We start from the raw sequence: 55,647 nt of genomic DNA on the forward strand, positions 1-55,647 counted from the left end.
GGGGGGGGCGGGTCGTGCCGCCGCGCCCGGGGGGTCGGGCGGGGGGGTGAGGCCGTCGCGGATGCGGCTCTTCACGGTGGGCAGCGGGGCGGCAAGGCTCTCCGCGACCTCCCGGTAGGTGCGGCCGTCGTAGTAGGCGAGGACGACGGCCTCGCGCTGGGTGTCGGTCAGCCCGCCGAGGCAGTGGCGCACGCGCTCGGCCTCGAGGCGGGACTCGGCCTGCTCGGCGACGACGTCGAAGTCGCGGGGCCGGTCGGCGTCGAGGACGGCCTGGTCGCGGTTGCGCTGCGCCTGGACGGAGCGGACGCGGTCGACGGCCCGGCGGTGCGCCATGGTGGTCGCCCACGCGCGCGCCGATCCCCGCCGGGCGTCCCAGCGGGCGGCGGTGCGCCAGATCTCCACCATGACCTCCTGGGTGACCTCCGCCGCGTGGTCGGGGTCGCGGAGGACGGCGAGGGCCGTGCCGTGCACGGCGGGGGACAGCGTGTCGTACAGGGTGGTGAACGCGTCGAGGTCGCCGTCGGCGACCCGCGCGAGGGCGTCGTCGGCGGCGAGCTGCGCCGCGGAGCGGGCACCGGGGGAGGACACGTGCGCCAGTGTGCCGCACGTGCCCTCCTCCGGCGTCACGGGTGCCGGTTCAGCGCACCAGCGCGGCGGCCAGGGAGTCGATGGCCCCGGCGAGCGTGGACACGTGCATGCCCAGCCCGGCGGCCACGTCGTCGGCGGGGAGCTCGCCGTCGCTGATCTGCTCGAAGAACGCCCCGGCCTGCGGGCGGTAGCCGTCGAGGTCCATGAGGGCCTGCTGGCGGGCGTCCTCGTCGCCGGCGGCGTCCGCGACGGCGTAGTCGACGAAGAAGCCGATGTGCTCGCGCCACAGCTCGAGGAACGCGGTGCCGTCGTCCGGGCCGGCCAGGGAGGCGACGGCCTCGGAGAGCTGCACGGAGTTGGCGTCGAGGGTCGCCGCCGAGGCGGTGAACGCCGGCGACTCGACGCCGCCCTCGGCGGTGTAGGCGGTGAACACCGCGTACGCGGCGAGGTAGACGTGCTCCTGGAGCAGCGCGGTCAGGGTGGACCGCAGGGTGGAGGCGTCGTCCATGGCGTCACCGGGCAGGCCGGCGCCGGCGGCCAGGCCGGTCGCGATGGTGCCGGCGTCCATGCCGACGTGGTCGGCGGCGGCCTTGAGGGTGTCGGACGCCATGGGGTCGCCGGCGGCGAGCGCGTCGATGGCGGCGGACATGGTGCTCACGTGCATGGCGAGCGCCTGGGCGACGTCGGCGGCGGGCAGGTTCCCCGCGCTGATCTGCTCGAAGAACGCGCCGGCGTCGGTGGTGTAGCCCGCGAGCTCGGCCTGCGCGGCGTCCGCACCGGCCTGGTCACCGGACTTCGTCGCGACGGCGTAGTCGACGAAGTAGCCGACGTGGGCGTCCCACAGCTGCTGGAACGCGGCGGCCTGCTCGTCGCCGGCGAGCGACCCGACGGCGGCGGCCAGGTCGGCGGTGTTGCCGTCGAGCGCGGCCTTCGCGGCCGTGAACTCGGGGGAGTCGGCGCCGGCGGTGTACGCGGTGGCGACGCCGATGCCGGTCAGGTAGACGTGCTCCTGCAGGAGGGCGGTGAGCCCGGCGCGCAGGGTGGCCGCGTCGGAGTCGACCTCGCCGGCGGTCCCGGTGGCGGCGGCGAGGCCGGTCGCCAGGGTCAGGCCGGTCTCGGGCATGTGCGCGGCGGCGGTGCGGGCGTCGGCGAACGGGTCGCCGGTGCTGACGGGCGCGACGGCGTCCATCGCGTCGTGGTCCATGCCCGTGCTGGACGTGGCTGACGGGCTGCTGCCCGCGGCGGTGTCGTCCTCGGCGCTGCCGCACGCGGTGAGCGTCAGGCTCAGGGTGAGCCCGGCGGCCATCGCGGCCACGGCGTAGGTGCTGCGGGTGCGTCGCATGATCGCTCCTGGGTGTCCTCGGTGGGTGTCACCGGGGGTTCGGAGCGGGCGGCGGCCCGGATGGGTCCGGGCTACTCCGGGAGCTGGGACGCGGACCGCAGGACGGCGTCGTACCGGCCGCCGTCGTGCTCCGGCGCGGGGCCGCCGACGAAGCACCGGCACGGCCCGTCACGGTGCACCAGCCCGGCGTGCGGGCGGGCGACGCAGGGCAGCGGGCCGACGGCGGCCTGGAGCTCGTCCTCGGGGCTCCACGCGTGCCAGGTGCTGCGCGTGATCTCGGTCGTCATCGGTACCTCCGTGCGGTGGGCCGCCCGGGGGCGGACCGTGACGGCACCGGGGGGCCGGTGTCGCTGTGCGCCACGGGTGTGCGCGTTCACACGCCCGTGGTCTCGTGTCCATCGGACGGTCGCACGTCTTCCTGTGGCGAACCAAGCCGATCGGTGGTATCGCCGGGGTGAATTCACCCACAGTGGCCCGGATCACGCCGCGCCGGGGACCTCCGTCCGCGTCGACGCGGGCCCGGACCCGCAGGTCAGGAGGCCGCCCGAGCCGCCCGGCGTGCCGCCTGCTCGGCGGGGTCGGGGACGGGCGCGGCCTCGAGCAGCCGCCGGGTGTAGGCGTCCTCGGGGGACCGCAGGACGCGGCTGCGCTCGCCGATCTCGACCAGCCGCCCGCGGTGCATCACGGCGACCCGGTCGGCGAGCTCGTCGACGACGGCGAGGTCGTGGCTGATGAACAGGCACGCGAACCGCAGGCGCTGCTGGATGGACCGGAACAGCTCGAGGACGGTCGCCTGGACGGACACGTCGAGCGCGGAGGTCGGCTCGTCGGCGATGAGCAGCTCCGGGTCGAGGGACACCGCCCGGGCGATGGACACGCGCTGGCGCTGTCCGCCGGACAGCTCGTGCGGGTACCGGGACGCCCACGCGCCCGGGAGCTCCACGCCGTCCAGCAGCTCGGCGACCCGGGCGTCGAGCGCCTGGCCCCGCAGGCCGGCGTGCACGCGCAGCGGCTCCGCGACGGACTCGCCGATCGTGTACCGGGGGTTGAGCGACGCCGCGGGGTTCTGGAACACGACGCCGATGCGGGTGCGGGCGGCCCGCACGGCCCGCGGGGTGTCCCGCCCGAGCCGGGTGCCGACGACCTCGACGGTGCCGGACGTGAGCGGCGCGAGCCCGAGCGCGCAGCGGCCGAGGGTCGACTTGCCCGACCCGGACTCGCCCACGAGCGCGAGCATCTCGCCGGGCTGGACGCGCAGGGTGACGTCGTCGACGGCCCGCACGACCCGGCCGCGCCGGTTCCGGAACTCCACGACCAGGTGCTCGACGTTGAGCGCGGGGCGCTCGCGGTCGTCGGCGGTCGAGTCGCGCGGCGGCGCCCCGATGCGCGGGACGGCGGCGAGCAGGGTGCGGGTGTACTCGGCGCGCGGGGCGGCGAACAGCGTCGCGACGTCGGCGGTCTCCACGACCTCGCCGTGCCGCATGACGACGACCCGGTCGGCGAGGTCGGCGACGACGCCCATGTCGTGGGTGATGAGCACGATCGAGGCCGAGGTCCGGGCGCGCAGGCGGCGCAGGACGTCCAGGACCTCCTGCTGGACGGTCACGTCGAGCGCGGTGGTCGGCTCGTCCGCGACGAGGACCTGCGGGTCGCACGCCAGCGCCATCGCGATCATGACGCGCTGCGCCTGGCCGCCGGACAGCTGGTGCGGGTAGAAGCCGAGGCGCTCCTCGGGGTCGGGCAGCTCGACCATCCGCAGCAGCTCGACGGCCCGCGCGGTGCGCTCCGCCCGGGACAGCCCGGGGACGTGCCGGCGGAGCATCTCGCGGATCTGGTACCCGATGGTGAACACCGGGTCCAGCGCGTTCGACGGGTCCTGGAAGATCATCGCGACGCGGCGCCCGCGCACCTCGGTCAGCGCCCGGTCGTCCAGGCCGATCAGCTCCTGCCCGTCGAGCCGCGCGCTGCCGGTGACGGTGGCGTTGCCCGGCAGCAGGCCGAGCAGGGCCAGGGACGACACCGACTTGCCCGACCCCGACTCCCCGACGATGGCCAGCACCTCGCCGGGCAGCAGCGCGTACGAGACGCCGCGCACGGCGGCGACGTCCGGCGAGCGCCCGCCGTCGACGCGGAACGTGACGGTGAGGTCGGTGACGTCGAGCACGGGCGTCGCGGTCGCCGCGGTGGCCCGGTCGGCGACGAGGTCGGTGGAGGTCGGCTCGGTCGTCACGGTGCTCCTGTCCCGGCCGGGGGCTGCCCGGCGCGTTCGGCCTCGTCCTCGGCAGCGGCGAGGGCGTCGCGGTGCGCCTCCCACTCGGCGAGCATCTTGCGGTGGTACCCGGCGAGCCACTCGAAGTAGTTGCGGGCGTTCAGCAGCCGCCGCCGCGGCCCGGGGTCGTCGTCGCTCACCGCGACGAGCCCGGAGTCGATGACGCGCTGCAGCCGGGGCAGGTACGTGCGCTCGCTGGCGAGCCAGGAGCCCCAGATGTCGTCCTCGACGCGGAAGTAGTGGTTCCGGTCGCCGGGGATGCTGTGCCGCATGATGAAGCCGATCTCGACCAGCCGCCGGGTCGCGGTGGACACGGCGCCGGCGGACGCGACGAGCAGCGAGGCGATCTGCGCGGAGGACAGGTAGGGCCGGTCGACGATCATCAGCAGGCCGACGACGCGGCCCTCCATGCGGGCGCTGTTCGCGTTGTCCCACGTGGAGGCGAACTGCTCGATCCACTCCCGGGCGTCCGCGTCGAGGGCCGGCTCGGCGGGCGCGGGGGACGGCGTGGCGGGGGGAGGCGTGCCGGCGTCGGTCATGCGCTCACCGTAGGGACCGCGGCGCCGGCCTCGCGGCGGTTCGTCATGCCGGTGCGCCGGGCCCGGAACACCTCGACGGGCCAGGACGTCATCGCGGCGCGCACGCTGGTGACGGTGCCGTCGGCGTCCCGCTCGTAGGTCATCGGCTCGCCGACGGTGCCGAAGCCCGGCCCGCGGTGGATCTGCAGCGCGTCCCGCCCGAGCACGGTGAGCTCCTCGTACGCGGCGACGGGGTCCGGGGCGGCGGGGCGCAGCAGGACGAGGCGGCCGCCGAGCTCGGCGACGTCGCTGATGCCCCACAGGTTCGCGAACCGGCCGGTGTACTCGGCCAGCGGCCGCGCGTCGGCGGGCGGCTCGGGGGCGTCGGCGGGCGCCTTCAGGGCGAGGTCGATCAGCTTGATGAGCCCGACGGCGATGGGGTCGGCGGGGCCGTCGATCGCGTTGGTGAGGACGCTGACCACGAGCTGGTCCTCGGGGTCGATGTAGGTGCGGGTGATGTGGCCCGGGTAGCCGCCGCTGTGCCCGACGACGTCGCGCTCGCCGAACGTGTGCAGGTCCATCCCGACGCCGTACTTCCCGAGCTCGGTGCCGTACGCGGTGACGACGGACTCCAGGCGCTGGATCACGCGCTTGGAGGCGTCGGTGAGCAGCCGCTCGTCGCCGAGGAAGTGCGCGGCGCCGTACTCCGTCATGTCGCGGGCGGTGGAGAAGAACCCGGTCGCGGCCGCCATGGCGCGGGTGTCGACGTGGTCGATGCGCTCGCGGCGGTCGTCGGCGTCGAGCAGGCCGGTGTGCCCCGCGGCGTACTCGTGCGCGCGGCCGGGGGCGTACTCGGCGCCGGTGCGGGTCAGCCCGAGCGGCTCGACGACGGCCGCGTGCAGGTGCTCGCCGTAGGGGCGGCCCGTCACCTGCTCGATCACGAGCCCCAGCAGCGAGTAGCCGACGTTCGAGTACTTGAAGTGCTCGTTCGGGCCGTAGACCTCGCCGTTCGCCAGCACGTCCGCGAGCAGGGCCTCCCGGTCCGGGAACGGGCCGTCGAGCTGCCAGAAGTCCGCCGCGGCGCCGTCCCGGATGACGCCGGCCTGGTGGCCGAGCAGCTCCCGCACGGTGCGGGACGCGAGCGGGGAGCCGCCCTCGCGCAGCTCCGGGACGAAGTCGCCGACGGGGTCGTCGAGCCGCAGCCGCCCCTGCTCGACCAGCTGGAGGACGGCGGTGGCGGTGAACGTCTTGGAGTGCGAGGCGATCCGGAACAGGTGCTCGGTGGTCAGCGGCTCCCCGGTCGTCACGTCCGCCACGCCCCACGCCGCGTCGAGCAGCACCTCGTCGCCGACCCGGATCGCGACCTGCACGCCGGTGGCCCGGCGGTAGGCCGCCTGCTGCTCCACCCAGGACCACAGGTAGGGGGCGGCGGCGCGGACGACGGCGGCGGTGCGGTCGGACATGAGGTGGTGCCTTCCTGGGTGGGGTGCCGGGTCTCGGCGGGGGAGCGGTGGAGCGGGTTCAGCGGGACTTCGGGTCGAGGGTGTCGCGCAGGACGTCGCCGAGCGTGATCATCGCCAGCACGGTGACGGTCAGGAAGATGCTCGGGAAGACCAGCATGTGCGGGGAGGTCTGGAAGTAGGTCTGCGCGCTGGACAGCTGCAGGCCCCAGGAGATCGACGGCGCCCGCAGCCCCAGGCCGAGGAACGTCAACGTCGACTCCGAGACGATGACGCCGCCGACCATCGTGGTGGCCACGGCGAGCACCGGCCCGATGGCGTTGGGCAGGACGTAGCGCGCGATGATCCGCCGGTCCCGCAGGCCCATCGCGCGCGCCGCCTCGACGTACGGGGCGTCCCGCACGGCGCGCACCGAGCCCCGCACGAGCCGGGCCATCGTGGGCCAGGAGAACAGCGCGAGCACGAGGGCCACGGTCACGGGGGACCGCGTGCCGATCGACGTCAGCACGACCACGGCGCCCAGCAGGAACGGGAAGCCGAGGAACACGTCGGTCAGCCGCGCGATCAGCCGGTCGGCGAACCCGCCGTAGAACCCGGCGGCGGTGCCGAGCACCAGGGCGACGACGAGCGCCAGCACGGTGCACACCACGCCGACGGTGAGCGAGGCCCGGGTGCCGTAGACGACGTTCGCGTACACGTCGCAGCCCTGCACGTCGGTGCCGAACACGTGGTCGCCGCCGGGGCGCCGGGCGCTCTGCGTGAGGTCGCACGCCCGCGGGTCGGGCTGCCCGAACCAGCCGGCGAACCAGGACGGGGCGATCGCGACGAGGGCCAGCACCGCCAGCACCACGGCGCACAGCCAGAACAGGGGACGGCGGCGCAGGCTCCGCCACACGCCGCGCGGCGCGGAGGGGGCGGTCTCGGCGACCGCCGTCGCGGTCAGCGTGTCACTCATGGCGGATCCTCGGGTCGAGCACGGAGGACAGCAGGTCGACCACCAGGTTGGTGAGCAGGAAGATGATGATCAGCGCGGTGGAGACGCCGACGACCGTCGGGCCCTCGTGGGTGCGGATCGCCTGGAACAGCAGGTTCCCGACGCCGGGCAGGTTGAACACGCCCTCGACGACGACGGTCCCGCCGAGCAGGTAGCCGAGGTCGATCGCGAGGAACGTCAGCACGGGGATCGCGGAGTTCCGCACCACGTGCACGCCGACGACCTCCCGGCGGCGCAGGCCCTTGGCCCGCAGGGTCCGCACGAAGTCCGACTGCAGGGTGTCCACGACGCTGCCGCGCATGAGCCGGGTGACCGACGCGAGGCCGAACAGCGCGATGACCAGCGCGGGCAGCAGGTACGACGTCGGCCAGCCCTCGGTGGTGCCCGCGACGGGGAACCAGCCGAGCCGCACCCCGAACAGCAGCTGCGCGGACACGGCGACGACGAACACCGGGACGCTCGTCGCGAGGATCGTCCCGGCGAGCACGAACCGGTCGCCGGTGCGGCCGTGGCGCAGGCCCGCGAACAGGCCCAGCAGGACGCCGAGGACGACCTCGATGGCCCAGGCCGTCAGCGCCAGCGTGATCGTCACCGGCCAGCGCAGCGACATCCGCTCGGACACGGACTGCCCGGTGAAGTTCGTGCCGAGGTCGCCCTGGAACAGCCCGCCGAGGTAGCGGGCGTACTGCTGGAGCACCGGCTCGTCGAGGTGGTAGCGCTCGCGGAGCTCGGTGACGACGTTCGCCGGCAGCGGCCGGTCGCCGCCCAGCGCCTGGATCGGGTCGCCCGGCAGCGCGAACACCATGAGGTAGATGATCAGCGTGACGCCGACGAAGACGATCGCGAGCTCGGCGACCCGGCGGACGAGGTAGCGGTTCACCCGTCGCCCCCCACCGTCGCGTCGCGGTCGGCCAGGCACCGCACCGCCGCCAGCGCCGCGCCGTACTGCACGCCGACCAGCTTCTCGATCGGCAGCACCTCCAGCCCGGTGACGCCCTCGGCCTCGGCGACCCACTCCTCGTAGACCGCGCGGCCCTGCTCGAGCACCCGGCGCACCCGGGCGGTGGCGATGCCCGCGTCGGCCTCCGCGGCGAGGGCCCGCAGCAGCATGCCGCCGAACCGCAGTCGGAAGCACCGGACGACGTCCTCGTTGCTGAACACCTCCGCGGCCGTCGCGGGCCGGGACGTCTCCGGCCGGTCCGCGCGGGCGATCTCGGCGCGGCCGGTGACGGCCATCATCGGGACGAACGCCTCGCTGGCCCGCAGGAACGGCGTGCGGACGGTGAGGTCGGGCCGGGCCTCGTCGAGCAGGCGGGACAGGGTGGTGCCCAGGTCCACCAGCGCCTCGCCCTTGGCCCGCACGACGTCGGCGTAGTCGGTCGACGTCGAGGTGTCGTCCTCGGCGAGCGGGTGCGACCAGTACGGCAGCTCCGCGATCAGGCTCACGGTGCCGTGCCGGGCGGCGTACGCGGCGGACGACTCCCCGCCGACCATCGACGCGGCGTCGAGCCCGAGCCCCGCGAGGTACTCGTACTCGTCGCGGGTGGACATCGACCAGAACACCGCGGGGGCGATCCGGCGCAGGGCGGGGGACTCCGGCTCGCCGGTGTCGAGCGGCAGCCCGAGCGACCGCGGGACCGCGTGCAGGGCCGGGACGAGGCCCGGGACGTCGTCGGAGAGGTAGTAGTAGACGCCGCCCATCTCCGCGTTGTGCAGCGACATCATCATCTCGGGCCGCACCTCGTCGATGACCCGCATGAGCGCCTGCGTCTCGGGGATCACCGCGTCGAAGTACGCGTCCTTGTGGGCGAACGGGAACGACCACTCCACCTGCTCCACCGGCGCCGGCCGGTAGAACCGGCGCGCGTACGCCGTGCGGTCCGCGGGGTCGGCGAACCAGCCCTCGTTCAGGCGGGTGCCGTCCGGGTCGATGCACGGGATGAGGTGCCACGTCGAGGCGGTGGACGCCAGCAGGCCGGGGTCGGCCACGAGCTCGCCGGCCAGGTGCTGCAGGGTCCGGAAGCCGATGGGCTCGTTCGGGTGCACCCCGGCGAACAGCAGCTGCTGCCGCGGCCCGGACCCGATGCTGACCATGGGGATCGGCTCGCCCAGCCGGGAGGTGCCGATCCGGCGGGACCGCGCCAGGGAGGGGTGCCGCGCGACCAGGTCGTCGAACCAGGCGAGCAGGGCGTCGACGGTCGGGAAGTCGTGGATCGCGGGGACGCGGCGGACCCGCTCGAGGACGTCCTCGAGCGAGCCCACCGCCGCCCCGGTGGCGCCGTGCGTCACGCGCCCTCCGCCAGGGTCACCATCGCGTAGGTCGGGTTGCCGACGGCGGAGGTCGGCAGGTCGGCGATCCGCTCGGACGTCACGAAGGAGTACGTCTCGAAGAACAGCGGCGGCGCCGGGAAGTCCTGCATGATCCGCTCCTGCACCGCGGCGTAGGCGTCGGCGGCCTCCGCCGCGTCAACCTGGGCGTCGGCGGTCGCGATCAGCCCGGCGACCTCCGGCTCGTAGTACGGGATGCAGTTGGTGCAGCCGCCGTCGGCCACGTAGAGCGCCCGCAGGGTGTTCTGCTGGCTCGGGTACAGCGCGCCCCACCGGGAGAAGAACGGGCCGTCGACCGCGCCGTCGAGCCGGGTCTCGTAGAACTCCGCCCAGTCGGTGCTGGGCGTGGCGACCGCCTCGACCCCCAGGTTCTGCCGGAGCTGGTTCGCGATCGCGGTGTACAGCTCGTCCAGGCCGATGCCGCCGGGGTAGTAGATGTCGATCGTGCCGTCGAAGCCGCCGGCCTCGTCGAGCAGCGCCTTGGCCGCGTCGGGGTCGTACTCGCACAGCTCGCCGCAGATGCCCTCGGGCGTCCCCGCCTCGACGGCCGGGGTCAGCGCGGTCGCGGGCGTGAACGTCCCGCCGTAGATCACGTCGTTGATCGTGTCCCGGTCGATGGCCATCGAGATGGCCTGGCGGACCCGCACGTCGGAGTAGCGCTCGTCCCACAGCGGCAGGCCGAGGTAGGAGATGCCGGGCGCCTCGAACGAGTACAGCCGGTCGCCGAAGTCGCCCTCGGCCTGCGGGAGGCGGGCCGCCGGGACGCCGACCACGTCCAGGTTGCCGGCCTGCACGTCGGTGTAGGCGGTGGTGGTGTCGGCGTACGGGACGAACGAGATCTCGTCGACCGTGGGCTCCGGGCCCTGGTAGTCGTCGTAGGCGGCGACGACGAGCGTCTCGTTCTCGACGTAGTCGTTGGTCAGCTCGAACGGGCCGTTGCCGACGGGGTGCCGGTTGTACGCCTCGACGTCGTCGAACGCGGACTCGGGCATCGGGTACATGCCCGTCTGACCCTGGCTGATCTGCATCGGGAACTGGCCGTCGGGGCCGACCAGCTGCACCGTGAAGGTGAGCTCGTCGACGACCGTCAGGCCGGACATCTCGGTGGTGGTCGGGTCCCCGGCGGCGGGGTTGAGGTCCGTGTAGCCGACGACGTTCGCGAGCTGGCCGGTGTTCTCCCACGCGTTCGGCCCGTACGCCACCGCGTTCCAGGAGTCGACGTAGGACTGCGCGGTGACGGGCGTGCCGTCGTGGAACGTCCAGCCGTCCTTGAGGGTGATCGTCCACGTGGTGGCGTCGTCCGACTCCACCGACTCGGCCGCGAGCATGCTGACCTCGCCCTGGTCGTCCACCCAGGTGAGCGAGGACCACACGGCCATGGCGAAGTCGAACGCGACGGTCTGCCGGCCGGGGACGAGCTGGGCCGGGTCGGTCACCGCGACGCTGATCGCGCCGCCGCCGGAACCGCCTGCCGCCGCCGACTCCGCGTCGTCGGAGCCGCCGCCGCTGCACGCGGCGAGGGTCAGGGAGAGCGCGAGGGCGCCGACGAGGAGCCGGGGTCGCGTCGAGTTCATGGGAGCCTCCACTCGGGGGTGCTGCTCGGGGTGGCTCAGTCGACCGTCGCGGGCTCGCCGGCGTCAATAGCCGGGGCTCTGAAAGTTCAGTAGGAAATGAAACTTTTACGTGCCCGACACGGCAGGGGGCTGCTGCCGGGCCCCCCGGCGGTGGTTCGATGGGCCGCGTGATCCACACCGAGGACTACGTGCTGACCGACGAGGCCCGGGTCCGTGACCTCGTGCGCGAGCACGGCTGGGCGACCCTGGTCTCCGTGACCGACGACGGCCCCGTCGCGTCCCACGTGCCGGTCCTGCTGGAGGAGACGCCCGCCGGCGACGCGCCCGCGCCGCCCGCCGCCGCGGCACCCCGTCGCCGCGACGCCCGGGGGCTGCCCGACCGGTTCCGCTTGCCCGCCGCGCCGTTCACCGTCCTCAGCCACCTGGGCCGCCCGGACGAGCTGCTGCACCAGGTCGACGGCCCCCGCGAGCACCTGCTCGTCGTCGAGGGCCCGTACGGGTACGTCTCGCCCGGCTGGTACGGCTACACCCCGGCCGTCCCCACGTGGAACTACGTCGCCGTGCACCTGTACGGCACCCTCGAGCTGCTCGACCCCGAGGAGTCGTACGCGGTGATGGGCGCCACCGTCGACCGGTACGAGGCGCCCATGCCGGACCCGGTGCGGATGCCGGACGTCGAGGGCTACGCCCGGCGGATCGCGCCCGGGGCCGTGGGGTTCCGGCTGCGGGTGACCCGGTTCCAGGGCAAGGCGAAGCTCAGCCAGGACAAGCCCCGCGAGGTCGCCGAGCGCGTCGTCGAGGCGCTCGGCACGGACCCGCACTACGCGAACCCGGCGCTCGCGGCCGAGATGCGCGCCGAGCTCGACCGCCGCACCGGGACCGGGGAGGACCGACCGTGACCGCACCCCTCGTCCTCACCCACGCGCGCCTGGTCGGCGCCGCCCGGACCGTCGACGTGCTGGTGCGCGACGGCCGGGTGCACGCCGTCGGCCCGGACGTCGCGCGCACCGCGGGCGCCGGTGTCGAGCAGGTCGACGTCGGCGGCCGCACGGTGCTGCCCGGGCTGTGGGACGCGCACACCCACATGACGCAGTGGGCGCTCGCGCGGCAGCGGCTCGACGTGTCCGCGGCGACGTCCGCGGCGCACGCCGTGCAGATCGTCCTCGACCGCCTGGCCGCCCGGCCGCTCACCCCGGGCACCGCGCTGGTGGGCTACGGGTTCCGGGACGGCCTGTGGCCGGACGCGCCGACGTCCGCGCTGCTCGACGCCGCGGTCGGCGAGACCCCCGTCGTGCTCGTGTCCGCCGACCTGCACTGCGCATGGTTCAGCACGGCCGGCCTCCGGCACGTGGGGGTCGCGCCGCACCCCACCGGGCTGCTGCGGGAGGCCGAGTGGCTGCCGCTGACCGCCGTCGTGGACCACGTGGCCGACGACGTCGCGGACGCCTGGGTCGCGGAGGCCGCGCGCGCCGCCGCGCAGCGCGGGGTCGTCGGCGTGGTCGACCTGGAGATCACCGAGAACCTCACGCCGTGGCGCCGCCGGATCGCCGCGGGCAACGACGTGCTCCGCGTCCGCGCGGGGGTGTGGGAGCCGTACCTCGACAAGGTCCTCGCGGAGGAGCTGCGCACCGGCGACGTGCTCGTCGGCACCCGCGGCCTGCTGCAGCAGGGGCCGCTCAAGGTCGTCACCGACGGCTCGCTGAACACCCGCACCGCGTTCTGCCACGACCCGTACCCCGGGCTCAGCGGCCCGGAGGCCTACGGCATCCTGTCCGTCCCCACCGCGCACCTGGTGCCCCTGATGACCCACGCGCACCGCAAGGGCCTGACGTGCGCGATCCACGCGATCGGGGACCACGCGAACACCCTGGCGCTCGACGCGTTCGAGGCCAGCGGGGCCGGTGGCTCGGTCGAGCACGCGCAGCTGCTCACCGACGCCGACGTCGCCCGGTTCGCCGCGCTCGGCATCACCGCGTCCGTCCAGCCGGAGCACGCCATGGACGACCGGGACGTCGCCGACCGGCACTGGGCCGGCCGCACCGGCCGCGCGTTCGCCCTCGCGTCGCTCGCCGCCGCCGGGGTGCCGCTCGCCATGGGCTCGGACGCGCCGGTCGCGCCGCTCGACCCGTGGCAGGCGATCTCCGCGGCCGTCGAGCGCACCCGCGACGGCCGCGACCCGTGGCACCCCGAGCAGCGGCTCGACCTGCTGACCGCGCTGCGCTCGTCGACCGACGGGCAGCCGCTGACGCTCCAGGTCGGCGCGCCCGCGGACGTCGCCGTGCTCGACGCGGACCCGCTGTCCTCCGGGACGCCGCTGCGGGACATGCCGGTCGCGGGCACGCTGCTCGCCGGGCGCTGGACGCACCGGGGGTTCTGACGCCCGCGAGCCCCGTCAGGCGGCCGGCACCGTCGTCACCGCGCGGACCACGTCCGCCGTCGGGACCACCCGGGCGAAGCCGCCGCCGTGCAGCGTGGTCACGGTCGCCCGGGTCAGGTCCTCCGCGGACAGGACGGTGCCGTCGGGCCCCGCGAGGTCGAACGTGTGCATCGCGTCGGCGGGGAACACCACGTCGTAGCCGAGGTTGCCGGCCATCCGCGCGGTGGTCTCGACGCACATGTTGGTCTGGATGCCGCAGAGCACCAGCTGCCCGATGCCGGCGCGCGTCAGCCAGTCGTGCAGGTCCGGCGTGCCGTAGAACGCGGAGTTGACGGACTTCCGGACCAGCAGGCTCGGCTCGACGTCCGCGACGACGGGCTTGAGCGCGAACCCGGGCGTGCCGTCGTACAGGGGCGGGGAGGTGCGCGACGCGTGCTGGACGACGACGACCGGGCGGCCGGTCCCCTCCCAGGCGCCGAGGAGCGCGGCGATGTTCCGCTCGGCGTCCGGGTTGTCGCGCCGGCCCCAGAAGGCGGCGTCCTCGAAGCCCTGCTGCACGTCGATGACGAGGAGGGCGGCGTCGGTGGCGATGTCCATGGGCGTCATCGTGGCGGGGCCGAGGAACGGCGACGAGGGCCGCGGCTGCCGTCCGCCGTCGACTCCCTGCCACGTCACCCGCGCGCGACCGCGGGGGTACGTCGTTCGGGTGCATCGCCGAACGGGGCCTGGGTGCTGGCACCCACCCCTCGCCGCGCGGTGGGCGGCGGGCAGCCGTACGGTCCCGCTCATATGTGCCCTGACCTGCATGTCCTCGCCCCGCACGGCGTCGGCAGCCGCACCGCGCTCGGTTTCCACCCGCGCGACGGCCGGCCCGTCGCCTGCTGGGTCGTGCACCCCACGTCGGCCGACGCGGTGGCGCGCTCCCGGCTCGACCGGCTCACCGCCGCGCTCGGGCTCGGCGCGCACACCGCCGCCGCGCTCACGGAGGTCGCGGACCACCGCGCCTCGCTGACCGCCGCGGGCGGCTGGGCGACCCTCTGGGTGGGCGACGACACCGAGCTCGTGGCGCAGCACGACGACGCGTGGCTCGCGGCGCTGCTCGACCGCGGGTGGGCGATGGTCGTCGTCGGGTACTCCACCGGGCTCGGCTCCGGGGACAACGCGACCGTGATGGCGTACCTGACCAGCGGCCGCGACGCGCACGTCGGCGTGGTCCGCGCCGCCTGAGGCGCTCGCCGGTCCGCGCAGGGCCCGCGCCCGGCCCGCCCGCGGCGGACGTCCGGACCGAGCAGGCCCCCGGGGTCGGTAAACTCGTGCCGCACCCCCACCGCCGCGAACCAGGGAGCTCACCCGTGGGACGAGTCGTCGTCGATGTGATGCCCAAGCCGGAGATCCTCGACCCGCAGGGCAAGGCCGTCGCCGGCGCGCTGCCGCGGCTCGGTTTCGGGCAGTTCACCTCCGTCCGCCAGGGCAAGCGGTTCGAGCTGGAGGTCGACGGCCCCGTCACCCCCGAGGTGCTCGCCGCCGCGGCCGAGGCGGCCACGCAGGTGCTGTCGAACCCGGTGATCGAGGACGTCGTGCGCGTCGCCGACTCCGAGGCCGACGCCGCCGCGACCGTGCTCTCCGAGGGCCTCGCCTGATGACGAGGATCGGGGTCGTCACCTTCCCCGGGACGCTCGACGACCGCGACGCCGCGCGCGCCGTGCGGCTCGCCGGTGCCGAGCCGGTCGCCCTGTGGCACGCGGACGCGGACCTGCACGGCGTCGACGCGGTGGTCCTGCCCGGCGGGTTCTCGTACGGCGACTACCTGCGGGCCGGGGCGATCAGCCGGTTCGCGCCCGTCATGGGCGAGGTCGTGGAGGCCGCCGGGAAGGGCATGCCCGTGCTGGGCATCTGCAACGGCTTCCAGGTGCTGACCGAGGCGCACCTGCTGCCCGGGTCGATGATCAAGAACGACCACCTGCACTTCGTGTGCCGCGAGCAGGTCCTGGCGGTCGAGTCCACGGACACCGCCTGGACCCGCGAGTACCAGCAGGGCGAGCGGATCACCATCCCGCTGAAGAACCAGGACGGCCAGTACGTCGCCGACGACCGCACCCTCGACGAGCTCGAGGGCGAGGGCCGCGTGGTGTTCCGCTACGAGGACACCAACCCGAACGGCTCGCGCCGCGGCATCGCCGGGATCAGCAACGCGAAGGGGAACGTCGTCGGCCTCATGCCGCACCCCGAGCACGCGGTCGAGGCCGGCTTCGGCCCCGACGGCGCGCGCGGCCCCCGCACCGGCACCGACGGGCTGCGCTTCTTCACCTCGGTGATGCGCGCGCTCGTCTCCTGAGCGCCACGCCGGACCGTCCGGCCGCACCCGCGGGGGTGACGGTCGCGGAGCTCCCGTGGGCCGACCCCGTGGCCCGGGCCCTGCGCGACGCGCAGCAGGTCGAGCTCAGCGCGCGGTACGGCGACGACGGCACCCCCGAGCCGCCCGCCGCGGCGGTCGTGGTGACCCTCGTCGTCGCGGTCGACGGCGTGCCCGCGGCGTGCGGGTCGCTCCGCGACGTCAGCGGCGAGCACGGCCCCGCCACCGGTGAGGTCAAGCGGGTCTACGTCGACCCGCCGGCGCGCGGGCTCGGGCTCGCCCGCGTCCTGATGCGCGAGCTCGAGGCCCGGGCGGTGGCGCTCGGGTGGGCGCGGCTCGTCCTGGAGGCCGGGCTGCAGCAGCCCGAGGCGATCGGGCTGTACCTGTCCCTCGGGTACGAGCCGGTCGAGCGGTACGGCGAGTGGGCCGACGTCCCCGACTCCCGGTGCTTCGCGAAGGCCCTGGCCGGTGCCGGTGCCGGTGCAAGTGCCGGTGCCGGTGCCGACGCGGCGGGGCGTGGGTCGCGCGCGGTGCCGCCGCCGGTCCCGGGGCCGGACGTCGAGGTCGTGCTCGACCCTCGCCCGGGCGCCCTCGCGGCGGTGGTCGCGCGCGTCGGCGGCCGTCCCGCCGGCACCGCGTCGCTGGGCCGGCCGCACGGGCTGACCGAGGGCGACCCGGGCACGACCGCGGAGCTGCTCGGCGTGGACGTCCGCGACGGGTCCCGGCGGTCGGAGGTCGTCGCCGCGATGGTCCGCGCGCTGGAGGCGGCGGCGATGGACGCCGGGACGCGCGCCGTGGTGCTGCGGACGAGCGTCGCCGAGCCGGGGGCGCTGACCCTGTACCGGGCGCTCGGGTACCGGCCGGTGCTGCCGTTCGGCGACTGGGAGGGCGACCCGCTGGGCCTGTACCTCGGCCGCACGCTCACGCCCCCGGCGGTCTGACCCGCCGACACCGGGGACCGGCATGTGGACGCGCCGTGGTGCCCCGCCCGCCCGGCCGGTTACCGTGCTCGCGTGTTCCTGAGCCGGGTCTGTTGTCGCTGAGCTGACGACCTCGCGCGCCCGCGGCCGGTACGGCCCTCGCCGCGCACCCCGCCCCACCCCTCGAGGACACCCCATGGCTCAGCCCGTCCTGGACCGCGCGCCCGCGGCCGCCGCACGTCACCTGCCCGTCGTCCTGCCGCTCGCCCGCCGGCACGCCCCGGCTCCCGCGCATCCGCCCGCGCCCGACCCGACCATCCACGTGCTCGCCCCCGACTACGGCGTGCGCACCGTGGAGTCGCGCCCCGGGTCCGAGTCGGCGATCGCCCTGGCCGCGGTGCACGCCGACGTCATCCGGCTCGAGTTCTCCGTCGCCGTGCCGTCCGTGGGCGCGCTGTCGCGGGTCGCCGCCCTGGTGGAGGAGGCCGTCGCCGCGTCGGGCCGCGACCGGGCGGAGGTGCGGGTGCTGCTGGACCTGGAGGTGGTGCTCGCGGGCGACGAGAGGACCGCCCGCCGCAAGCGGTCGCAGCTCGAGCACCTCGACGCCCTGGCCGGGCTCACGTGGTCGCCGGCGGACACCCGGGTCGTGACGACCGCCGACCGCCTCGTGGCCGAGGTGCGCGAGCTCGCGCGCCGGGCCGGCGTCGACGGGGTCGTGCTGCACCCGCTGGCCGGCGGACCGGCCGCCGCGGCGCAGCTCCGGGCCCTCGTCGCCGCCTGAGGCCCCGGAGCCGCGCGGGCTGGAGCGGCTGCTCGCTAGGTTGAGTGCGTGACTCGTCTGTGGCACTGGGTGCTCGCCGGCCTCGCGCTGCCCGCGGTGCTCGTCGGCGGGTGGCTGGTCCTCGCGCTGGTGCTGGGCATGTCGCCGGCGGACGTCCTGGCCGGCGCGGGCTACAGCCTGTACCTGGTCGCGTTCCTCACGCTGCCGTGCACGGCCGCGCTGACGGTGGTCGGCCTGGGCGTGCTCGCGGTCGCCCCGTCCCTGCCGCCGCGGGGCCGGCCGGCGCGTGCGGTCGCGATCGCGCTCACCACGCTCGCGACGGCGGTCGTCACCACCGCGGCCGCGACGCTGCTCGTCGTCGGACCGCCGTCGGGCGCCGGCACGTCGTGGCCGTCCGTGATCGCGAACGGCGCCGTCCTCGCGCTCGTCCCGACGGCGCTCGCCCTCGTCGCGCTGCTGCGCTGGCGGCCGCGCGCGGCCGCGGAGCCCGCGGCGCCGGCGGTCAGCCCTCCAGCGCCGCCAGCGCCTGCTCCAGGTCGTCGCTGAGGTCGGCGGGGTCCTCGAGCCCGACCGACAGCCGCACGGTGGACTCCGCGATGCCGACCGCCGCGCGCCCGGCCGGGCCGAGCTTGCGGTGGGTGGTCGTCGCCGGGTGCGTGACCAGGGACTTCGCGTCGCCCAGGTTGTTCGAGATGTCGACGACCCGCAGGGCGTCGAGGAACGCGTACGTCGACTTCTTCGCCACGTCCGGCCCGGCGCCCTCGGGCACCCGCAGGTCGAACGTCACGACGGTCCCGCCGCCGTCCTGCTGCGCGAGCGCGAGGTCGTGCTGCGGGTGCGACGGCAGGTACGGGTACCGGACCGACGCGACGGCGGGGTGCTGCTCCAGCCGGCCGGCGAGGGTCAGCGCGGACGCCGTCTGGTGCCGCACCCGCAGCGACAGCGTCTCCAGGCCCTTGAGCAGCACCCACGCGTTGAACGGGCTGAGCGAGGGCCCCGTGTTCCGGATCAGCGTCTGCACCGGGCCGTGCACGAACGCGTCGGTGCCCAGGATCGCCCCGCCGAGGACGCGCCCCTGCCCGTCGATGTGCTTGGTCGCCGAGTACACGACGACGTCGGCGCCGAACGCGAGCGGCCGGGACAGGACGGGCGTCGCGAACACGTTGTCGACCACGACGACCGCGCCGGCCGCGTGCGCCAGGCGGCTGACGGTGGCGATGTCCACGAGGTCCTGCATCGGGTTCGACGGGGTCTCGAAGAACACGACGTCCGCGGGGGTGGCGAGCGCGGCCTCCCACTGCTCGGGGACGTGCCCGTCGACGTAGTCGGTCCGGACGCCCCACTTCGCGAAGATCTCGTCGAAGATCACCACCGACGACCCGAACAGCGCCCGGGCGGCGACCACGCGCGACCCGGAGCGGACCAGCGCCGCGAGGGCCGTGAACACCGCGGACATGCCGGACGCCGTCGCGTAGCAGGCCTCGGCGCCCTCGAGCAGGCGCAGCCGCTCCTCGAAGCTCGACACCGTGGGGTTGCCGTACCGGGAGTACAGGAACCGGTCGCTCTCGCCGGCGAACGCGGCCTCCGCGTCGGCCGCGTGGGCGTAGACGTACCCCTGGGTGAGGAACAGCGCCTCGGACGTCTCCTGGAACCCGGTGCGGACGGTGCCGCCGCGGACCGCGAGCGTGTCCGGCCGCAGCCCCTCGCGCGGGAGCCGGTCGTCCTGCCAGTCGCCGGGGCCGGGGGTGGTCACGCCTCCCGCCACGGGAGCCCCTCGGCGCGCCAGCCCTGGTGGCCGCGGCGGCCGTCGGGGCCGACGTCGCCCTCGAACCCGCTCAGGACGTTGTACGCCGGGCCGAGGCCCGCGGCGGTCGCGGTGCTCGCGGCGGCGACGGAGCGCACGCCGGACCGGCACAGGAACACGACGGGCCGCGGGTCGTCGGGCGTGATCCCGGCGCGCGCGAGCTCGTCGAGGAACCGCGGGTTCGGGCGGCCGAACGCGTCGGTCCACTGCACGAAGGCGGTGCGCTCGGCGGTGTCCTCGCCGGCCAGGTCGCCCGTGTCGGGGACGCCGATGGTCTGCCACTCGCCCTCGGTGCGGACGTCGACCAGGACGGCGCGCTCGTCGGACGCGAGCAGGTCCCAGGCCTCCTGCGGGGTCAGGTCGCCGGCGTAGCCGTGCCCGTGCCGCGCGCTCACAGCGGCCGCACCCGGGCCGTGGCGGACGCGGGCAGCACGACGGCCTGCGCCACGATCACGCGCTGGCCGTCGAAGGTCGCCGCGGGGGCGCCGTGCAGCTCGTAGCCGTCGGCCAGCGCCTCGCTGACCCGTTCGCAGAACGAGCGGTCGTCCGGCCCCGTCAGCAGGCGGTAGCGCAGGCGGTCGTCGGTGTCGGTCATGCGTCTCCTCCATCGGACCTGGCGGAAGCACCCTCGGCCGGTCCGGCTCGCGAGGAGGCGGACCGCGGGTTGCTGCGGCGTCGACGAGCCAGATCTCTCGGCCGCTCTGGATGGTGCGGCGATGCTACGCCATCGGCCGGGGGCGTCACTCCCCTCGTCCACGGCCGGTCCACGGCCGGTCCCCTTCTGGTCCGCGGCGGGTTCACCCGTGCCGGTGGCTGGACGCCGGTTGACACCTCCGCCGCGCCCGCCCCATCCTCGTGGCAGGTCATGAGCGCCAGCGCGAAGCCCCGGCTCGCTGGCCGGCAACCCTCCCTCCGCGGCGGGGTGCCCCGGGTGACGACCTGGCCGTCCACCGTCCGGTGGCCGGCAAGCGCGGGGTGACCCGGTCGACGCACCGGGCCCCCATCGATCCACCCGGGGGTCCTCCCATGTCCGTCTCCACCGCCACCACGTGTGCCACCGCCGTCACCGCCGAGCAGGCGCTGCTGCCCGTCGTCGGCTGGGACACGCTCGTCCCGCTGGTCGACGGCCGGTCCGTGCCGTACGCCAACCTGGACTACGCGGCGTCCGCGCCGGCGCTCGAGTCCGTCGCCGCGCGGGTCGTCGAGGTGCTGCCGCTGTACGCGTCCGTGCACCGCGGCGCGGGTTACCTGTCGCAGGTGTCGACGGCCCTGTACGAGGCCTCCCGGTCGGCGGTCGCGCGGTTCGTCGGGGCCCGCGAGGACGACGTCGCGGTCATCACGCGGAACACCACCGACTCGCTCAACCTGCTGGCCGGGTGCGTGCCCGACGGCGGGCGGGTGCTGGTGCTCGACGTCGAGCACCACGCCAACCTGCTGCCCTGGGTGCGGTCCGTCCGCGGCTCCGGCCGGGTGGCGACGGTCCTGCCGTCCGCGCCGACCGTCGCGGAGACGCTCGTCGCCCTGCGCGATGAGCTGGCCCGGCAGCCGTACGCCCTGGTCACGGTGACGGGCGCGTCCAACGTGACCGGCGAGGCACTGCCGATCGCCTCGGTGGTGGCGCTCGCGCAGGAGGCGGGAGCGCGCGTGGCCGTCGACGGCGCGCAGCTCGTCCCGCACCGCGCGTTCTCGCTGGCCGAGTCGGGCGTCGACTACGTGGCGTTCTCCGGGCACAAGACGTACGCGCCGTTCGGGGCGGGTGCGCTCGTGGGGCGCCGGGACTGGCTGGACGCCGGGACCCCCTACCTCGCCGGCGGCGGCGCCGTCCGCGACGTCCGCACCGACCGGACGCTGTGGCAGCCGGCGCCCGCGCGGCACGAGGGCGGCTCGCCGAACGTGCTCGGCGCGGTGGCGCTCGCGGAGGCGTGCGACACCCTGGCGGCCCTGCCCGACGGCGCGCTCGCCGCGCACGAGACGGCGCTGCGGGACCGGCTGCTCGCGGGCCTCGCGACCGTGCCCGGCGCGCGGGTGCTGCGGCTGTGGTCCGACTCCGCCGACCCGGTGGGCGTCGTGTCGTTCACGCTCGGCGACCACGACTCCGGGCTCGTCGCCGCGTACCTGTCGGCGGAGCACGGGATCGGCGTGCGGGACGGCCGGTTCTGCGCGCACCCGCTGCTCGCGCGGGTCGGCGTGACCGGCGGGGCGCTGCGGGCGTCGGTCGGCGTCGGCACCACGACCGACGCGGTCGACCGGCTCGTCGCCGGGCTCCACGCGTTCGTCGCCGACGGGCCGCGCGCCGCGTACGAGGTCGTCGACGGGTGCTGGACGGTGGCCGGGGACACCCGGCCCCGGCCCGCGGTGCCCGGCATCGACGCCATCGCCGCCACCGCGGCCGCCGCGTGCGGCCCCGCGGTGGAGGACTGAGACCGCGGCCCGGGTCGGCCCGAGCGGGGGGCAGGCCGGCCCGGGTCGCGCACGCCCGCCACGGGGTCAGCGGACGGTGACGCCCAGGTGCTCCGCGAGCGCGTCCGCCAGGTCCAGCAGCTGCTGCCGGCTGATCGTGGCGCCCTTGAGGCCCGCGGTGCCGTCCAGCCCGGCCAGGTCCGCGCCGCGCAGGTCGACCTCCCGCAGCTGCGCCCGCGTGACGTCGAGCCGCCCGACCCGGCAGTCCTCGAACCGCACCCGCGCGGCCTTCACCCCCGCGAGGTCCAGGTCGCCGATCGTGCAGTGCACGAACCGGAGGTCCTGCACCCGCGCGTCCCGCAGGTTCAGGTAGTCGATCTTCCCGCCCTCGACGGTCACCCGGTCCCACGAGCTGCCGAACGCCTCGAACGCGCCGAGCCGGCAGTCCCGCAGCGTCACGTCCCGCCACGACCCCGACCGGGCCCGCAGGGTGCCCGCGCGGCAGTCGGTCAGCGTGGTGTCGACCAGGTGCGCGTGGTCGAGCTCGGCGCCGCCCAGGTCGCAGCCGCGCAGCAGGCACTCGATCACCCGGGCGCTCTCCGCGTCGGCGTCGGACAGGTCCAGCGCGTCGAGGAGCAGGCGGTCGTAGTCGCCCTCCGGCTCCAGGGTGCCGGTCCAGCGGTCCAGGGTGTCCTCGCGCGGGGTCGTCATGGGACCAGCGTGGCACCCGGGTGTGACGTCACCCCAGCGGCCGCACCTCCGAGCGCAGGTGCAGCTTCCCCTTCCGCGCGTCCCAGGCCGTGACCACCCACCCGTCCCCGTCCCGCGCGACGGACACCGCGGGCGTCGCGGGCAGCAGCACGGGGGAGGCGAACTCCACGTCCCACGTGTACGTCCTGCCGCGCCGGGCGCCGACGTCGGCGAGCGCCCGGGCCGCGGTGAACATGCCGTGCGCGATGGCCCGGGGGAACCCGAGGGCCCTGGCCGTCAGCGGGGACAGGTGGATCGGGTTGGCGTCCCCGGACACCGCGGCGTACCGGCGCCCGGCGTCGGCGCCCAGGGCCCAGCGGCCGGTGGGCGCGGGCGGGACGAAGTCGGGCCGGGGTGCGTCCTCGGGCGGGGCACCGGGCACCCGGACGCCGGGCGCCAGGTACGTCGAGACCCCGCGCCACGCGGCGGGGGCGGACCCCGGGTCGCCCGCGCGCCGCACCTCGGACACGAGGTCGACCTGCGCGCCGCGGCGGTGCGGCCGCAGGTCCTGCGCCCACGCGCGGATCTCGAGCACGTCGCCGAGCCGCAGCGCCTGGCGCTGCTCCACCCGGTTGGCCAGGTGCACGATGCCGAGCGGGGGCATCGGGAAGTCGGGCCGCACGATGAGCGCGATCGCGACGGGGAACGCCAGGACGTGCACGTATCCGGCGGGCAGCACGTCGCCGGCCGGCTCGCCGACCAGGTGCTGGTACGCGGTCAGCTGCTCGGCGTCGGGGTGCACGCCGTCGAGCCGGTGCGTCACGGCGGGCAGCGCCGCCGCGGCGCCGGAGCCCTCGCCGCGGCGCAGCACCCGGCGCACCTGACCGCCGACGGCGGCGCGGCCCGACGCGAGGCCGGCGCGGGCGTACAGCTCCCCGAGCCGGGGCGGCGCGCCGAGGACGACTTCGCGTCCCGCCCCGGTGGCGACGGCCGTCACCGGCCGACCATGCTCTGGCCGCACACCCGCAGCACCTGCCCCACGACCCCGCCGGCCTGCGGCGACGCGAGGAACGCCACGGCCTCGGCGACGTCGACCGGCAGGCCGCCCTGCTGCAGCGAGGACAGCCGCCGCGCGACCTGCCGGGTGAGCGCGGGCATGCGGGCGGTCATGTCGGTCTCGATGAACCCGGGTGCGACGGCGTTGGCCGTGCCCCCGAACGCCGCGAGCAGCGGCGCGGTGGCCTGGACCATGCCGATGACCCCGCCCTTCGAGGCGGCGTAGTTCGTCTGCCCGCGGTTCCCGGCGATCCCGGAGGTCGAGGCGAGCGACACGATCCGCGGCGCGTCGGTGAAGTCGCCCGACGTCAGCAGCGCCTCGTTGATCCGGAGCTGCGCGGCGATGTTCACCGCGATGACGGACTCCCAGCGGTCGGGCGTCATGTTCGCGAGCAGCTTGTCCCGGGTGATGCCCGCGTTGTGCACGACGACGTCGAGCCGGCCGTGCCGCGCCAGGGCGTGCTCCAGGATCCGGGCCCCGGCGTCCTCGGCCGTGACGTCGAGCTGCAGCGCGGTGCCGCGCACCCGGTTCGCGACCGACGCGAGCGCCTCGCCCGCGGCGGGGACGTCGACGGCCACGACGGTGGCGCCGTCGCGGGCGAGCGTCGTGGCGATGGCCTCGCCGATGCCCCGGGCGGCGCCCGTGACGACCGCGACCCGGCCGTCGAGCGGCCGCTCCCAGTCCGCGGGCAGGGACCCGGCCGCGGAGTCGACCGGCAGCAGCTGCCCGTCGACGTACGCGGAGCGGGGCGACAGCAGGAACCGCAGCGCGCCGAGCACGCCGGGCGCGGTGACGGGCACGTCGTCCGCGACCACCACGCCGTTCGCGGTGGCGCCGCCGCGCAGCTCCTTGGCGATCGAGCGCAGCGCGCCGTCGACGCCCTGGCGGGCCGCGGCGAGCGCAGGCGCGTGGTCCGCGGCGGCGGGTCGGGACACCGTGACCACCCGGCCGTGCCGGGCGAGCGTCTTGAGCGTCGGGGCCAGCGTCAGCAGCGGGTCGGCGAGGTCCCGGGGGTGCTCGATCTCGGTGAGCGCGAGCACGACGGCGGCGAACCGCGTGCCCTCGCCGGCGTGCCGCCGGACGTCGAGGTCCCAGCCCTTGCGGTCCGGCGACGTGCCGGAGAGCAGCTGCGCGAGCGTGTCGGCGTCCGGGCCGGTGCCCAGCACCAGGACCGGGCCGTCGACGAGCGGGGCGCCCGGTCGGTAGCGGTGCAGCTGCGCGGGACGGGGCAGCCCCAGCCGCTTCGCGATCGTCGCGGTCACCCCGCCGTTGACGAGGTCGAGGTACCGGTCGGTGCTCACACGGCCTCCAGGATCGCGGCGACGCCGAGGCCCCCGGCGGCGCAGACGGACACCAGCGCGCGGACCGGGCGGTCCTCGCCGGCGGCGAGCAGCTCCGCGCGGCGGCGGTGCAGCTGCTTGGCCACGGTGGCGACGATGCGCCCGCCGGTCGCGGCGAACGGGTGCCCGGCCGCCAGCGAGGAGCCGTGCACGTTGAGGCGCTCGCGGTCGACGGACCCGAGCGCGTCGTCCAGGCCCAGGCGGGACAGGCAGAACTCCTTGTCCTCCCACGCGGCGAGCGTGGTGAGGACGGTCGCGGCGAACGCCTCGTGGATCTCGACGTAGTCCAGGTCGGCGAGGGTCAGCCCCTGGCGGGCGAGCAGCCGCGGCACCGCGTAGACGGGCGCCATGAGCAGCCCGTCCTCGCCGTGCACGAAGTCGACCGCGGCGGTCTCGGCGTCGACCACGGCCGCGAGCGGGGTGAGGCCGCGCGCGGCCGCCCAGTCCTCCGACGCGAGCAGCACCGCGGAGGCGCCGTCGGTCAGCGGGGTGGAGTTGCCGGCCGTCATCGTCGCGGGCGTGTCCAGGCGGGTGCCGAACACCGGCTTGAGCGTGGCGAGCTTCTCCAGCGAGGTGTCCGGGCGCAGGTTCTGGTCCCGCACGAGGCCCCGGTACGGGGTCACCAGGTCGTCGAAGAACCCGTCGGCGTACGCCGCGGCGAGGCGCTGGTGGCTGGCGTACGCGACCTCGTCCTGCGCCTGCCGCCCGATGCCCCACTGCGCGGTGGTCAGCGCCTGGTGCTCGCCCATCGACAGGCCGGTGCGCGGCTCGTCGGTGCGGGGCGTCGCGGGCTTGAGGTCCTGCGGGCGCAGCGCGGCGGCGGCCTTCAGCCGCTGCGGGACGCTCTTCGCGCGGGCCAGCGTGAGCAGCGTGCGGCGCAGGCCCTCGCTGACGGCGATCGGCACGTCGGAGGCGGAGTCGACGCCGCCGGCCACGCCGGACTCGACCTGGCCGAGCCGGATCTTGTTCGCGACCGACACCACCGCCTCCAGGCCGGTGGCGCACGCCTGCTGCAGGTCGTACGCGGGGGTGCGGGGCGACAGCGGCGAGCCGAGCACGGCCTCGCGGGTGAGGTTGAAGTCGCGGCTGTGCTTGAGCACCGCGCCCGCGACGACCTCGCCCAGGACCTCGTCCTGCAGGCCGTACCGGGCGACCAGCCCGTCGAGCGCCGCGGTGAGCATGTCGAGGTTGCTCACCCGGGCGTACGGTCCGCCCGCCCGGGCGAACGGGATCCGGTTGCCGCCGACGACCACGGCACGTGTGCCGCCGGGCGTCGGGGTGGGGGTGGCTGCCATGGGGGGTCCTCCCGCATCGTCGTCGATGTCGCTGGGTGGTGCCGGTGGTGCTGACGGTGGTGGTGCTGGCTCGGTGCTGGCTCCGTGGGCCGGTCGATCCGGGACTTCGGTCCCTTGTGCCGGTGCCCGAAACTCACAGTACCTGATACCGTCAGTTTCGTGAGCCCCATCACACGGGATCCGTCGACGCGGACGGACGAGACCGAGGCCCCGGCCGGGACCGCGGCGGCGGCGCGCGCCGACGACGGCCGGTCCACCCGCTGGGAGGACCACCGCGAGGCCCGCCGCGCCGAGCTCGTGCGCGTCGCCCGCCGGGTCGTCCACCACGAGGGGCCCGACGTCTCGATGGACGACATCGCCGCGGCCGCCGGGACGTCGAAGTCGATCGTCTACCGGTACTTCACCGACAAGGACGGCCTGCAGCTCGCGGTCGCCGCCGCCGTCGTCACCGACATCCGCGACGCGCTCGACGCGGCAGCCACCGGCGCGAGCACCCCGCGCGACGCGCTGCGCGGCATGGTCGACACCTACCTGTCGATGATCGAGTCGTCCCCGCACGTGTACGCGTTCGTCACCCGCGGCGGGTCCGTCGGGCACTTCCTCGACTCCGTGACCGAGCTCGTCGCGGTGCCGTTCGTGCGCGCGCTGGGGGTCGAGGGCGACGGCACGCCCGAGGGCCCGGACGCCGACTGGGCGCGGCTGTGGGCGGCCGGCGCCGTCGGGTTCGTGCGCGGGGCGGGCGAGCGCTGGCTGGCGGCTCGCGACCAGCCGGACGCCGACCGCGAGGACGTCGCGACGCGCGTCGCCGCCTGGCTGTGGGCCGGGCCGGTCGGCGTGCTGTCGCGCGAGCGCACCGCCCGGCCCGTCGAGGCCACCGACGCCACCGACGCGGCCCGCCCACCCGGCTGACCGGCGACACCCGACCCGTCCGCGTCGACGACGACGCACCGACCCAGGGAGCACGCATGACCACGACCGCACCGACCCCGGCCACGACGACGGTGGCCGACACCCCGACGGTGACGCGGCCGACCGGGACGGTCCGCCCCAGCGGCGGCGGGCACCCGGCCCCGCGCCACCCGCGCCCGGGCACGGTGGACGCGCACGTGGACGTCCCCGGGCTCACGGACGTGCTGCTCGGCCGGTACGCCGACCTGCGGCGTGGCGCGCGCGGGGTGATCGCGGACCCGCGGTTCCAGCGCGAGGAGGGCCTCGGCGTCGCGGAGCACCGGGAGCGCGTGCTCGACCAGCTCCGCACCCTGGCGGCCGAGGGCGACGTGCTGCGCGCGTTCCCGACGCGGCTCGGCGGGGCCGACGACCACGGCGGCAGCCTCGCCCGGTTCGAGGAGCTCGTCGCCGCCGACCCGTCGCTGCAGATCAAGGCGGGCGTGCAGTGGGGCCTGTTCGCGTCGGCGATCCTGCACCTGGGCACCGAGAGCCACCACGACCGGTTCCTGCCCGGGGCGATGTCCGTGGCCGTCCCCGGGGCGTTCGCGATGACGGAGACCGGCCACGGGTCCGACGTCGCGAGCATCGGCACCACGGCGACCTACGACCCCGCGACGCAGGAGTTCGTGCTGCACACCCCCTTCCGGGCGGCGTGGAAGGACTACCTCGGCAACGCCGGGAAGCACGGCACCGCGGCGGTCGTGTTCGCGCAGCTGGTCAGCCAGGGCCCGGAGGACCGCCGGCCCGTCAACCACGGCGTGCACGCGTTCTACGTGCCGATCCGCGACCCGGAGACCGGGGAGTTCCTGCCGGGCGTCGGCGGCGAGGACGACGGCCTCAAGGGCGGGCTCAACGGCATCGACAACGGCCGGCTCTGGTTCGACCGCGTCCGCGTCCCGCGCGCCGACCTGCTCGACCGGTACGGCTCCGTCGCCGCGGACGGCACGTACGCGTCGCCGATCGCCAGCCCCGGCCGCCGGTTCTTCACCATGCTCGGCACGCTCGTCCAGGGCCGCGTCTCCCTGGACGGCGCCGCCGTGAACGCCGCGAAGCTCGGGCTGATCACCGCCGTCACGTACGGGAACCAGCGCCGCCAGTTCGCCGGGGCGTCTCCGACGGAGGAGGTCGTGCTGCTCGACTACGCCGAGCACCGCCGGCGGCTGCTGCCGCTGCTCGCCGAGACGTACGCCGCGACGTTCGCGCACGAGCACCTGCTCGCCGCGTTCGACGACGTGTTCTCCGGCCGCGACGACACCCCGGAGTCCCGCGAGGAGCTGGAGACGCTCGCCGCCGCGCTGAAGCCGACGTCCACCTGGCACGCCCTGCACACGCTGCAGACCTGCCGGGAGGCGTGCGGCGGCGCCGGGTTCCTCACGGCGAACCGCCTGACGTCGCTGCGCGCGGACCTCGACGTGTACGTCACCTTCGAGGGCGACAACACCGTCCTCTACCAGCTCGTCGGCAAGCGGCTGCTCACCCGCTACGGCCAGCAGGTCGGCGGCGACCCGGCCGTGCTGGCCCGGCTGGTCGCGGGCAAGGCCGCCGACGCGGCGCTCCACCGCATGCCCCTGGCCCGCGCCGTGCAGACGCTGGTCGACGCCGGCGACGCGCGCCGGTCCGCCGGGCAGCTCCGCGACCCGCGCACCCAGCGCGACCTGCTCGCGGACCGCGTCGCGACGATGGTCGCCGAGCTCGCGCAGGCGCTCCGGCCGGCCCGCCGCGCCGCCCCCGAGGTCGCGGCCGAGCTGTTCGACGCGCACCAGCACGAGCTCGTCGAGGCCGCCCGCGCGCACGCCGAGCTCCTGCAGTGGGAGGCCTTCACCCGGGCGCTCGACACCGTGCCCGACCCCGGGACGCGCCAGGTGCTCACGTGGCTGCGGGACCTGTTCGGGCTCACCGTGATCGAGCGGCACCTGGCCTGGTACCTGGTCAACGGCCGGCTGTCGGCGGGCCGGGCGCGGACGGTCACGTCGTACATCGAGCGGCTGCTGGTCCGGCTGCGGCCGCACGCGCAGGACCTGGTGGACGCCTTCGGGTACGGGCCGGAGCACGTGCGGGCCGAGATCGCGTCGGGCGCCGAGGCGGCCCGGCAGGACGAGGCCCGGGAGTTCCAGCGCGCCGCCCGGGCCTCGGGCACGGACCCCGTCCCGGAGCCGAAGCCGTCCCGCTGACGGCCCCCGGCTCCCTGCGGGCAGGCGGCGCGTCAGACCGCCGGGAGCTGGGGGACCGCCGCGAGCAGGCGGCGGGTGTACGGCTCGCGCGGGTCCGCGAGGACGTCCGCCGTGGCGCCCTCCTCGACCACGCGGCCGTGGTGCAGCACGACGGTGCGCTCGCACAGCCGCCCGACGATCGCGATGTCGTGGGACACCAGCACCAGGGTCAGCCCCTGCTCGGCGGCGAGGCGCTGCAGCAGGTCGACGACCTGCCCGCGGACGGAGACGTCGAGGGCGCTGACCGGCTCGTCGGCGACCAGCACCGACGGCGACGGCGCCAGGGCCCGGGCGATCGCGATGCGCTGGCGCTGCCCGCCCGAGAACTGGGCGGGGTACCGCGACGCGACCTCGGGGTCGAGGCCGACCGACGCCAGCACCGACGCCACGCGCGCCCGGTGGTCGCCGGGGACCTTCAGCGAGCGCAGCGGCTCCGCCACCACGGCGCCGACCCGCATGCGGGGGTCGAGCGACGAGCGCGGGTCCTGGAACACCGGCTGCACGTCCGCACGCAGCCGGCGCAGCAGCCCGCGGTCGCGGCGGTCGAGGGGCTCGCCGCGGTACCGGACGGCGCCGGACGTCGGGGAGTCGAGCCCGAGCAGCAGCCGCAGGAGCGTCGACTTGCCGGACCCGGACTCGCCGACGATCCCGATGCTGCGCCCCGCCTCGACGCGCACGCCCACGCCGTCGAGCGCGCGCGTCGCGCCGAAGGCGCGGGTGACGTCGGCGGCCTCGAGCAGGGGGGTGGTCATCGGGGGTCCTCCTCGGCAGCGGTGGCGTCGCCGGCGCCCGCGGGCCCCGGCAGCCCCGTGACGGCCCGCGCCGCGGCGACGAGCTGCCGGGTGTAGGCCGCGTCCCCGCCGGCGAGCGCCGACCCCACGGTCGTGTGCTCGACCACGCGGCCGTCGCGCATGACGACGAGGTCCCGGGCGACGCGGGCGACGACGGGCAGGTCGTGCGAGACGAACACCAGGGCCACGCCGGTGCGGTCCACCAGGTCGTCCAGCAGGTCGAGCACCTCGGCCTGCACGGTCACGTCGAGCGCGGTGGTCGGCTCGTCGGCCAGGAGCACGCGCGGCTCGCACGCCAGGGCCATGGCCAGGGCGACGCGCTGCCGCTGCCCGCCGGACAGCTGCCACGGGTAGGAGCGCAGGATCCGCTCGGTGTCGTCCAGGTGCACGAGCCGGGCGAGCCGGGCGGCCTCGTCCCGGGCGGCCGACCCGCGCAGCCCGCGGTGCAGCCGCAGGGGGCCGGTGATCTGGCGCCCGACGGTCATCAGCGGGTCGAGGGCGGTGAGCGGCTCCTGGAACACCATCGCGACCTGGGCGCCGCGCACGCGGGCGAGCCGCCGCGGCGGCAGCGTCAGCAGGTCCGTGCCGTCCAGCAGCACCCGGCCCGTGGCGCGCATCCCGTCGGGCAGCAGGCCCAGCACGGCCAGGGCGGTCATGGACTTGCCGGACCCCGACTCCCCGACGACCCCGAGCCGTCCGCCGGCGTCGAGCGACCAGGACACGCCGTCGAGCAGGGCGCGCCCGCCGGACGTCGTGACGGTGAGGTCCTCCACGGACAGCAGCGGGGTCATCGGTCGCCTCGCAGGCTCGGGTCGGTGCGCTCGCGGATGCCGTCGCCGAGCAGGTTCAGGCCGAGCACGGTGACGACGATGGCGAGACCCGGCAGGATCGCGCCCCAGGGCTGCACGAGCATCGTGGACTGCGCCTCGTGCAGCAGGCGGCCCCAGGACGCGTTGGGCGGCGGGGCGCCCAGCCCCAGGTACGACAGCGAGGCCTCGGCGAGGACGGCCCCGCCGCCGAGCAGCATGAGCTGGACCAGCAGCGTCGGCCACACGTTCGGGACGACGTGCCGCAGCACGGTGCCCCACCAGCCGGTGCCGGCGGCGTGGGCGGCGGTGACGTAGTCCTCGCGCAGCACGCGGGCGACGTTCACGCGGGTGACGCGGACGATGACGGCGGAGCCGGAGATGCCGATGGCCCAGACCGCCGACGACAGGGACGCGCCCCGGACGGTGACGATCAGCATGGCGAGCAGCAGGGTCGGGAAGGCGATCAGCAGGTCGACGGCGGACAGCAGCGTGACGTCGACCCAGCGGCGGGTGGCCCCGGCCAGCAGGCCGATCAGGACGCCGAGCACCCCGGCGACGACCATGGACGCCACCGCGACGACCAGCGCGTTCCCCGCCCCGGTCATCAGCTGGCTGAGCAGGTCCCGGCCGAGCCGGTCGGTCCCGCCCCAGTGCGCGGCGCTCGGGCCCGCGAGGCGCTCGCCGGTGCCGGTGTCGTCGAGCGCGTACGGCGTCCACACCAGGGACACGAGGCCGACCAGCGCGACGAGGCCGACCAGCACGGCCCCGGCGGCGAGCGACGGCGGCAGGCCGCGCCGGCGGCGGGCGGGGGCACCGGACCGGTCGGTGCCGGCCGGGTCGGTCCCGGTCGCGAGCGGCGCGGTGGTGGCGAGCTCGGTCACGCGGCCACCTCCCGCGTCGCGCGCAGGCGCGGGTCGATCGCCCGCTGCCCGAGGTCGACCAGCGCGTTGGTGACCAGCACGACGGCGGTCAGCGCCAGCACCAGCGCCTGCACGACGGGCAGGTCCCGCGAGGTCACGGAGTCGAGCAGCAGGGTGCCGAGCCCCGGCAGGGCGAACACGTTCTCGATGACGACGGCCCCCAGCAGGGAGGTCGCGAGCTCGATGCCGAGGATCGCGACGACCGGGACGGCGGCGTTGCGCAGGCCGTGCCGCGCGAGCGCGTGCCACCGCCCGTACCCGAGCGACCGCGCCGTGCGCAGGTAGTCCTGGTCGAGCACGTCGAGGGTCGCGGACCGCACGTACCGGACCATCACGGCGGACATGGCGATCGCCACGGTGACGACCGGCAGCACCAGCGACCGCACGGCCGCCGCCGGGTCGGCCCAGCCCTCCCGCGGGAACCCGCCCGCGGGGAGCCAGCCGAGCTGCAGGGCGAACACCAGCACCAGCAGGACGCCCACCCAGAAGACGGGGACGGCGACGCCGAGCTGGGACACGGCCGACACGCCCACCCCGACCGGCCCGCGCCGGTGCACCGCGGCGAGCACGCCGAGGGGCACCGACACGAGCACGGCCAGGACGAACGCGGACACGCTGAGCGGCACCGTGATCGGCAGCTTCTGCGCGATCAGGTCCGCCACGGGGAGCCGGGACACGAACGACGTGCCCAGGTCGCCCCGGAGGAGCTGCGACACCCACTGCAGGTACTGCGTCACCACCGGCTGGTCCGTCCCGAGCTCGCTGCGGAGCTGCTCGAGCTGGTCGGCGGTGGTGCCCACGCCCAGCGAGGTGCCCGCGCTGTCGCCCGGCAGCAGCCGGAGGACGACGAACACGAGCACGCTCGCCAGGACCAGGGAGATCAGCAGGGAGCCGATCCGGAGCAGCAGGAGTCGCACGGGGTCAGGACTCCCGGACGATGTCGGCGACGTAGAACGACTCGGTCACCTGGTCGACGGGGAAGCCGGTGATCTCGGCACGGGCGACGCGGATCTGCGGGTCGAGGTACAGCCACGCGGAGGCCGCCTCCTCGCCGATCGTCTCGTTCACCTGGGTGAGCAGGTCGACCTGCTCCTCCTCGGTCGCCGCCTGGTCGGCCTGCGCGACGAGCTCCTGCACCTGCGGGTTGTCGTAGCCCCAGTAGAAGTCGGGGTTCGCGTACCAGAGCACGTCGCGCGGGTTCACGTGGCCCATGAGGGTCGTGGTGAAGTCGTGGTCCGTGTAGACCTTCTGGTACCAGGTGGCGTCGTCGATCGGGTTCGGCGTGAGCGTCACCCCGACGGCCTCGAGGTTCTTGGTCAGCAGCGCGAGGATCGCCTCGGTGGTGTCGTCCGGGATGTAGTCCACGGAGATCTCCAGGTCGCTGACCCCGGCCTCGGCGAGCAGCGCCTCGGCGGCGTCCGGGTCGTAGGCGTGCACGTCGGCCTGGTCGACGAACCACGGGTCGGTCGGCGGGACCATCGAGCCGATGACCTGGCCGTAGCCGTCCCACACCGCCGAGAGGATGGCCTCGCGGTCGACGGCCTTGTACAGCGCCTGGCGGACCCGGACGTCGTCGAACGGCGCGACGCGGTCGTTGAACGCCCACAGCTGCTTGGTGGTCGACGTGCCCTCGGTGATCGTGAAGTCCGGGTTGTCCTCGAACTGCACGAGCTGGTCCGGGGAGTCCTCCGCGATGACGAGGTCCAGGTCACCGGTGAGCAGCGCGTTGTTCAGCGCGGTCGTGTCCTGGAAGAACCGGAAGGTCACGCCGGCGTTCTTCGCGGGCTCGCCCCAGTAGTCGTCGTTCTTCTCGATGGTGAGGTGGTCGCCCTGCACCCACTCGACGAACCGGTACGGGCCGGTGCCGTTGTCCGTCGTCAGCTCGGTGTCGCCGTCCTTCACCACGGTGACCGACGCCAGGTAGAACGTGAGGCCCTGCGACGGGCGCGACAGGTCGAGCTGCACGGTCGCGTCGTCCACGGCGGTCGCCTGCTGGATGACGAGCAGGTCGCTCTTGCGCGCCGACTTCGACTCCGGGCCGATGGCCTCGGAGATGCTCCACACGACGTCGTCCGCGGTCAGCGGGGTGCCGTCGTGGAAGGTCACGTCCGGCTGCAGGTGGAAGGTGTAGGTCAGGCCGTCCTCGGACACGTCCCAGGACTCGGCGAGGGTCGGGATCACCTGCCCGTCGACGTCCACGGAGGTCAGCCCCTCGTAGACGTTGCGCGTCATGGTCTGGGAGACGCCGGACGACCCGCCGACGTTGCGCACCAGGCCGGTCGGCTCGTTCGTCGAGCCGATGACGATCTCTGCGGAGCCGTCGGCGGAGGCGGAGGAGCCGGCGGACGACCCGCCGGAGCCGGAGCCGCAGGCGGCCAGGGCCAGGGCGGCGACGACGGCCAGGGCGGCCCCGAGGGGGGCGCGGGATCGGCGGGATCTCACGATGGTGTCCTTCCGGAAGGTGCCCGGGCGTGCCGGGCGAGGGGTGGAGCAGGGCGGTGGGGGTCCGGCGGGCGGCTCCGCCGGGACGCTCCCGCCGCGGGCGGGCTCCGAGGGGCGGAACCGAGCCGTGCGGTCGGGAATTCCCGGGACGCGGGGACGCGGTGCGGGACCGCTGGGGCCGGCGGGCGTGCCGGGAGGGGCCGCGGGGCCCGCGCCGGCGACCGGGCCGCCCCGCGGCCCGGTCGCCGGGCGGCGAGGGGGCCGGGGCTCAGCGCGTCAGCGACGCGCGAGGGCGTTCAGCGACGACAACAGCACGCGGCGGTCGACAGGGGTCGACAGGCGCGGGTGCGTGCGGTGGCGGTCGTGTGGCGCATGGTGCGGTGACTGTAGCAACAACCGACCGGGGTGCAGGACGGTGCGTCCGCCATCCGGTCGCCGGGCCGCTCCCGGTCGACCCGTCACGCCGGGGTGCACGCTCACTCGGGGTTGCACAGCGCGGCGAGGGTCTGCAGCAGCCCGACGTCGGGCCGCCAGGGCTCCAGGTTCCAGCTCGCCTTGTCGGGGGCGCCGATGGTGTGGCAGGTCAGCTGGTCGTGCATGGCGGGCGTCCCCGCCTCCGGCACCTGCGCCACGAGCTGCGACCAGACCGCCTCCTCGCCGGCGCGACCGCCCGTCCGGGCCCACGTCGCGGGGACGACCGCGAGGCTGCGCCCGCCCTCGTCGTCGCGGTCCGACCACGTGGCGCCGCGCACCGCGGTGGCGGCCAGGGTGGCGGTGACCGTCCCGCCGGGCAGGGGCTCCACGCTGCCGTCGGTGCGCACCGGCACGACGACGGACCAGGCGAGCGTCCCGCCACCGTCGGCGTCGACCTGCACCCGCAGCCCGGACCCCGTGGCGACCCCGTCCAGGACGGGCGCGGTGACCGCGGCGACCGCGCGGCCGTCGCCGTCCCGCACGAGCGCGGACCCGTCCTCCAGCTCCTCCACCGTCGTGCCCGCGGGCGGGACCACCGTCAGGACCGGGACCACCGAGCCCGTCCCGCCGTCGGACACCGGCAGCGGTGCGGTCAGCACGACCGCGCCGTCCTCGTCGGGCGCGCCCGGGGCCTCGGGGAGCGGCGGCCACACCGCGAGCGTGACGTCGCCGACCGGGACGGCGGTGCCGGCCGCGCGGAGGCCGTCGGGGTCGGTCGGCGTGAGCCGCGCGTCGGTGCTCGCGCTCGGTTTGGCACCCGGCGCCTCGCTCGTCCCGCTCGTCGCGCGCGGTTCGGCCGGGCCGGTGCACGCGGCCAGCAGGGCGGTCACCGCGAGGGCGACGGCGAGCGGGGCGCGCGGGCGGCGGGTCACCGGCCCAGTGTGGCGGACCCCGGCGGGCGCGCGGCCCCCGGCGGGCCGTCAGCCCCCGGCGGTCCGTCAGCCCCCGGCGGTCCGGCGGGCGCGGCGTCCCGCCAGGTGTACCCGGCGCCCCGCAGGGCCTCCGCGAGCACCGCCGCCGGGACGGCGGTCCGGACGCGGGCCAGCTCGGTCCCGTTCGAGGCGAGCAGCACGAGCGCCTTGTCGTCGTGCAGCGCCTCGCGCACGTCGGCCCGCGGGTACGCGCGCCGGCTCGACCGCCGGGTCACGACGACCTCGTCCCGCGACACGTCGATCCGCGGCTCCTTGCCCAGGTCGTCGGCCGCGGCCAGCGCGCCGAGCACCGCGCCGGCCGCGACCAGCGCGACCGGGCCCCAGCCGCCCCAGCCGTCCACGACCCGGTCGATCGTCTCGATCGCTCCGCGCCACGGGACGAACGCGAGCGACAGCAGCCAGTCGCGGGCCAGGTGCAGGAGCAGCCCGGCGACGGCCCCGCCGCCGGCGAGCAGGACGTAGGTGAGCACGACGTCCTGCCGGGGCACCCGGAGCTCGGCGGTGCCCGTCGGCGGGTGCGGGAGCTCGGTCATGCGGCGAGCGTAGGAACGGGCCGGGGGCGCGCACATCCGCCTTTCTGCGGAGCCGGGGTGCCGTGCGGGGGAGGCGCGGGGGAGGCGCGCACCGCGGCCGCCGGCCGCGCGGGCTGCGGGACGGTGCACGCCGGCGGCGCCGGTAGCCTTGTGCCGTCTGACGACGCCCGCCCCGCCCGGTCGCGCCCGGCGCCTGCACCTGCGCAGGCCGCGGCGCCCGGGCCACCAGCCCGAGGGATTCGATGACCAGCGCGCCCACCTCGCAGCAGCCCGCATCGCCCGGCCAGCCCGCGCCCGACCGGCCCGCCGGGCACGTCTCGGACACGGTCGAGCACGCCGCGGCCACCCCGGAGGCCGCGCAGCCGTTCGCGGAGCTCGGCCTCAAGCCCGACGAGTACCAGCGCATCCGCGACATCCTCGGCCGCCGCCCCACCGCCGCCGAGCTCGCGATGTACTCCGTGATGTGGTCGGAGCACTGCTCCTACAAGTCCAGCAAGAACCACCTGCGGAAGTTCGGCGAGCGGGTCACCCCCGAGATGACCGAGCACCTGCTGGTCGGCATCGGCGAGAACGCCGGCGTGGTCGACATCGGCGACGGCTGGGCCGTGACGTTCAAGGTCGAGTCGCACAACCACCCGTCGTACGTCGAGCCGTACCAGGGCGCGGCGACCGGCGTCGGCGGCATCGTCCGCGACATCATCTCGATGGGCGCGCGCCCCGTGGCCGTCATGGACCAGCTGCGGTTCGGCGCGGTCGACCACCCGGACACCGCCCGCGTCGTGCACGGCGTCGTGTCGGGCGTCGGCGGCTACGGCAACTCCCTCGGCCTGCCGAACATCGGCGGCGAGCTGGTGTTCGACGCCTCCTACCAGGGCAACCCGCTGGTCAACGCGCTGTGCCTCGGCGTGCTGCGGCACGAGGACATCCACCTGGCGAACGCCTCGGGCGTGGGCAACAAGGTCGTCCTGTTCGGCGCGCGCACCGGGGGCGACGGCATCGGCGGCGCCTCGATCCTCGCGTCCGAGACCTTCGACGACACCAAGCCCTCGAAGCGCCCGTCGGTCCAGGTCGGCGACCCCTTCATGGAGAAGGTGCTCATCGAGTGCTGCCTGGAGCTCTACGCGGCCCGGGTGGTCGAGGGCATCCAGGACCTCGGCGCGGCCGGCATCTCCTGCGCGACGTCGGAGCTCGCGTCCAACGGCGACGGCGGCATGCACGTCGACCTCGAGAACGTGCTGCTGCGCGACCCCACCCTGACGGCCGGCGAGATCCTCATGTCGGAGTCGCAGGAGCGGATGATGGCGGTCGTCACCCCGGAGAAGCTCGACGAGTTCCTCGCGATCACGTCGAAGTGGGACGTCGAGACGGCCGTGATCGGCGAGGTGACCGGCACCGGGCGCCTGACCATCGACCACCACGGGCAGCGGATCGTCGACGTCGACCCGCGGACGGTCGCGCACGAGGGCCCGGTGTACGACCGGCCGTACTCGCGGCCCGACTGGCAGGACGCGCTGGTCGCGGACTCCGTGAGCACCCCCGAGGGCGCGTCCCGGTACGCCCGGCCCGCGACCCCGGCGGAGCTCCGCGCGACCGTGCTGGAGCTGCTCGCCTCGCCGAACCTCGCGTCGAAGGCGTGGGTCACCGACCAGTACGACCGGTTCGTGCAGGGCAACACCGCCCTCGCGCAGCCCGACGACTCCGGCGTGGTCCGGGTCGACGAGACCACCGGCCTCGGCGTGGCGCTCGCGACCGACGCGAACGGCCGGTACGCCAAGCTCGACCCGTACACCGGCGCGCAGCTGGCGCTCGCGGAGGCGTACCGCAACGTCGCCGCGTCGGGCGCCCGGCCGCTGGCCGTCACCGACTGCCTGAACTTCGGCAGCCCCGAGGACCCGGCGTCGATGTGGCAGCTGGTCCAGGCGATCGAGGGCCTCGCCGACGGCTGCGCGACGCTGTCGGTGCCCGTCACCGGCGGCAACGTCTCGCTCTACAACGGCACCGGTGAGCCCGGCAAGATCGACTCCGCGATCCACCCGACGCCCGTCGTCGGCGTGCTCGGCGTGATCGACGACGTCGCGGAGGCCACGCCGTCCGGCTGGACCACCGCCGGGCAGTCCGTGTACCTGCTCGGGACGACCCGGCCGGAGCTCGACGGCTCCGCGTGGGCGGACGTCGCGCACCAGCACCTCGGCGGCACCCCGCCGCGGGTGGACCTGGAGGCCGAGCGCCGGCTCGCCGAGGTCCTGGTCCGCGCGTCCCGCGACGACCTGGTCGACGCGGCCCACGACCTGTCGGAGGGCGGCCTGTCCCAGGCGCTCGTCGAGTCCTCGCTGCGCTACGGCGTGGGGGTGCAGGTCGACCTGGCCGCCCTGTGCGAGCGCGACGGCGTCACGCCCTTCGAGGCGCTGTTCTCCGAGTCGACCGCCCGCGCCATCGTGGCGGTGCCGCGCAGCGAGGCGGTCCGGTTCGAGGACCTGTGCACCGCGCAGGGCGTCCCGGCGCTGCGGATCGGCGTCACCGCCGAGACCTGCACCCCGGGCGCGGGCGCGCCGTCGCAGGAGCTCCCGGAGGACCACGTGCACGCCCCGGCGGTCGAGGTCACCGGGCTGTTCACGCTGCCGCTCGCCGAGGCCCGCGCGGCCCACGAGGCCACGCTGCCCCGCTACTTCGGCTGACGCGGGCCCGCGGGGCGGCGGAAATCCGCTCGCCCCGCGGGTCGTGCCGTCCCTAGCGTCGTCCGCATGACGACCGGGACGGTTCCCACCCCCACGGGGCGGGTGGTGCGCGTGGACAAGGGCGCGGTGCTCGTGCTGCCCGCAGAGGGCGGCGAGCCCGTGCGCGTCGCGCTGCCCCGGGGCGGCGCGGTGCCGCTGCTCGACCGCGCCGGCGCGCTCGTCGGCACCGTCCCGCCGGCGGTGGGGGACGGCGTCCTGCTCGGCGCGCACCCCGACGGCGCCCCGGCCCTGACCGCGCTGACCGAGCGCCGCACCGCGGTGGTCCGCGACGGCTCCGACCGCACCTCGCACACGCAGGTGCTGGCCGCCAACGTCGACGTCGTGCTGGTGGTCGAGCACCTGGACCCCGATCCCAGCCCCGGCCGGGTGGAGCGGCTGCTGACGCTCGCGTGGCGGTCCGGCGCGCTGCCGGTCGTCGTGCTGACCAAGGCCGACCTGGTGCCCGACCCCGGCGGGATGGCGGACGAGGTGCGCGCCGTCGCGATCGGCGCCGAGGTGCACGCGGTGAGCGTCACGACGGGCACCGGCCTCGAGCCCCTGCGCGCGCTGCTCACGCCGAGCACGACGCTGGTGGTCGTGGGGCCGTCGGGCGCGGGGAAGTCCACCCTGGTCAACGCCCTCGCCGGCGCGGAGGTCATGGCGACGGGCGACCGACGCGCCGACGGCCGGGGCCGGCACACCACGGTGCACCGGGAGCTCGTGCCGCTCGCCGGCGGGGCGTGCCTCATCGACACCCCCGGGCTGCGGGGCGTCGGGCTCGTCGCCGACGCGGAGTCGCTGGGCAGCACGTTCGCGGACGTCACGGAGCTCGCGGCGCGCTGCCGGTTCGCGGACTGCGCGCACCGCTCCGAGCCGGGCTGCGCCGTGCTCGCGGCGGTCGAGGACGGGACCCTGCCCGCCCGCCGGCTCGACTCCTGGCGACGGCTGGCCCGGGAGGCGGCCTTCCAGGAGCGGCGCGCGGACGCCCGGCTCGCGGCGTCGGAGCGGGCACGCGTCCGCCAGGCCACGGCCGCCTACCACCGGATGCAGCGCACGCGCCCCGCCCGCTGAGCGGCGAGAATGGCGGGATGCCACCGCGCCGCCGCACCGACCCCGCGGTCGGCCGGGCCGCCGTCGCCGCCTGGCGCGCCGACCCGACCGACCTCCGCGCCCGCCGCACCGCCGTGCGGTTCACCCTCGAGGAGCTCGCGGACGTCGCCCCCGGGCACACCGTCGAGGTGCGGGTGCCGCCGGACGGGGCCGTGCAGGCCGTCGAGGGCCCGCGGCACACCCGCGGCACCCCGCCGAACGTGGTCGAGACCGACCCGCAGACCTGGCTGGAGCTCGCGACGGGGGAGAGCACCTGGGGCGAGGCGCTCGACGCGGGCCGGGTGCGCGCGTCCGGCGAGCGCGCGGATCTCGCCCGCTGGCTCCCGCTGCAGGCGACCCGCGCCCGCGCCTGACCCGCGCGCCCCTCCCGCCCGCGCCCTGCCGTGCCCGGGCGCCCCTGCCCCGCCCCCTCACCCCCGCACCCCGCGCCCCCGCACCCCGCGCCCGCCCCGCGCCCCGCACCCCGCCCCTGCCCCGCGCCCCCGCCCCCGCCCCCTCACCCGGGTCGGACGTCGCCGAGACTGCAGCAGACGGGTGGTTCAGGGCCCTGAATCACCCTCTTGTGGAGTCTCGGCGCTCGGGGGCCGGGGAGGGGGCGAGGGAGGGGCAGGGCGAGGGCGAGGGCGGGGCGAGGGAGGTCAGCGGGAGAGGAGCTGCGTGGGGCCGCGCTCGGCGGTCAGGGCCCCGGAGGTGGCCGCCGCGAGCGCCGCGTCCAGCGCGTCCTGTGGCGCGGGCGGGCCGCGCAGGGTGACCGGCGCCTCCGCCCCGTACGCGCCGCCCTCCAGGGCCGCGTCGTCCCCGCCCGCCCAGTCGCGCAGCACCCCGTGGCGCCGGCCGGCGCCCGCGTGCGGGGCCTCGCCCGTCACCCGCGTCGCCGCGCTGCGCCGCCCCAGCCGGGCCAGGTCGAGCGCCTCGGACGTCGCGGTCGAGTAGGCCCGGACCAGCCCGCCGGCCCCGAGGAGCACGCCGCCGAAGTACCGGGTGACGACCACCACCACGTCCGTGAGGTCCCGGCGGCGCAGCACCTCCAGCATCGGGACCCCGGCGGTCCCCGACGGCTCCCCGTCGTCGGTCGAGCGCTGCTGCTCCGCGTGCGGGCCGACGACGAGGGCGACGCAGTGGTGCCGCGCGTCCCAGTACCGCTTCCGGACCGCGGCGACGACGGCGTCCGCCTCGGCCACCGACGCGACCGGGTGCACGAGGGCCAGGAACCGCGACTTCTTCACCACGAGCTCGTGCTCGACCGGCGCGGCGACGGTGGACGGGTACCGCGGGGCGGACTCGGCGGCGGCTCCCACCCCGCGAGCCTAGGGCCGCCCGGGGTCGCGGACGGCCGGGCGGCGGCGGGCGACCTAGGATCGGCGGGTGGCTGACGCGACCGACACCGGGCGACCCGACGACGAGACGGGCGCGGACCTGCCCGCGGAGCCGACGCCCGCGCAGCCGACGCCCGCGGAGCCGGCCCCCGTGGCGGTTCCGCGGCCCGAGCCGACCGAGGCCGAGCTGGCCCGCGTCGCCGAGCCCGCGCGCGTCCGCCGGGCACCGAAGGTCGGCGCGTTCATCACCGCGGGCGTCCTGCTCGGGGCGCTGCTGGGGCTGATCGCCGCCCTGCTCGTCGGGTCGTCGGACGCACCCTCGGACGGCACCGCGTTCATCAGCATCCTGGAGGGCGAGGGCGCCGTCCGGCTGCTCTCGGCGCTGCTCGGCGCGATCATCGGCGCGTTCGTCGGGGCGGGGCTGGCGGTGCTGGCGGACCGGCGCAGCGTGCGCCGCCGGGACGCCGGCCGGGGCTGACCCGACGCCGGCGGGGCGGCTCCGGGCGCGACCCGCCGACTCGGTCTCCCGCGGGGCCTGTGTCACCATGGAGTCGTGGCCCCCCGCGGAGACGGACTGCTCAATCACGACCTCTTGCCGAACGAGAAGGGACCCCAGGACGCGTGCGGCGTCTTCGGGGTCTGGGCTCCCGGCGAGGAGGTCGCCAAGCTCACCTACTTCGGGCTCTACGCCCTGCAGCACCGCGGGCAGGAGTCCGCGGGCATCGCGACGTCGAACGGCGAGCAGCTGCTCGTCTACAAGGACATGGGCCTCGTGTCCCAGGTCTTCGACGAGACCGCGCTGAACGCCCTGCACGGGCACATCGCCGTCGGGCACGCGCGCTACTCGACCACCGGTGGCAGCACCTGGGAGAACGCGCAGCCGACGCTCGGCGCGACCGCCGGCGGCACCGTGGCCCTCGCGCACAACGGCAACCTCACCAACACGGCCGAGCTGGTCGACCTGGTCGCGGAGCGGTACGGCGCCCAGCGCCGCGGCGAGCTCGCCCGCGGCAACACCACGGACACCGCGCTGGTGACGGCGCTGTTCGCCGGGGACCCCGACACGACGCTCGAGGAGACCGCGGTCGAGGTGCTGCCGCGGTTGCGCGGCGCGTTCAGCCTGGTGTGGATGGACGAGCACACCCTGTACGCCGCCCGCGACCCGCAGGGCGTGCGCCCGCTCGTGCTGGGCCGGCTGGAGCGCGGCTGGGTCGTCGCGAGCGAGACCCCGGCGCTCGACATCGTCGGCGCGTCGTTCGTCCGCGAGATCGAGCCGGGCGAGCTCGTCGCCATCGACGCGGACGGGCTGCGCACCCGCCGGTTCACCGAGCCGCAGCAGCGCGCCGGGTGCGTCTTCGAGTACGTGTACCTGGCCCGCCCGGACACCACGATCGCCGGCCGCTCCGTGCACGCCGCCCGCGTGGAGATGGGCCGCCGCCTCGCCCAGGAGCACCCCGTCGAGGCCGACCTCGTCATCCCCGTCCCGGAGTCGGGCACGCCCGCGGCCGTCGGCTACGCGCAGGCGTCGGGCATCCCGTTCGGGCAGGGCCTGACCAAGAACGCGTATGTCGGGCGGACCTTCATCCAGCCGTCCCAGACGCTGCGCCAGCTCGGGATCCGCCTCAAGCTCAACCCGCTGCGCGAGGTCATCCGCGGGAAGCGGCTCGTCGTCGTGGACGACTCGATCGTCCGTGGCAACACGCAGCGCGCGCTCATCCGGATGCTCCGGGAGGCCGGCGCCGCCGAGGTGCACGTGCGGATCAGCAGCCCGCCGGTGAAGTGGCCGTGCTTCTACGGCATCGACTTCGCGTCCCGCGCCGAGCTCATCGCCAACGGCCTGGCCGTCGAGGAGATCGGGTCCTCCCTGGGCGCCGACTCCCTCGGTTACATCTCCATGGACGCGATGGTCGCCGCCACCGAGCAGCCCGCCGCGCAGCTCTGCACCGCGTGCTTCTCCGGGAAGTACCCCATCGAGCTCCCGCCCGCCGACCGCCTCGGCAAGCACCTGCTGGAGCAGAGCGAGCTCCCGCTGGGCGCCCCGGAGGACGGGCTGGCGACGCTCGTGCCGGGCTCGGGCGGCGGCAACGCGCTGGAGCACCCGTGACCGCGGGCGGGCCGGGCGCCGGCGGCGTCACGTACGCCGCGGCCGGGGTCGACACCGAGGCCGGCGACCGCGCCGTCGAGCTGATGAAGGACGCCGTGCGCGCGACGCACGGGCCGCAGGTGCTGGGCGGGGTCGGCGGGTTCGCCGGGCTGTTCGACGCCTCCGCGCTCGTCGGCTACCGGCGGCCGCTGCTGGCCACCTCGACGGACGGCGTGGGCACGAAGGTCGCGATCGCGCAGGCGATGGACGTGCACGACACCATCGGCTTCGACCTCGTCGGCATGGTCGTCGACGACATCGTGGTCGTGGGCGCGAAGCCCTTGTTCATGACCGACTACATCGCGTGCGGCCGCGTGGTCCCCGAGCGGATCGCGGACGTCGTGCGCGGCATCGCGGCGGCCTGCTCGGTCGCCGGCACCGCGCTGGTGGGCGGCGAGACCGCCGAGCACCCCGGCCTGCTCGGGCCCGACGAGTACGACGTGGCGGGCGCGGCCACCGGCGTGGTCGAGGCCGACGCCCTGCTGGGCCCCGAGCGGGTGCGCGCGGGCGACGTCCTCGTCGCGCTCGGCTCGTCCGGCCTGCACTCCAACGGCTACTCCCTGGTGCGTCGCGTGGTCGAGGTGGCGGGCTGGACGCTGGACCGCGACGTGCCGGAGCTCGGCCGGACCCTCGGCGAGGAGCTCCTCGAGCCGACCCGGGTGTACGCGTCCGACTGCCTCGCGCTCGTCGAGCGCGCGGGCGGCGCGGTGCACGCCTTCAGCCACGTCACCGGCGGGGGCCTCGCGGCGAACGTCGCGCGCGTCCTGCCGGGCGGCCTGGTGGCGGACGTGCCCCGGGGCTCGTGGACGCTGCCGCCCGTCTTCTCGCTGGTGCAGGCCGCGGGCGGGGTGCCGTGGACGGACCTGGAGCGGACCCTGAACCTGGGCGTCGGCATGGTCGCGATCGTGGACGCCGCCGGTGCCGACGGGGTGCTGCGGCACGCGGCGGAGCTCGGGATGCAGGCGTGGACCCTCGGCGAGGTGCGCGCGCTTGACGCCGAGCGGGACGCGGCCGGCGGACCGGACCTGGTCGCGGGCACCAAGGGCGTGCAGGGCGGCGCGGTCCACCTCAGCGGGGCGTACCGGACGGCCTGAGGGCTCGCGACCGGCGCCGGCCCGTCGGACGGTGAGGTCGTCAGTCGCGCACGAGGTCGTCCCGCAGGACTGACGACCTCGTGCCGTGGTGACGACCTGGACCGCGCGGGCGGGTCGGCGGGCCGGCGCGGGTCGGCGGGACGGCCCGGACAGCACTCGGGTCGGCACCGCGGTCCTCGGGGGAGTGCGGTGCCGACCCGGCTGCCTGTGCGTGCCGCGTGCTCAGCGGCTGGCCGGTCTCACGCGCACGACGCGTCGACCGGCCGGAGATTCAGTGCTCGTCCACCCAGCGAGGGTAGTCATCACCCTCGTCGTCGGAGTCCTGGCGGCTGTCGGTGACGAGGTCGTTCCGACGCCCTGTGAGCTCCTGCTCCAAGGCCCGGTAGTTGGTGTCAGGGCTGAAGTACTTCAGCTCCCGCGCCACCTTCGTCTGCTTAGCCTTCTGACGGCCGCGCCCCATGGCATCGACCCCCTCTAACGTGGAAGCGGGGCGGCTCCGTGCTCACACGTGCGGCCCCGGGGTGCTGAATCGTCTGTTCGTGTCGCAACGGTACATGGTCCCGCGGCATTCCGACCACTCGCCGCCGGAGTGACGCCGCTCGCACGCCGGCGGCCGCTCGGCGCGGGTGCGACGGGGCGTGCGCGCCGCCGGGACCGGCACCGGCGCGACGTGCCGCCGGGCGCCGTCGGGAGGGTCCGGGCGGCCGGCCGCGACCCCGCGAGGCCTCCCGGGCGGTGCCGGCCTGTGATGTTCGCCACCGGCTGAGAGGGTGACGGGGTCGGGCCAGACGGGCGCCGCCCTTCACCCGCGGCCACCCGCCCGCCGCGGTCCCGCGGGCGAACTCCGTGGTCGCGGCGTCGCCCCGTCGCCCAGTCACAGCCGCTCGGACACGTTCGGGTGACCGTGCCCCGCCTGGCGACCCCCCGTTCGGCCCAGCGTGCCGACGCGCAGTCATGTCCACTTCGACCTAGAGTGTCCCAATAGTTACCGCTTGTCCGGAGATGGGACGTTGGTACTAGTTGCGAGAGTTCGATCGTGACAGAGTCGTCGCGGTGGGGGCGCTAGGGGGTAAGAGCGTGTTGAGGTCGCCGTCGCAGAGGCGCCCGGGCGTGGCCCGGGCACTGGTACCGAGGACGGCCCTGTTCCAGACAGATCCGACGGCGGGCCCGCAGGCCGGCCGTCACCGCCAGGACAGCACCCCGGAGGTCTGACGTGTCCGCCCCCCACACCGAGAACGAGATCCTGCTCACCCCGTCTGAGGTCGCGACCCTGTTCCGGGTCGATCCCAAGACCGTGACCCGGTGGGCCAAGTCCGGCAAGCTCTCGTCGATCCGCACGCTCGGCGGTCACCGCCGGTACCGGGAGACCGAGGTGCGCGAGCTCCTCGGCGGCATCCCCGGCCAGCGCGACGACTCCTGACGCCGGACCGCTGACGCGCCGGCACCGGCCGCGCCGGCGCTGACGTCGTCGAGCCCGCGTCGTCGAGCCGACGGCGCAGGGCGGACGCACGCACCGCCGTGTCCGAGGACCGCCAGAATGGTGGCCTGCCACGGACGAGGGTGAGGCGGTGAGCACCACGAACCCGCAGGACGACCTGCCCACCTGGATCGACCGCGCCGTCGCCTACCGCGCGGTCAGCGGCAGGGACCCGCGCTACGACGGCCGCCTGTACCTCGGCGTGACGTCGACCGGCGTGTACTGCCGGCCCTCGTGCCCGGCGCGCACGCCCCGGCAGGAGAACTGCCGGTACTTCCGGTCCGCCGCCGCGGCGGTCGCCGCCGGGTTCCGCGCGTGCCGCCGCTGCCGGCCGGACGCGCTGCCCGGCAGCCGCGAGTGGGACGCGCGCGCCGACCTCGCGGCCCAGGCGCTGCGTGCGATCGCGCTCGGCGTCGTGGACGAGGTCGGGGTCGACGGGCTCGCCGCCCGGCTGCACGTCAGCTCGCGTCATCTCCAGCGCGTCGTGGTCGCGGAGATGGGTGCCGGGCCTGCCCAGATCGCCCGCAGCCGCCGCGCGCAGCTGGCCCGGCACCTGCTCGACGAGACCGCGCTGCCGATGGCCGACGTCGCCTTCGCCGCCGGGTTCGCGAGCGTCCGGCAGTTCAACGACGTCATGCGCGCGACCTTCGGAGCCGCGCCCCGGGACCTGCGGCGCCGGCGCGGGGCCGCTGCGGCCGGGACCGCCGCCGCGACGTCCCCCGCGACGGGCACGCGGGTGCACGCGGCACCCGGCGACGACGGGGACGCGGGCGCCGACGCGCGGCCGCCGGTCGACCGGGCGCGCCTGGCCCTGCACCTGCGGCACCGCCCGCCGTTCGACGCCGCCGCGTGGTTCGCGCACGTCGAGCGCCGCGCCGTCGCCGGGCTGGAGGCCGCCGAGGCGTCGGCCGCGGAGTACCGGGTGCGCCGCCTGGTGCCCGCCCCGCACGGACCGGCCGGGGTGACGGCGCGGCTCGCGCGGGACGGCGCGCGGGTGGACGTCGAGCTCGAGCTGGGCTCGCTCGCGGACCTCGCGCCGACCGTCGCGCGCGTCCGCCGCTGGCTCGACCTGGACGCCGACCCCGCGCTCGTCGACGCCGCGCTGGCGGACGACCCGGACCTGGCGCCGCTCGTCGCCCGGCGGCCCGGGCTCCGGGTGCCCGGGACCGTCGACGGGTACGAGCTCGCGGTGCGGGCGGTGCTCGGTCAGCAGGTGTCCGTGGAGGCGGCGCGCACCCTGACCGCCCGGCTGGTCGCCGCCCACGGGGCGCCCGGCCCGGCCGGCGCGGACGGGCTGCGGGCGTTCCCGCGCCCGGACGTGCTGGCCGCGGTGGGCGTCGACGGCGTCCGGGCGCTCGGCCTGACCGGTTCCCGCGCGACCACGGTGGTCGCGGTGGCGCGCGCCGCGGCGGACGGCCTCCTGCTCGACCCCGCGGCGGACCGGGACCGGACGCGCGCGCAGCTGCTGGCCCTGCCGGGCGTCGGGCCGTGGACGGCCGAGTACGTCGCGCTCCGGGCGCTCGGCGACCCGGACGCGTTCCCCGACGGCGACCTGGTCCTGCGCCGGGCCGTCGGCCGGTACGCGCCGGTCCCCGGCGGCGGGGAGGCGCCGTCCGCGCGCGCCGTGCGGGACCGGTCGCAGCAGTGGCGGCCGTGGCGCGGGTACGCCGCGCAGCACCTGTGGACGGCGATGGCGGCCGAGGCCGGGGAGCCGGGGACGCTGCCGGCCGCGCCCGCAGCGGCGGCGGCTCCGGTGCCGGCTCCGGTACCGGCAGCGGCGCGATGACGGCCCGCCGGCCCGCCGGCCCCGCGGCGCGCGCCGGCACCGCGATGTCCGAGGACCGCCAGATCCGGGCCGCGGGGGCGGCGCATGATGGAGCCATGGCCCTCGACGGATCCACCCTGACGCTCCCGGCCCCTGCCTCCGCCCCCTGGACCGCTGCCACCCCGGCGACCGGGGCCGCCGCTGCTCCCTCCGTGGCCCCGGCCGTCGCGGGCACCACCGGCGCGGTCGCGGCGGAGCCGCTGCTCGCCGTCGCGCTGCCCACGCCGGCGGGCGAGCTCGCCGTGCTGCTCACCCCGGAGGGCGTCGTCCGGGCGGCGGGTTTCGCCCCCGTCGCGGCGATGGTCGCGCGCCTCCCGCTGGCGCTGAGCACGCGCGGGCACGAGCTGCTGCCGGCCGGTGCCCTGGCCGGTCGCGGGGCCGGCCCGGCAACCGTGGCGGACGCCGTCGCGCGGTACGCGGACGGGGACGTCGCTGCGCTCGACGGCGTGCCGGTCGAGCAGGCGGGCGGGCCGTTCCAGCAGCGCGCGTGGCTCGCGATGCGCGCCATCGCCCCGGGCGGCACGGCGACGTACGCCGAGCTCGCGCTCGCCGCGGGGAGCCCCACGGCGGTGCGCGCCGCCGGGTCGGCCTGCGCGCGGAACCTCGTCGCCCCGTTCGTCCCGTGCCACCGGGTGCTGCGCAGCGGCGGGGCGCTGGGCGGCTACTACTACGGGCTGGACGTGAAGCGGGCGATGCTCGCGCACGAGTCGCGCGGCTGACGACCGCGCCGGCCACCCGGCCGACGACCCGCCCGGCCCGCCCGCTGCAGGGCCGGCCGGCCGCGCGGCGTCACCTCCGGGCGATCAGCAGCACGACGAGCGCGAGCGCCCCCACGCCCGACGCGAGCACCGCGCGGGAGCGGTTCCGGTTCGCCGGGTCCGCGCCGGGGTCGGTGCCGACGGCGTCGCGCCACACCTTGCGCGCGTTCTCCTTGGCGTCCGCGATCTGCCGCTTCGGGGCCAGCCGGGCGGCGAGCTCGTCCGCCGTGCCCGCGAGCTCGGCGCGGGTGAGCGTCACCTCGGCCTCCAGGTCGCTGATGGACGGCGTGCTGGTGGTGTCGCTCATCGGTGCAGACCCTCCTTGACGGACCGGGACACGGTGTCGGCGTCCTGCTTCAGCCCCGCGATCGCCTTCTCCGGCGTCGGCGGGGTGCCCTTCTTCAGGCTCTTGATCCCGATCAGCGCGAGCACGGCCGTGACGACCGCGAGCAGCACCAGGACGATGAGCGCGGCCAGCCACGGCGGCATCGCCTCGCTGAGCGCCAGGATCACGGTGGTCAGCAGGACCGCGAACGTGAAGAAGCCGAAGAACGCGGCGCCCGCCAGCAGGCCGGCCCCGATCCCGGCGGCCTTGGCCTTCTGGGCCAGCTCCGCCTTGGCCAGGTCGATCTCGGCGCGGACGAGCCGGGCGGCCTGCTCGCTCAGCCGGCTGATCAGCTGGCCGATCGACTGCTGGTCCGGCCCGGAGCCGCGGCCCCATGTCGTCGTCATCCGGTGCTCCTTCGTGGGCGGGAGGCGTTCGGAGCCCAGTCTGGCCCGTCCGGGAGATCCGCGCAGGTGGGCGCGCTCGCCGGCCGCGTCTCAGTCGGTCCAGGGGTGCACGAGCTCCTCGGCGTCGGGCGCGGGGCCGGCCCCGGCGGGGGCGACGCGCACCGGCTGCGGCAGCCGTCGACGTCCCCAGGCGGCGGCACCGGCGGCGACGGCGATGAGCACCACGCCCACGATCAGCGCCGCGAGCCAGAGGTCCAGCACCAGGTCGAGCGCGACGACCGCCGCCGTCACGAGCAGCGCGAGGCCGAAGACGGTGAGCAGCAGCGCCGCCGCGAACGCCAGGGCGCTGGGCCGGACCTCGACCGCCCGCGCGCGCACCGACCGCGTGACGGAGTCGATCTCGGACTGGATCGACTGCCGGACGCGGTCCTCGACGTGCTCGACCCGTTCCCGCGTGAACTCCGCCAGCGGCTCGGTGAACCGGCTGAACAGCCCGGGTCGTCGCGGGTCGTCGCTGGTGCTCGTCACGGTCGCTCCTTCGCGGTCCGGGGCCGGTGCAGCCCGTCGCCACCACCCTAGCGACGCCGGTGCGCGAGGATGTCACGGTGCCGACGCCCGCGCCCGCCCCGGAGGCCCTCCCGCCCCGGGCGCCGACGACCTCGCCCCGCCAGCGGGCGGGGCTGGCGCTCCTCGTCGCGGTGGGCGGCGCCGCCGGCTCGCTCGGGCGGTACGGGCTCGCGCAGGCGCTGCCCGTGCAGCACGGCTGGCCCGTGGGGACGCTGACGGCGAACCTGGTCGGCGCGTTCCTGCTCGGGGTGCTGCTGGAGGCCCTGGGCCGGCGGGGGCCCGAGACGCCCGGCGTGCTGCGGGTGCGGCTGGCGCTCGGCACGGGCGTGCTCGGCGGGTTCACCACGTTCAGCGCGCTGGCGCTGGAGACGGAGCGGCTGCTCGCCGCGGGTGCGCTCGGGACCGGCCTCGGGTACGCCGCGGTGAGCGTGGTCGGCGGCGTGCTGTGCGCGGTCGCGGGCGTGGCGGCGGTCGCGGGCGTGGCGGGCGCCGCGGGCGCGGCGGGCGTCGCGGGCGGGCCGGGTGCCCGGTGAGGGACGCGCTGCTGGTCGCCCTGCTCGGCGGCGCCGGGGCCGCGACCCGGTTCTGGGTCGACGGTGCCATCCGGGCGCGGGGACGCACGATCCTGCCGGTCGCGACGATCACCATCAACGTGACCGGGTCGCTGCTCATCGGGCTGATCGCCGGCGCGCACCTGTACCGCGGGCTGCCCGGCACGTGGCAGCTGCTGCTCGCCACGGGGTTCTGCGGGGGGTACACGACCTTCTCCACCGCCATGGTCGAGACGGTCCGGCTGGCCCAGGCCGACGAGCGGGGCCGGGCGGTGCTGAACGTGCTCGGCACGCTCGTCGTGACGGTCGCGGCGGCCGCGGCCGGGATCCTCCTCATGGCCGTCGGCACCGGGTGATGTACTGGCGGAGGTGCCGTCACACGTCGTGACGGCGGTCCGTCGTGGCCGAGGGGAAGGGGAGACGGGTGACGCAACAGGTCTTCCTGGCCCCTGGCGAGCCCGTCGACCTGGACAACTGCGCCCGCGAGCCGATCCACATCCCCGGCTCCGTGCAGCCCCGCGGCGTGCTGCTCGTCGTCCAGGAGCAGGGCTCCGTCGTGCTGCAGTGCTCCGCCAACGTCGGCGAGGTCCTCGGCCGGCCGGTGGACGAGGTGCTGGGCGCGACGCTCGCGGACGTGCTGGGCCGGGCCGCCTCCCGGGTGGTGCTCGAGCAGCTGGCGGCGGTGGCCGACCACCGCACCCGCAACCCCGGCCTCGTCCACGTGGGGGCCGGTGCGGCCGCCGTGCTCCTCGACGTCGTCGTGCACCGCCCGCCGCCCGCCACCGCGTCCGACCCGGGCCCGGTGTTCGTCGTCGAGCTCGAGACCGCCGACGGCCCCCGCCCGCTCACGTTCGGCAGCACGTACGAGCGGGTGCGCGACGCCATCGCCGACCTGAACCGCGCGAGCGAGCTGACCGGGCTCTACGACACCGCGGCGCGGCACGTCCGGGCGATGACCGGGTTCGACCGCGTGATGCTGTACCGGTTCGACGCGGAGTACAACGGCGAGGTGGTGGCCGAGGCCCGCCGCGACGACCTCGAGCCGTTCCTCGGGCTGCACTACCCGGCCTCCGACATCCCGCCGCAGGCGCGCGCGCTGTACGAGAAGAGCTGGATCCGGCTCATCTCGGACGTCGACTACACGCCCGTCCCCGTGGTGCCGACGGCCGAGCCGCTGTCGGGCCGGCCGCTCGACCTCACCTACGCGACGCTGCGCAGCGTCTCGCCGATCCACTGCGAGTATCTGCGCAACATGGGCGTCCGGGCCTCGATGTCGATCTCCCTGCTCCGGGACGGCAAGCTCTGGGGCATGGTGGCCTGCCACCACTACGCCGGGCCGCACGCCCCGTCGTACGGCGTGCGGGCGGCGGCGGAGTTCCTGGGCGTGGCGCTGTCCGCGCGGCTCGTCGCGCAGGTCGAGGAGGACCTGCTGGCCGAGTCCCGGCGCGCGTCCGGCGTGCTCGCGCGGCTCGTCGCCGCCAGCCGGGACGAGGACGTCCGGCTCGCGCAGGCGCTGACCCGCACGGACGACCTGCTGGAGCTCGTCCCCGCGGACGGCGTCGTGGTCTGCGTCGGCGGCGACCTGGCCTCCCGGGGCCGGGTGCCGGACGCCGAGGCGCGGCGGAGGCTGGCGGCGTGGGGCAGCGGCGTCGGCGGGGTGCTGGCCACGGACCACCTGCCGGACGAGCCCGCCGCCCCGCACGTCCCCGGCACCGCCGGCGCCCTGGCGCTCGCCCTGCCGGACGGCGGCTCGGTGGTCTGGCTCCGCGACGAGGTGGTGCGGACCGTCGACTGGGGCGGCGACCCGCACAACAAGGCGATCGCGGTCCGGGACGGCGACCGGTACCGGCTCAGCCCCCGCACCTCGTTCGACGCGTGGCAGGAGCACGTCCGCGGGCGCTCGGCGCCGTGGGACGACCGGCACGCGACGAACGCGACCGACCTGCGCGGCCACCTCGTCGAGGCGATGTTCCGGCGCGGGCAGGCCGAGGTGCTCGCGGCGCGCGCCCTGCAGCGCACCCTCGTGCCGTCGCGGCTGCCGGCGGTGCCGGGCTGGACCGTCGAGGCCCGCTACGAGCCGTCCGGCACCGGGCAGGTCGGCGGCGACTGGTACGACGTCGTGACGCTGTCCGACGGGCGGCTCGCGCTCGCGGTCGGCGACGTGACCGGGCACGGGCTCCCCGCCGCGGCCGCGATGGCCGAGCTGCGGCACGCCACGCGCGCCTACCTGCTGGACGCCGCGCCGCCGGCGGTCGTGCTCAGCCGGGTCGCCCGGCTGGCCCGGTGGTCCCGGCCCGGTCAGATGGCCACGATGGCCCTCGCCGTGCTGGACCCGGCGACGGGCGAGGTCGAGCACTCGTCCGCCGGGCACCTCCCGCCGCTGCTGGTCCGGGCGGACGGCTCGGCGGCGTGGGAGCGGGTGCTGGGCTCGCCGCTGCTCGGCCTGCTGGACGCCGAGCCCGCCTCGGGGCGGGTCACGCTGGCGCCCGGGGACGCGCTGCTGCTGCTGACCGACGGGCTGATCGAGCGGCGCGGGGAGTCGATGCGCGTGGCGATGGCCCGGACCGTCGCGCAGGTCGGGCGGCCGGAGCCGGGCCGCCTCGGGGACGTGGTCGCCCGCGTCCGGGACAGCGCGTCGGAGGACGACGCGACGGTGGTCCTGCTCGCCCGGGACTGACGGCCCCGCCCGGGACTGACGGCCCCGCCCGGGACTGACGGCCCCGCCCGGGCGACCCGTCAGCCGCCGAGCAGGTCCGCGAAGGACGGCGCGCCGGCGAACGGGTCCTGCGGGCCGCGGGGGCCGCGGGCGGCGACGGTGGCGGCGAGCTCGGCGCCGGCCCGGCGGATGCGCGCGGGCAGCGGGCTCGGCTCGCCCGCGGTGCTGCCGGTGGCCCAGTCGTCGGTGGCCGCGAACACGGACGTCGTCGCCACGTCGGCCCGCAGGTAGGTGAACAGCGGGCGGATCGAGTACTCGATCGCCAGCGAGTGCCGGGCGGTGCCGCCGGTCGCGCCCAGCAGCACGGGCAGGCCGATGATGCCGTCCTTGTCGAGGATGTCGATGAACGACTTGAACAGGCCCGAGTACGTCGTGGTGAACAGCGGCGTCACGGCGATCAGCGCGTCGGCGCCGGTCACGGCCTCGATCACCTCGGAGAGCGCCGGGCTGGGCACCCCGGTGAGCATCGCGTTGACGATGTCGTGCGCGTGGTCCCGGAGCTCGACGACGCGGACCTCGGGGCGCTGCCCCCGGTCGGCGAGCTCGGTGGCGGTCGCCTCGGCGAGCCGGTCGGCGAGCAGGCGGGTGGACGACGGCTGGCCGAGGCCGGCCGACAGCGCGACGATCCTGCGCTCGGTCATGAGTGGTGCTCCTCGTTCTGGGGTGGTGCGGGGCGCCGGGTGGAAGGTTCGAGCAGGACACACCGGGGCGTGTCCGTCCGAACCGTCCACCCGGCGGGGATGTTCCGGGTGGGCGGACGTGACTCAGAGGCCGAAGGCCGCGCCCCTGGTGCTGACGGCGTCCGCGGCGGCGGCGTCGTCCTCGGCGGTCTTGCCGGTCCAGTGGTCGGCCGCGGCGACGGTCTGCTCGTGGACGGCGCCGGCGGCGCGGGCCTTCGCGACGCGCTCGGCGTGCGTCGGCGGGCCGGAGGGGACGTCGGCCGGGCGGTCGGACTCCATCTCCTTGCGGAGCACCGGGACGACCTCGCCGCCCAGGATGTCGAGCTGCTCCAGCACCGTCTTGAGCGGGAGCCCCGCGTGGTCGATGAGGAACAGCTGCCGCTGGTAGTGGCCGACGTCGTGGCGCATCGCGGCGTACCGGTCGATGACCTGCTGCGGGGAGCCGACGGTCAGCGGGGTCTGCGCGGAGAAGTCCTCCAGCGACGGGCCGTGGCCGTAGACCGGGGCGTTGTCGAAGTAGGGCCGGAACTCGTCGACGGCGTCCTGCGAGCTCTTCCGCATGAACACCTGGCCGCCGAGGCCGACGATCGCCTGGTCCGCGCGCCCGTGACCGTAGTGCTCGAAGCGCTGGCGGTAGAACTGCACCATCTGCTTCGTGTGGCTCATCGGCCAGAAGATGTTGTTGTGGAAGAAGCCGTCGCCGTAGTAGGCGGCCTGCTCGGCGATCTCGGGGCTGCGGATCGAGCCGTGCCAGACGAACGGCGGCACGCCGTCCAGCGGGCGCGGGGTGGAGGTGAAGCCCTGCAGCGGGGTGCGGAACTTGCCCTCCCAGTCCACGACCTCCTCCTCCCAGAGGCGGCGCAGCAGGGCGTAGTTCTCGATCGCGAGCGGGATGCCCTGCCGGATGTCCTGGCCGAACCACGGGTAGACCGGGCCGGTGTTGCCGCGGCCCATCATGAGGTCCATCCGGCCGTCGGAGATCACCTGGAGCATCGCGTACTCCTCGGCCAGCCGGACCGGGTCGTTGGTGGTGATCAGCGTGGTCGCGGTGGACAGCACGATGCTCTTCGTGCGCCCGGCCAGGTAGCCGAGCATCGTCGTCGGGGAGGACGCCACGAACGGCGGGTTGTGGTGCTCGCCGGTCGCGAAGACGTCGAGGCCGACCTCCTCCGCGTGCTGGGCGATCGTGAGGATCGACCGGACGCGCTCGGTGTCGTCGGGCGTGCGGCCCGTGGTGGGGTCGGTCGTGATGTCGCTGACCGTGAAGACTCCGAACTGCATCTCGCGCTCCTCAAGTCGATGCGTTTGCATGTACTTGCGCCCCAACGGGCGAGCGCGCGGATCTATTCCGCGGCGACGGACCCGGCGTCGCCGCGCTCGGAGGACACCCCGCGGCGGGACGCCCGCCGCGTCAGCAGGTGCAGCACGAGGCCCACGGCGACCAGCACCCCGGCCAGCGCCCAGTGCCGCGCCTCCTGCTGGGTGAGCAGCACCAGGCAGGTGACGACGGCGAGCACCGGCAGCGGGGTCCAGGCCCGGAAGTGGTCGTGCTCCACGCGGTCCCGGCGCAGTACCAGCACCGCGATGTTCGTGCTGAGGAACACGAACAGCAGCAGGAGCACGACGGTCGACGCGAGGTCGACGAGCTCGCCGGTCGCCGCCAGCACCATCGCGACCAGCGTGGTGACGACGATCGCGACCCACGGCGTCCGGCGGCCCGGGAGCACCCGGCCGAGCACCGGCGGCAGCAGGCCCTCCTCGGCCATGCCGTAGGTGAGCCGGCTGGCCATGATCATGGTGAGCAGGGCCCCGTTG

General features: G+C 76.0%; 55 protein-coding genes, 1 pseudogene and 2 riboswitches (1 of these 58 only partly in view). Of the genes and pseudogenes, 23 read left to right on the top strand and 33 right to left on the bottom strand.

The annotated features are described in order from the left end of the window. The 10 genes from sigK to QNH85_RS17280 form a co-directional block, all read right to left on the bottom strand. Nucleotides 1-588, bottom strand: a 588-nt coding sequence (sigK, locus tag QNH85_RS17235; RefSeq protein ID WP_282948375.1) for an ECF RNA polymerase sigma factor SigK, incomplete at its 3' end; no start/stop codon positions are given. 49 nt (nucleotides 589-637) lie between these two features. After that, nucleotides 638-1,930 carry a hypothetical protein gene (locus QNH85_RS17240; protein WP_282948377.1) on the bottom strand — a complete coding sequence of 431 codons (1,293 nt, stop codon included), beginning with the start codon at nucleotides 1,928-1,930 and terminating at the stop codon, nucleotides 638-640. 71 nt (nucleotides 1,931-2,001) lie between these two features. Next, nucleotides 2,002-2,217: a hypothetical protein gene (locus QNH85_RS17245; protein WP_282948378.1), complete on the bottom strand. Its 216-nt coding sequence runs from the start codon at nucleotides 2,215-2,217 to the stop codon at nucleotides 2,002-2,004. 245 nt (nucleotides 2,218-2,462) lie between these two features. Then, on the bottom strand, nucleotides 2,463-4,160 hold the full coding sequence (locus QNH85_RS17250; protein ID WP_282948379.1) for an ABC transporter ATP-binding protein: 1,698 nt from the start codon (nucleotides 4,158-4,160) through the stop codon (nucleotides 2,463-2,465). Continuing rightward, entirely contained in the window at nucleotides 4,157-4,738 is a 582-nt protein-coding gene (locus QNH85_RS17255; RefSeq protein WP_282948380.1) for a GbsR/MarR family transcriptional regulator, read from the bottom strand. Before QNH85_RS17255 ends, QNH85_RS17250 begins: the two co-directional genes overlap by 4 nt. After that, a complete protein-coding gene (locus QNH85_RS17260) occupies nucleotides 4,735-6,180 on the bottom strand; it encodes a serine hydrolase domain-containing protein (RefSeq protein ID WP_282948381.1) in 1,446 nt (481 codons plus the stop codon). The genes QNH85_RS17255 and QNH85_RS17260 overlap by 4 nt, the downstream gene beginning before the upstream one ends. A gap of 58 nt (nucleotides 6,181-6,238) precedes the next feature. Next, nucleotides 6,239-7,132, bottom strand: coding sequence for an ABC transporter permease (locus QNH85_RS17265; RefSeq protein WP_282948383.1), 894 nt, complete (start codon nucleotides 7,130-7,132; stop codon nucleotides 6,239-6,241). Next, on the bottom strand, nucleotides 7,125-8,051 hold the full coding sequence (locus QNH85_RS17270; protein WP_282948385.1) for an ABC transporter permease: 927 nt from the start codon (nucleotides 8,049-8,051) through the stop codon (nucleotides 7,125-7,127). The genes QNH85_RS17265 and QNH85_RS17270 overlap by 8 nt, the downstream gene beginning before the upstream one ends. Further along, on the bottom strand, nucleotides 8,048-9,460 hold the full coding sequence (locus QNH85_RS17275; RefSeq protein ID WP_282948387.1) for a M14 family zinc carboxypeptidase: 1,413 nt from the start codon (nucleotides 9,458-9,460) through the stop codon (nucleotides 8,048-8,050). The genes QNH85_RS17270 and QNH85_RS17275 overlap by 4 nt, the downstream gene beginning before the upstream one ends. After that, the gene (locus QNH85_RS17280) at nucleotides 9,457-11,073 is read right to left on the bottom strand and encodes a peptide ABC transporter substrate-binding protein (RefSeq protein ID WP_282948389.1); all 1,617 of its coding nucleotides are present in this window, start codon (nucleotides 11,071-11,073) and stop codon (nucleotides 9,457-9,459) included. Before QNH85_RS17280 ends, QNH85_RS17275 begins: the two co-directional genes overlap by 4 nt. 167 nt (nucleotides 11,074-11,240) lie before the next feature. Here QNH85_RS17280 and QNH85_RS17285 point away from each other — a divergent pair, with 167 nt between their 5' ends. After that, nucleotides 11,241-11,972, top strand: a complete 732-nt coding sequence (locus tag QNH85_RS17285; protein WP_282948391.1) for an FMN-binding negative transcriptional regulator — start codon at nucleotides 11,241-11,243, stop codon at nucleotides 11,970-11,972. Beyond that, nucleotides 11,969-13,450, top strand: a complete 1,482-nt coding sequence (locus QNH85_RS17290) for an amidohydrolase (RefSeq protein WP_282948393.1) — start codon at nucleotides 11,969-11,971, stop codon at nucleotides 13,448-13,450. The genes QNH85_RS17285 and QNH85_RS17290 overlap by 4 nt, the downstream gene beginning before the upstream one ends. 15 nt (nucleotides 13,451-13,465) lie before the next feature. Here QNH85_RS17290 and QNH85_RS17295 read toward each other — a convergent pair whose 3' ends face one another. Beyond that, complete coding sequence (locus tag QNH85_RS17295) at nucleotides 13,466-14,047, bottom strand: cysteine hydrolase family protein (protein ID WP_282948395.1); 582 nt, start codon at nucleotides 14,045-14,047, stop codon at nucleotides 13,466-13,468. Between the two features lie 192 nt (nucleotides 14,048-14,239). Between QNH85_RS17295 and QNH85_RS17300 the strand changes: the two genes are divergently transcribed. The 6 genes from QNH85_RS17300 to QNH85_RS17325 all read left to right on the top strand — a co-directional run bounded on the left by QNH85_RS17300 (nucleotide 14,240) and on the right by QNH85_RS17325 (nucleotide 18,050). Beyond that, a complete protein-coding gene (locus QNH85_RS17300) occupies nucleotides 14,240-14,677 on the top strand; it encodes a hypothetical protein (RefSeq protein ID WP_282948397.1) in 438 nt (145 codons plus the stop codon). A gap of 125 nt (nucleotides 14,678-14,802) precedes the next feature. Beyond that, nucleotides 14,803-15,090 (top strand): phosphoribosylformylglycinamidine synthase subunit PurS, encoded by a 288-nt coding sequence (gene purS, locus QNH85_RS17305; RefSeq protein WP_213282561.1) that lies wholly within the window; start codon nucleotides 14,803-14,805, stop codon nucleotides 15,088-15,090. After that, entirely contained in the window at nucleotides 15,090-15,785 is a 696-nt protein-coding gene (purQ, locus tag QNH85_RS17310; protein WP_213282565.1) for a phosphoribosylformylglycinamidine synthase subunit PurQ, read from the top strand. The genes purS and purQ overlap by 1 nt, the downstream gene beginning before the upstream one ends. Before the next feature lie 35 nt (nucleotides 15,786-15,820). Then, nucleotides 15,821-16,744 (top strand): GNAT family N-acetyltransferase, encoded by a 924-nt coding sequence (locus QNH85_RS17315; protein ID WP_282948400.1) that lies wholly within the window; start codon nucleotides 15,821-15,823, stop codon nucleotides 16,742-16,744. Between the two features lie 175 nt (nucleotides 16,745-16,919). Continuing rightward, a complete protein-coding gene (locus QNH85_RS17320) occupies nucleotides 16,920-17,504 on the top strand; it encodes a hypothetical protein (protein WP_282948402.1) in 585 nt (194 codons plus the stop codon). Nucleotides 17,505-17,552: 48 nt separating this feature from the next. After that, nucleotides 17,553-18,050, top strand: coding sequence for a hypothetical protein (locus QNH85_RS17325; RefSeq protein WP_282948404.1), 498 nt, complete (start codon nucleotides 17,553-17,555; stop codon nucleotides 18,048-18,050). On the opposite strand, the gene QNH85_RS17330 is transcribed toward QNH85_RS17325, so the two are convergent. The 3 genes and pseudogenes from QNH85_RS17330 to QNH85_RS17340 form a co-directional block, all read right to left on the bottom strand. After that, the gene (locus tag QNH85_RS17330; protein WP_282948406.1) at nucleotides 18,007-19,257 is read right to left on the bottom strand and encodes an O-succinylhomoserine sulfhydrylase; all 1,251 of its coding nucleotides are present in this window, start codon (nucleotides 19,255-19,257) and stop codon (nucleotides 18,007-18,009) included. The two genes, QNH85_RS17325 and QNH85_RS17330, sit on opposite strands and share 44 nt — an antisense overlap. Beyond that, entirely contained in the window at nucleotides 19,254-19,703 is a 450-nt protein-coding gene (locus QNH85_RS17335) for a rhodanese-like domain-containing protein (protein WP_282948408.1), read from the bottom strand. Before QNH85_RS17335 ends, QNH85_RS17330 begins: the two co-directional genes overlap by 4 nt. Before the next feature lie 23 nt (nucleotides 19,704-19,726). After that, nucleotides 19,727-19,903 (bottom strand): annotated as a pseudogene (locus QNH85_RS17340) (DUF1737 domain-containing protein); the annotation flags it as partial. A gap of 6 nt (nucleotides 19,904-19,909) precedes the next feature. After that, a riboswitch (SAM riboswitch) is annotated at nucleotides 19,910-20,020 on the bottom strand. Nucleotides 20,021-20,169: 149 nt separating this feature from the next. Further along, nucleotides 20,170-20,285: riboswitch (SAM riboswitch) on the top strand. A 49-nt stretch (nucleotides 20,286-20,334) separates the two neighbouring features. Between QNH85_RS17340 and QNH85_RS17345 the strand changes: the two are divergent. Continuing rightward, a complete protein-coding gene (locus QNH85_RS17345; RefSeq protein ID WP_282948412.1) occupies nucleotides 20,335-21,729 on the top strand; it encodes an aminotransferase class V-fold PLP-dependent enzyme in 1,395 nt (464 codons plus the stop codon). Between the two features lie 66 nt (nucleotides 21,730-21,795). Here the strand turns inward: QNH85_RS17345 and QNH85_RS17350 are convergent, their stop codons facing one another. From QNH85_RS17350 to QNH85_RS17365, 4 genes are read right to left on the bottom strand one after another with little or no spacing between them, the layout of a single operon-like run. After that, nucleotides 21,796-22,419, bottom strand: a complete 624-nt coding sequence (locus QNH85_RS17350) for a pentapeptide repeat-containing protein (RefSeq protein WP_282948414.1) — start codon at nucleotides 22,417-22,419, stop codon at nucleotides 21,796-21,798. Between the two features lie 28 nt (nucleotides 22,420-22,447). Next, entirely contained in the window at nucleotides 22,448-23,395 is a 948-nt protein-coding gene (locus QNH85_RS17355) for a MaoC family dehydratase (protein WP_282948416.1), read from the bottom strand. Then, nucleotides 23,392-24,756, bottom strand: coding sequence for a 3-oxoacyl-ACP reductase (locus QNH85_RS17360; protein WP_282948418.1), 1,365 nt, complete (start codon nucleotides 24,754-24,756; stop codon nucleotides 23,392-23,394). The genes QNH85_RS17355 and QNH85_RS17360 overlap by 4 nt, the downstream gene beginning before the upstream one ends. Then, on the bottom strand, nucleotides 24,753-26,090 hold the full coding sequence (locus QNH85_RS17365) for an acetyl-CoA C-acetyltransferase (protein WP_282948420.1): 1,338 nt from the start codon (nucleotides 26,088-26,090) through the stop codon (nucleotides 24,753-24,755). The genes QNH85_RS17360 and QNH85_RS17365 overlap by 4 nt, the downstream gene beginning before the upstream one ends. A gap of 159 nt (nucleotides 26,091-26,249) precedes the next feature. Between QNH85_RS17365 and QNH85_RS17370 the strand changes: the two genes are divergently transcribed. Together QNH85_RS17370 and QNH85_RS17375 are read left to right on the top strand one after the other, a co-directional pair. Next, entirely contained in the window at nucleotides 26,250-26,999 is a 750-nt protein-coding gene (locus QNH85_RS17370) for a TetR/AcrR family transcriptional regulator (RefSeq protein WP_282948421.1), read from the top strand. Nucleotides 27,000-27,055: 56 nt separating this feature from the next. Continuing rightward, a complete protein-coding gene (locus tag QNH85_RS17375; protein ID WP_282948423.1) occupies nucleotides 27,056-29,209 on the top strand; it encodes an acyl-CoA dehydrogenase family protein in 2,154 nt (717 codons plus the stop codon). A gap of 32 nt (nucleotides 29,210-29,241) precedes the next feature. Here QNH85_RS17375 and QNH85_RS17380 read toward each other — a convergent pair whose 3' ends face one another. From QNH85_RS17380 to QNH85_RS17410, 7 genes are all read right to left on the bottom strand, one after another. Continuing rightward, a complete protein-coding gene (locus QNH85_RS17380; RefSeq protein WP_282948425.1) occupies nucleotides 29,242-30,000 on the bottom strand; it encodes an ABC transporter ATP-binding protein in 759 nt (252 codons plus the stop codon). Further along, nucleotides 29,997-30,830, bottom strand: coding sequence for an ATP-binding cassette domain-containing protein (locus QNH85_RS17385; RefSeq protein ID WP_282948427.1), 834 nt, complete (start codon nucleotides 30,828-30,830; stop codon nucleotides 29,997-29,999). The genes QNH85_RS17380 and QNH85_RS17385 overlap by 4 nt, the downstream gene beginning before the upstream one ends. Next, nucleotides 30,827-31,729, bottom strand: a complete 903-nt coding sequence (locus tag QNH85_RS17390) for an ABC transporter permease (protein WP_282948429.1) — start codon at nucleotides 31,727-31,729, stop codon at nucleotides 30,827-30,829. Before QNH85_RS17390 ends, QNH85_RS17385 begins: the two co-directional genes overlap by 4 nt. Further along, a complete protein-coding gene (locus QNH85_RS17395; RefSeq protein ID WP_282948431.1) occupies nucleotides 31,726-32,685 on the bottom strand; it encodes an ABC transporter permease in 960 nt (319 codons plus the stop codon). Before QNH85_RS17395 ends, QNH85_RS17390 begins: the two co-directional genes overlap by 4 nt. A 4-nt stretch (nucleotides 32,686-32,689) precedes the next feature. Continuing rightward, a complete protein-coding gene (locus QNH85_RS17400) occupies nucleotides 32,690-34,210 on the bottom strand; it encodes an ABC transporter substrate-binding protein (protein ID WP_282948433.1) in 1,521 nt (506 codons plus the stop codon). A gap of 476 nt (nucleotides 34,211-34,686) precedes the next feature. Next, nucleotides 34,687-35,556: a DUF2599 domain-containing protein gene (locus QNH85_RS17405; protein ID WP_282948435.1), complete on the bottom strand. Its 870-nt coding sequence runs from the start codon at nucleotides 35,554-35,556 to the stop codon at nucleotides 34,687-34,689. Further along, entirely contained in the window at nucleotides 35,553-36,149 is a 597-nt protein-coding gene (locus QNH85_RS17410; protein WP_282948437.1) for a YqeB family protein, read from the bottom strand. The genes QNH85_RS17405 and QNH85_RS17410 overlap by 4 nt, the downstream gene beginning before the upstream one ends. A 242-nt stretch (nucleotides 36,150-36,391) precedes the next feature. On the opposite strand from QNH85_RS17410, the gene purL reads away from it, so the two are divergent. From purL to QNH85_RS17425, 3 genes are all read left to right on the top strand, one after another. Then, the gene (gene purL, locus QNH85_RS17415) at nucleotides 36,392-38,824 is read left to right on the top strand and encodes a phosphoribosylformylglycinamidine synthase subunit PurL (protein WP_282948439.1); all 2,433 of its coding nucleotides are present in this window, start codon (nucleotides 36,392-36,394) and stop codon (nucleotides 38,822-38,824) included. 66 nt (nucleotides 38,825-38,890) lie between these two features. Then, nucleotides 38,891-39,934, top strand: coding sequence for a ribosome small subunit-dependent GTPase A (rsgA, locus tag QNH85_RS17420; RefSeq protein ID WP_282948440.1), 1,044 nt, complete (start codon nucleotides 38,891-38,893; stop codon nucleotides 39,932-39,934). A gap of 17 nt (nucleotides 39,935-39,951) precedes the next feature. Further along, nucleotides 39,952-40,326 carry a sterol carrier family protein gene (locus tag QNH85_RS17425; RefSeq protein ID WP_282948441.1) on the top strand — a complete coding sequence of 125 codons (375 nt, stop codon included), beginning with the start codon at nucleotides 39,952-39,954 and terminating at the stop codon, nucleotides 40,324-40,326. Nucleotides 40,327-40,611: 285 nt separating this feature from the next. Here the strand turns inward: QNH85_RS17425 and QNH85_RS17430 are convergent, their stop codons facing one another. Next, entirely contained in the window at nucleotides 40,612-41,271 is a 660-nt protein-coding gene (locus tag QNH85_RS17430) for an IMPACT family protein (protein WP_282948442.1), read from the bottom strand. 67 nt (nucleotides 41,272-41,338) lie between these two features. On the opposite strand from QNH85_RS17430, the gene QNH85_RS17435 reads away from it, so the two are divergent. The 3 genes from QNH85_RS17435 (at nucleotide 41,339) to purM (ending at nucleotide 44,526) form a co-directional block, all read left to right on the top strand. Beyond that, nucleotides 41,339-41,767, top strand: coding sequence for a histidine kinase (locus QNH85_RS17435; RefSeq protein WP_282948444.1), 429 nt, complete (start codon nucleotides 41,339-41,341; stop codon nucleotides 41,765-41,767). 75 nt (nucleotides 41,768-41,842) lie between these two features. After that, a complete protein-coding gene (gene purF / locus QNH85_RS17440; protein ID WP_282948446.1) occupies nucleotides 41,843-43,393 on the top strand; it encodes an amidophosphoribosyltransferase in 1,551 nt (516 codons plus the stop codon). Further along, nucleotides 43,390-44,526, top strand: coding sequence for a phosphoribosylformylglycinamidine cyclo-ligase (gene purM / locus QNH85_RS17445; RefSeq protein WP_282948448.1), 1,137 nt, complete (start codon nucleotides 43,390-43,392; stop codon nucleotides 44,524-44,526). Before purF ends, purM begins: the two co-directional genes overlap by 4 nt. 271 nt (nucleotides 44,527-44,797) lie before the next feature. On the opposite strand, the gene QNH85_RS17450 is transcribed toward purM, so the two are convergent. Continuing rightward, nucleotides 44,798-44,986, bottom strand: a complete 189-nt coding sequence (locus QNH85_RS17450; RefSeq protein ID WP_213282718.1) for a DUF3073 domain-containing protein — start codon at nucleotides 44,984-44,986, stop codon at nucleotides 44,798-44,800. Nucleotides 44,987-45,739: 753 nt separating this feature from the next. On the opposite strand from QNH85_RS17450, the gene QNH85_RS17455 reads away from it, so the two are divergent. From QNH85_RS17455 to QNH85_RS17465, 3 genes are all read left to right on the top strand, one after another. Further along, on the top strand, nucleotides 45,740-45,946 hold the full coding sequence (locus QNH85_RS17455) for a BldC family transcriptional regulator (protein ID WP_213282719.1): 207 nt from the start codon (nucleotides 45,740-45,742) through the stop codon (nucleotides 45,944-45,946). 148 nt (nucleotides 45,947-46,094) lie between these two features. Continuing rightward, on the top strand, nucleotides 46,095-47,789 hold the full coding sequence (locus QNH85_RS17460; RefSeq protein ID WP_282948451.1) for a DNA-3-methyladenine glycosylase 2 family protein: 1,695 nt from the start codon (nucleotides 46,095-46,097) through the stop codon (nucleotides 47,787-47,789). Between the two features lie 95 nt (nucleotides 47,790-47,884). Continuing rightward, the gene (locus tag QNH85_RS17465) at nucleotides 47,885-48,547 is read left to right on the top strand and encodes a methylated-DNA--[protein]-cysteine S-methyltransferase (protein ID WP_282948453.1); all 663 of its coding nucleotides are present in this window, start codon (nucleotides 47,885-47,887) and stop codon (nucleotides 48,545-48,547) included. Nucleotides 48,548-48,617: 70 nt separating this feature from the next. Here the strand turns inward: QNH85_RS17465 and QNH85_RS17470 are convergent, their stop codons facing one another. From QNH85_RS17470 to QNH85_RS17480, 3 genes are all read right to left on the bottom strand, one after another. Further along, the gene (locus QNH85_RS17470) at nucleotides 48,618-48,893 is read right to left on the bottom strand and encodes a DUF3618 domain-containing protein (protein WP_282948455.1); all 276 of its coding nucleotides are present in this window, start codon (nucleotides 48,891-48,893) and stop codon (nucleotides 48,618-48,620) included. Next, nucleotides 48,890-49,318, bottom strand: a complete 429-nt coding sequence (locus QNH85_RS17475; protein WP_282948457.1) for a phage holin family protein — start codon at nucleotides 49,316-49,318, stop codon at nucleotides 48,890-48,892. The genes QNH85_RS17470 and QNH85_RS17475 overlap by 4 nt, the downstream gene beginning before the upstream one ends. Nucleotides 49,319-49,408: 90 nt before the next feature. Continuing rightward, nucleotides 49,409-49,846, bottom strand: coding sequence for a phage holin family protein (locus QNH85_RS17480; protein WP_213282722.1), 438 nt, complete (start codon nucleotides 49,844-49,846; stop codon nucleotides 49,409-49,411). A 77-nt stretch (nucleotides 49,847-49,923) separates the two neighbouring features. Here QNH85_RS17480 and QNH85_RS17485 point away from each other — a divergent pair, with 77 nt between their 5' ends. The 3 genes from QNH85_RS17485 to QNH85_RS17495 all read left to right on the top strand — a co-directional run bounded on the left by QNH85_RS17485 (nucleotide 49,924) and on the right by QNH85_RS17495 (nucleotide 53,113). After that, nucleotides 49,924-50,418 (top strand): fluoride efflux transporter FluC, encoded by a 495-nt coding sequence (locus QNH85_RS17485; RefSeq protein WP_282948459.1) that lies wholly within the window; start codon nucleotides 49,924-49,926, stop codon nucleotides 50,416-50,418. Then, nucleotides 50,415-50,792: a fluoride efflux transporter CrcB gene (gene crcB, locus QNH85_RS17490; RefSeq protein ID WP_282948461.1), complete on the top strand. Its 378-nt coding sequence runs from the start codon at nucleotides 50,415-50,417 to the stop codon at nucleotides 50,790-50,792. The genes QNH85_RS17485 and crcB overlap by 4 nt, the downstream gene beginning before the upstream one ends. Before the next feature lie 68 nt (nucleotides 50,793-50,860). Further along, entirely contained in the window at nucleotides 50,861-53,113 is a 2,253-nt protein-coding gene (locus QNH85_RS17495) for a SpoIIE family protein phosphatase (RefSeq protein ID WP_282948463.1), read from the top strand. 59 nt (nucleotides 53,114-53,172) lie between these two features. On the opposite strand, the gene QNH85_RS17500 is transcribed toward QNH85_RS17495, so the two are convergent. From QNH85_RS17500 to QNH85_RS17510, 3 genes are all read right to left on the bottom strand, one after another. Next, nucleotides 53,173-53,793 carry an FMN reductase gene (locus QNH85_RS17500; RefSeq protein WP_282948465.1) on the bottom strand — a complete coding sequence of 207 codons (621 nt, stop codon included), beginning with the start codon at nucleotides 53,791-53,793 and terminating at the stop codon, nucleotides 53,173-53,175. 123 nt (nucleotides 53,794-53,916) lie between these two features. Beyond that, the gene (locus QNH85_RS17505) at nucleotides 53,917-55,113 is read right to left on the bottom strand and encodes an LLM class flavin-dependent oxidoreductase (protein WP_282948467.1); all 1,197 of its coding nucleotides are present in this window, start codon (nucleotides 55,111-55,113) and stop codon (nucleotides 53,917-53,919) included. Nucleotides 55,114-55,175: 62 nt separating this feature from the next. Next, nucleotides 55,176-55,647: the final stretch of an APC family permease gene (locus QNH85_RS17510; protein WP_282948469.1), read on the bottom strand. 887 nt of this gene lie beyond the right edge of the window; the window shows 472 of its 1,359 coding nt (coding positions 888-1,359); its start codon lies beyond the right edge, outside the window — the gene reads right to left on this strand; its stop codon occupies nucleotides 55,176-55,178.

The sequence above is a fragment of the Cellulomonas endometrii genome (assembly GCF_949769265.1).
Taxonomy (GTDB): Bacteria; Actinomycetota; Actinomycetes; order Actinomycetales; family Cellulomonadaceae; genus Cellulomonas; species Cellulomonas endometrii.

Excerpts from the sequence above, each read along its gene's own strand:
- QNH85_RS17240 (WP_282948377.1), bottom strand. The coding sequence starts at position 1,930 with ATGCGACGCACCCGCAGCACCTACGCCGTGGCCGCGATGGCCGCCGGG.
- QNH85_RS17245 (WP_282948378.1), bottom strand. The coding sequence starts at position 2,217 with ATGACGACCGAGATCACGCGCAGCACCTGGCACGCGTGGAGCCCCGAG.
- QNH85_RS17255 (WP_282948380.1), bottom strand. The coding sequence starts at position 4,738 with ATGACCGACGCCGGCACGCCTCCCCCCGCCACGCCGTCCCCCGCGCCC.
- QNH85_RS17260 (WP_282948381.1), bottom strand. The coding sequence starts at position 6,180 with ATGTCCGACCGCACCGCCGCCGTCGTCCGCGCCGCCGCCCCCTACCTG.
- QNH85_RS17265 (WP_282948383.1), bottom strand. The coding sequence starts at position 7,132 with ATGAGTGACACGCTGACCGCGACGGCGGTCGCCGAGACCGCCCCCTCC.
- QNH85_RS17280 (WP_282948389.1), bottom strand. The coding sequence starts at position 11,073 with ATGAACTCGACGCGACCCCGGCTCCTCGTCGGCGCCCTCGCGCTCTCC.
- QNH85_RS17295 (WP_282948395.1), bottom strand. The coding sequence starts at position 14,047 with ATGGACATCGCCACCGACGCCGCCCTCCTCGTCATCGACGTGCAGCAG.
- QNH85_RS17300 (WP_282948397.1), top strand. The coding sequence starts at position 14,240 with ATGTGCCCTGACCTGCATGTCCTCGCCCCGCACGGCGTCGGCAGCCGC.
- purQ (WP_213282565.1), top strand. The coding sequence starts at position 15,090 with ATGACGAGGATCGGGGTCGTCACCTTCCCCGGGACGCTCGACGACCGC.
- QNH85_RS17320 (WP_282948402.1), top strand. The coding sequence starts at position 16,920 with ATGGCTCAGCCCGTCCTGGACCGCGCGCCCGCGGCCGCCGCACGTCAC.
- QNH85_RS17345 (WP_282948412.1), top strand. The coding sequence starts at position 20,335 with ATGTCCGTCTCCACCGCCACCACGTGTGCCACCGCCGTCACCGCCGAG.
- QNH85_RS17350 (WP_282948414.1), bottom strand. The coding sequence starts at position 22,419 with ATGACGACCCCGCGCGAGGACACCCTGGACCGCTGGACCGGCACCCTG.
- QNH85_RS17365 (WP_282948420.1), bottom strand. The coding sequence starts at position 26,090 with ATGGCAGCCACCCCCACCCCGACGCCCGGCGGCACACGTGCCGTGGTC.
- QNH85_RS17375 (WP_282948423.1), top strand. The coding sequence starts at position 27,056 with ATGACCACGACCGCACCGACCCCGGCCACGACGACGGTGGCCGACACC.
- QNH85_RS17380 (WP_282948425.1), bottom strand. The coding sequence starts at position 30,000 with ATGACCACCCCCCTGCTCGAGGCCGCCGACGTCACCCGCGCCTTCGGC.
- QNH85_RS17385 (WP_282948427.1), bottom strand. The coding sequence starts at position 30,830 with ATGACCCCGCTGCTGTCCGTGGAGGACCTCACCGTCACGACGTCCGGC.
- QNH85_RS17410 (WP_282948437.1), bottom strand. The coding sequence starts at position 36,149 with ATGACCGAGCTCCCGCACCCGCCGACGGGCACCGCCGAGCTCCGGGTG.
- purL (WP_282948439.1), top strand. The coding sequence starts at position 36,392 with ATGACCAGCGCGCCCACCTCGCAGCAGCCCGCATCGCCCGGCCAGCCC.
- rsgA (WP_282948440.1), top strand. The coding sequence starts at position 38,891 with ATGACGACCGGGACGGTTCCCACCCCCACGGGGCGGGTGGTGCGCGTG.
- QNH85_RS17425 (WP_282948441.1), top strand. The coding sequence starts at position 39,952 with ATGCCACCGCGCCGCCGCACCGACCCCGCGGTCGGCCGGGCCGCCGTC.
- QNH85_RS17450 (WP_213282718.1), bottom strand. The coding sequence starts at position 44,986 with ATGGGGCGCGGCCGTCAGAAGGCTAAGCAGACGAAGGTGGCGCGGGAG.
- QNH85_RS17465 (WP_282948453.1), top strand. The coding sequence starts at position 47,885 with ATGGCCCTCGACGGATCCACCCTGACGCTCCCGGCCCCTGCCTCCGCC.
- QNH85_RS17470 (WP_282948455.1), bottom strand. The coding sequence starts at position 48,893 with ATGAGCGACACCACCAGCACGCCGTCCATCAGCGACCTGGAGGCCGAG.
- QNH85_RS17475 (WP_282948457.1), bottom strand. The coding sequence starts at position 49,318 with ATGACGACGACATGGGGCCGCGGCTCCGGGCCGGACCAGCAGTCGATC.
- QNH85_RS17500 (WP_282948465.1), bottom strand. The coding sequence starts at position 53,793 with ATGACCGAGCGCAGGATCGTCGCGCTGTCGGCCGGCCTCGGCCAGCCG.
- QNH85_RS17505 (WP_282948467.1), bottom strand. The coding sequence starts at position 55,113 with ATGCAGTTCGGAGTCTTCACGGTCAGCGACATCACGACCGACCCCACC.